Below are 51,586 nucleotides of genomic sequence, written 5' to 3'. Positions count from 1 at the left end.
TGGAGAACCATCAAGTACGAAAAGATTTATCTCAACCCACCACAGGACGGATTGGATCTCTATGCACAGCTGGCAGAATACATGGATTATTACAATCACCGTAGAAGGCACAGTAGTCTGGACAACAGAATTCCTGCAGAAGCATATTCCATGATTGAGCAGGTGGCGTGAAACGAGTTTACCACATTCCCACACTCTTCTGAAAATCTAAAAAGGGATTTTCAGGTGTGGAAATATGGAAAACTCAACCGGCCTCTGTATACTTGAAGTCAAATGAATTCTGTCCTAACAATTGGGGTATGCTCAGTTGGACGGCTTCACCGTCCAAAAATAGCTATATATCTTATCACCATTTATTCTAATTGCTGACCACGAAGTGGTCAAACCTTGAATACTTGTGCGCCGTGGCGTAGCCATGGGCCTGCCTTTGACGGCAGTCAGGTGAAACCTGTTGAAAACAATGACCCAAATCCCACCCACCACCGACTCCGAAGGGTGTCGAACATATTTCCCCTAATGTTCTCTTCTTAGTTTCAGGAGTCATAATAAAACAAAGCCCGAAACAGATATTTTGCTGCTTCGGGCTTTTTGGTCTTTTAGAAACTATGATGGAGACTAACTTGTGCCTGTGCTTTGCTGTAGCTATCGACGGTTTGATTCATCCAACCTACTTGCATTCGCAAGTTGTCCCGTAGGCCATATCCTAGTCCCAGATAGGTTCGGTTTCTATCAAAATACTCCACAGTCCTTCCATCACCAATGGATTTTTGACCATTGATAAAGAGCTCATTGTAGAGTGCAAGATAGACTGCCTTTTTCTCCAATTTGGTTCGGTTCAAAGGGATATTCATAAAGATATTGTAGCGATAGCGAGTTCGCATAGCCTGATTTTCTACCCATCGCTGCTCGTATCTGAAGCGATGCGTCAGGTAAATTCGCTCTCCGATTTTCTGAGGAAGCAATACTTCTTGGTAGATTCTGTGTTCGATTACATTTTCACGACTTTCCCCAAATTCCCCCGAGGAAATAAATCCATAGCCCGCGGTCAATAGAATATTGGTATTGATGGGGTTATAGGTGAGGCCTGTACGAAGCAGCAGCTGCTCCTTATCTGAACCGAAATTCCAATAGCGAAACTGATAATCACCTTGGATACCGAATCGGCTATTTTCGAAGGACTTGGTAAAGAAATACATGTACCAAGCGCCTAGTTGCTCATTGTCTACGTTTGATTGGGCTTGGCTTGAGTATACGGTAAAAACTGCAAAAGCCAACAATAAATATTTTCTCATCATGGAAAGGTAAATAAGGGGCTAGGCCTGACCTAGCCCTTTTATATTTTCGGTTTAGTTAGAGAATCTTGGCAGGCTGCTGATCGTCTCCTCTATAAAGTTGACGTAGCCGGATTTCAAATCGTAAACCGCACCCACGATGAGTACCTCTCCGCTAGCTGATTTTCTACTCAGGACCGGCTCCAAATTGCGTAGCATATTGACTTGCTCGATGACATTTTCTCTCACTGCATAATCTAGTGCATCCTCCGCAGAAAGATTGGCAGCCTTGGCCCTCAGCGAAGCTGGTTTGATGGCATTAATCAAGGTAACCACGTGTCCAGGAGGGTTTTCAGGGAGTTTCATGGCAGCGCCAACTGCACCGCAGGACTGATGACCCAATACTACGATTAACTTAGTCTCAAGGACCACAGTAGCGTATTCTATGGTGCCATAGGAAGCCTCAGCCATCACCTGACCGGCAGTACGAGTGATAAACAAATCACCTACTCCTTGGTCAAAGATGATCTCATTGGGTACCCGACTATCTGCACATCCAATAATGGTCGCAAAAGGCGCCTGACCCAATTCGTTACTCTTCAAGTCTGCATCAGTCTGTCTCGGTCGGATGCTTTTGTCGTCGGCAAATCTTCTATTGCCGTAGATCAATTTCTTCAACCCATAGTAGGGATCTAAATAGGCACTGTCCCGATCTGCAAAATATTGATTGTCTTCCAGTTCGAGAAGCGTTGCAATGGTACCTGTATTTTGTGCTTTAGCATTGGTCAAAATACCAAATAGTAGTAGAATGCTAGCGATTCCTAGCTTATAGTTAAGATTCATTTGTTAGTTTTTTAGAATGATTTGATACCTCATTTTTGAGGTAGTAGTGTTCTCCCCATCTAAGGAGGAGGGGGCCACCCTGATAATTTTGATTTAGAAAATATCCGCATCCCTTTTACCCAATCTTAATGTTTTTTTAGGGCAAAACTCCCAACTTTTTCTATGAGATTGGGCAGCCATTCAATTTTAAAATGGGAGTAGATAGATGGGTTCTTAACTTAAAAAAGGTTCGGGAGGCAAATCCACCGAGGGTAATTCCGATTGATACCCAAATAAAAGATAGGAGTGAGCATGATTCAGCTCAAACTCGTCAAAAAGGTGATGATAAGAATGGTTAGAGAAATAAAAGACCAAAGTTTTTACTTTTTCTTCCTTTTCCTCTTCGATTCCAGAGTCCAAGATTTCGTATAAGCCAATAAAAATGCCATTGGTAGACAAGTTGGAGGCATTTTGTCCTATGTAGACAAAGACCCCTACCGCCAAAAGAAATACCAATGATATCGATAAACGCATCTTTCTGAAATTTAGGATTACTAACTCCAAGGCATCAAATAGGTTTTGGAAAACAAGAAAAAACTGATGGTTATCCTTAGAAAAAGCTATGTTTTTTGGATCCAAAATTCTTGATGAACGGCAATGAACAGTATGGGATCATAAATAAAAGTGCCATTCTCATAAAAATCAGGAGCAATGTTTAAAATTTTAGAATTTTTTTTCTTTCTGATTAATTTTTCCGGATGGAGGTTAAAGATTGACTTTTACTATTTTAAACCTAAGCCTATTTAGAAAAACAGTCACTTCCCAAAGACCTCCCGGATTGCTTCCAAATAATCAAATCCATGTCCTTCAGTAGGCTCGATGTAGTTGCCCTCGAGGTATTCATTCCAGCAGCAAATCATGATGGTATTCCCGTTGGCATTGCGGTTCTTTTTGGAAAAGTCTTGAGCTTCTAGGAGCTTGGCCTTAAATGTAGCTTTTGTGCTATGCACCCGATCCTTGTAAGGCTCGGACGGAAAACCCGTTTGTTGGGGCCAAGTGCCTCCCGCCGGTCTCATATCCCAACCCATAGCTACAGGGATTTGGTACTCGAAATTAGCGTCTGATTTGAATTTTTCTCCCCATAACTTCCAATGACTACGATAAGTCTCCCGCATATCAGCATAGGAGCGATTGTCTTTCTCATAGAAATTATGATACACGTACCCTGTCATTCCTTCGAAGCCCATGGATTTCAAGCGAGGTACATATTCCTGTAGCAACAATTTATTTTGATATTGGCCGCCTTCCCAGGGCCGAGAGGGGTTCTTAGCTTTCCAGGAGGTGGGGAGACCATAAATCCGCTCTTGCTCCAGCATGGGACCTGCCGTCACCGCAATGAATTTTATGCCTTTCAAGCCTGCTTTTTTTGCGAGATTTTTTGAATAATCTAAGAGTTCCTTTAAGCTCAATCCATAGTAGGCGGCTCTTGATTCAGCATCCTGAGGAAAATAGAAATAGACGATGGGTCGTCCATCTGGGGCGCGGAGGTAGTCTTTCCTTTTGAAAAATTGATCAATCCAGAGTTGAGTGATTTTCTCATGCACTTGGAGATAAAGATTCCTGTCGGGCTTTTCGCCTGAATAATTTGCTTTGCGGGCTAGTTCTTCCGGTGAACCGATTTTCAACCAAAGCATCCAACGCTCATTGCTGTCATCACACCAGTTGATTGCCCATTTGAGTTGTTTCTCCTTGGGCAATTTGGTATTTTCTGCAAGTAGTACCTGTAATTGTTCATCCCATTCTGGCATACCGGGTACGCGCACTCGTCCATCTCGGTTTTGATCAGTTTTCCAGCCTTTGGGATAGTAGATTTTGGCCTGTGGGCCAAAGTTCAAATGATAGTAATAATGCCTACCGAAAAACCAGTTGTAGGCAAAAAAATCAATTCCATACTCCTTCATGTATTCCAGTTGCTTTCTCGCCACTTCAGGATCGGTTCTGTCGTAAAATCCCTTTAGTTCTTGGATAGGCTTTCGCTCTAGATAAGGTCCTTCATAGGGATATCGTCTGTTGTAAAGTCTCCCCCTTGCGCCCCAAATAGCTGGGTTTTGCAAACTGGAGCAGTTTTTTGGATCCTGAAGGCAAGACCAAAAGCTATCCCGGTCCACTTTTGGGTCAGGAGAGGTATTCCATGAAGGCATAAAATAGACGCCAACTTGTTCATCGGGTTGCTCAGGAGTATCCGAAATTAGTCTTGCTGCTGACAAGCTATTATCATGAGGTGGTGGAGGACTGCTGATTTGTTTTTCCTTACAACTCAAAAAAAGCACCAAAAAGGGTAGGTAAATATATGATTTAAAAAAGAGCATGATGGATTAGTTTATTCCCGCCAAATTAGATAATCCTTTCAAAAAATCCTCTTCCGCATAATCTCAATTTTGCGGTATTCGGGATAAAGCTTTTCAAAATCCAAAGAATAAGTCAATACCTGTTCAAAGCCATTTTTCTCATAAAAGCGCTTCGCTTGGGGTTTGCAGGACATGGCTTCTAGCCAGATAAAATCTAGGTTTTCCGCTTTGGTAACTTTTTCACAATGCTCCAGAAGCAATTTAGCGATGCCTTTTCCGTGAGTACTTGAATCGAGATAAAGTCGATGTAATTTCATGGCATTGGGGATTTCGATTTCTCGGGGTGAAAAAGGATAGTCGTATTTCAAAATCCCAACTTTTTCACCCATCCACTCCACAAAAAAATAATGGGTTCGGCTTCTTCTAATCTCCTTTCTCACATTCTCTTCATGATAAATCAAGTCTACATACCAATCGCCTCCATCTTCCCAAAATTCGGCATAAGCATCCTTGTAGATGCGACTCATAAGTCCAAATAAAATATCCGAATCGGAGTCCTGAATGGGAATCAATGTGACTGCTTTGCTGAGGCTGATCATCAGGTAAAAATGTAGAAAATGAAGGGATAAAAAAAGAATGGGGGAGGGGTTGATTTTTGACTTCAGCGATCGATAAATTAAAAATCAAATCGCAGCGCTGCTGCTCTAGATTATATCTATTTACAATTCTAAAATCAAAACGCGCCGCTGGCGCTTTACTTTCCAAGACATAGGCTTTTAAGCCTCACCGAGGCCTTTTGATTGTAGCATCAGATGAAGATAATAGGAAACAGCGCTTCGGAGAAGCGATTTGAATGGGCAAGATTTTAAAAAATAATTGGAATATTCCGCTTTGTGAGTGTAAAACCGGGACAAAGCAACAGTAAAAATTTTGGAGAAAGTAAGCCTCAGCGAGGCGTTTTGATTTTAGTCTCAGATGAATAGGCTCAGAGACAGAGCTTCGGAGAAGCGATTTGATTAGTTGTGTAATGTTCTTGTCGGATTCTCACCTTAGCCCATTATCTAAATATTCCTGTTTGTTGTGACCTAAACAGAGGATGGGGGAAAATTGATTTTATGTCCTTCACTATTCCTTCGTTTTCTTTCCCGATTCTAGGGACAGGGTGTGCTCTTTGTGATAATCACAAAAAAAAACCTCCGATTCCTAAAAATATTCAGGCCTCGGAGGTTAGTTAAAGAGAAAATCCTTTGAGAGGTTTTCCTGTTTTTTATTTTCTCGCTAAAGCTCTTTTGGCAGCTTTCACAATATTCTCAGCATTTAAGCCGTACTTTTCCAGTAGTTCGGTAGGTGTACCGGACTCCCCAAAGCTGTCATTGACCGCCACATATTCCAATGGAGCAGGATTATTTCTAGACAAGGTCTGGGCAATGCTGTCACCCAAACCACCATTGATTTGATGCTCTTCAGCAGAAACGGCACAACCCGTCTTTTTTACAGACTCAAGGATGGCTTCCTCATCCAAAGGCTTGATCGTGTGAATATTGATCACCTCTGCAGAGATTCCTTCCTCACGAAGCATGGCTTCAGCCACTACGGCTTCCCAAACCAAGTGTCCTGTAGCAAAGATGGTAACGTCTTTTCCATCGATCATTTTCCAAGCTTTTCCAATCTCAAATTTCTGATCAGCAGGAGTGAAGATCGGCCAACTCGGACGACCAAATCGCAAATAAACCGGGCCTTCGTACTCTGCAACAGCCAAGGTTGCAGCTTTGGTTTGGTTGTAGTCGCAAGGGTTGATGACAGTCATGTGTGGAAGCATTTTCATCATGCCCATGTCCTCCAGAATCTGATGGGTTGCCCCATCTTCACCTAGGGTCAAGCCCGCGTGAGAAGCGGCGATTTTGACGTTTTTATCAGAATAAGCCACTGACTGTCTGATTTGGTCATAGACTCTGCCGGTGGAAAAATTGGCAAAAGTACCTGTAAATGGTATTTTTCCCCACGTTGCCATACCCGCTGCTAAGCCAATCATATTGGCCTCGGCAATTCCAGTCTGGAAAAAGCGCTCAGGAAACTCTTTCTGAAAGGCTCCCATTTTCAGCGAACCAATCAAATCGGCGCAAAGTCCGACCACATTTGGGTTTCTACGTCCTGCTTCTAATAATCCGTCACCAAATCCGGAGCGGGTATCTTTCTTTTCTGTAAAGTTGAATTTTAAATCTAAGCTCATGATGTTCTGTTGGATTGGATTAATAGTCACCTAGGGTTTCTGGAAGTTGGCCTAATGCATTGGCTAATTGCTCATCGTTTGGAGCGACGCCATGCCATTTATGCGTACCGACCATAAAGTCCACGCCATAGCCCATTTCAGTGTATAGGAGATTGAGAACAGGCTTGCCTTTTCCTGCAAGGGTTTTGGCCTTTGCCAATCCTTTTGAGACAGCCTCCATATCATTCCCTTCTTTGATTTCATTGACTTCCCATCCAAAAGCTTCCCATTTGGCTTTTAGGTTTTTCAGGTCCATTACTTCTTTAGTAGGTCCATCGATCTGCTGACCGTTGTAATCAATCGTCGCAATCAAATTGTCCACTCCATAGTGAGCGGCATACATGGCTGCTTCCCAAACCTGTCCTTCCTGCTGCTCTCCATCACCCATTAGGCAGTAAACCATGCGGTCATCACCGTTGAGTTTTTTGATTTGAGCGGCTCCGATCGCTACAGAAAGTCCCTGACCCAGAGAACCCGAGGCAATTCGAATGCCTGGAAGTCCTTCTTCAGTAGCCGGGTGACCCTGAAGTCTGGAGTTGAGTTTTCGGAAGGTTTTCATTTCCTCAATCGGAAAATAGCCTGATCGGGAAAGTACCGAGTACCAAACCGGAGAAATGTGTCCATTGGATAGGAAAAAGAGGTCTTCGCCTTTTCCTTCCATGTTGAACGCGGCATTGTGATTCATTTGATCAAAATACAGGGCGACAAAAAACTCTGTGCAACCCAAGGAAGCCCCTGGGTGACCTGAATTGACTGCGTGAACCATCCGAAGGATGTCTCTGCGTACCTGTGAACAGATAGATTGGAGTTGTTCGATTGATTTTTTTTCCATTACGGAGGATTTATTTGAGAATTTGTGCTGTGTGATCTTTGGTTTTTACTTTTTCGATGATTTCCTCAATCTTCCCTTCTTCATCGATGACAAATGTGGTTCGGGCAGTCCCCATGTATTTACGGCCATACATGGATTTTTCTACCCAGGTGCCAAAGAGTTCGTGAACCCTTTTATCCTCATCTGCAATCAAGGAAAAGGGTAATTCCTGCTTATCAATGAATTTTTGATGGGATTTTTCGGAATCAGAACTGATCCCCAAGACGACATATCCGGCTTTTTGCAAGGCCTCATAATTGTCTCTAAGATTGCAGGCTTGCGCGGTACATCCAGGGGTATTGTCCTTGGGGTAAAAATAGAGAATTACTTTTTTTCCTTTGAAATCAGAGAGTTTGATACTTTCTCCTGTTTCAATCTTTGCTTCGAAATCTGGGGCCATTTGGCCAACTTCTACTGACATAAAATTTTATTTTTGGTGGAACAAATTAACCGATGGTCCCTTTCCATTCGGCAACATTACCGGCCTGATCGGTGACCTTAAGTATAACAGGTCCTTTGAAGGCTTGTTTATCCAATTTTTCGGACCAAATCAAGGCGCGCTTGTGTTCATAGCGCATCAAAACCCATTTGCCATCTACCCAGGCCTCAAATCCATGAATCCCCGAGAGATTATCCGAGATGGTGAAGCTAATCTCAGAGGAGTTGACCCTGACGGGCTTAATGGTAGGTTTGACCTGATCTTCAGCCAGCACAAAAGTACCAAAATTTCTGGTTTTGAAGCGGATATTTCCGTCTTCCCATGTACCACCCACAAATGAGCGCCGCTCTCGGTTACCGAGTTGATAGACATGGGTCTTTTCTCGGTTTCCAGTATAGCCGGATACATCCCATAGCACTTCCATAGCCGCAAAAAGGTGTTCATTGGGATCATTGATTACCAATCTGGGCTGAGTCATACTACCGCGATCTTCTACTCTCAAGTAAAGATCCTCGAGGAGCGTCTTTTCGTCAAAGTGTATTTGAACACCGCGCCTAGCAAAAAGCTTTTCTTGACCAACTGGTATTTGGGCTTGAATATTTGGTAGAACTACTTCCGAGCAAATATCTACTTCTTCGGGAATCCCAAATCGCATGTCCCAAATATAGGTGCGGCTTTGAGCATCCTGATAGGCAGGAAGCATTTCAAAGGAATGGGCTCCGACATAAAATTTTGCCAAGCCACCGTCCGCAGAAATGGGGGCCCTTATTTTCAATATATTCCCCAAATACTCCACTTGTGCCCTATTTGGCGATGGACCATCGGAAACATTCTGATCCAGATCTTTTCCTTTTAGCTTAAACTGAATTTCCCTCGTATTTTGATAAGCATCTTTTAGCAGGAGGCGATAGTTTTTCTCCTGATCGGGAGCCAGATTGAGATAGCCTGATCCGAGGGTATTGGGTCGAAGGTAGTCGTATTTGAGTTCGGGTTGATGATAGAGTTTTGTAAAGCGGTTCTGATGGGTATGCAGCAAAAACTGACGAGTGAAGTTAAAATCAACTCGATCCACGATCAGGTTTAATATACTGCTGTCTTCTTCTATCAATTCGAAATAGGGGAAGCCATTTCGATTAGGAGCACCGTCCAATTGGTCAAATCCGCGAAATTCTACCCCAACAGGTCCGGTGATTTCCAAGGTATTGGGAATGCGATAATTTTTTCCATCCAGTTGTGGCGTGAGTTCTAAGCGTTGAAATTTGCCATTGATCCTAGAGTCAATCTCCAAAGGCACAAAAGCAACAGCCTGTGGGGTGGGAGCCAAGTGGTCCAATACTTCAGGAAAACCAAAAAGTAAGGGATCCATTGCCCGGTCTAAACTGTCTCTGATTTCAAAATGCAGATGAGGGCCTCCCGAGCTTCCGGTATTCCCACCATCGGCTATTCGTTCTCCTTTTTTGATGGGCAGTTCGCCCGGTTCGGGAAACACTTCCAGTTCATTCACCTGCTGATTGTACATTTTTTCAATCATGTATTGTTGAAGAGCAGGATTGAAATTCCTCAAATGTCCATATAGCGTAATATGTCCCGTGGGATGCTTGAGGTAAATGACATTGCCGTAGCCGTAGGTAGAGATCTTGATTCTATGCACCCATCCATCTGCAGCAGCATAAATTGGTTCACCCTCGACACCGCCAAACTTGTAATCCAAACCTGTGTGGAAATGATTGGGGCGGAGCTCAGCAAAATTACCCGAGAGAAGATTCCTTCCACCTGGTTTTACGGGAGAGCGGAAATAATCTTTTATGATACCCTGGGATAAGAGATTCGAGCTGATAAAAAAGAAAAATAGTAAAAGCGAGAAGGCTTTATTTAACTTCAAAGTCCAGTAGTTTTTGTGTGCCGATAAATCCTTCCAAATGATCCCCAATCTGCACAGGTCCTACTCCGGCAGGAGTGCCTGTATAGATGAGGTCCCCTTTTTTTAAAGTGAAAAACTGAGATACATACTCGATAATAGTTGCAAAATCAAAGAGCATCATTTGGGTGTTTCCCTGCTGCTTGACAGAGCCATTGATATTCAGGTGAAAGTCGATGTTTTTTAAATCTTCAAAATCACCAACAGGCAAAAAGTCCCCGATAGGGGCGGAGCCGTTAAAAGCTTTGGCGATTTCCCAAGGAAGTCCTTTCGCTTTGCATTGATCCTGAAGATCTCGAGCAGTAAAATCTATCCCCAGTCCAATCTCTTCATAATAACGATGGGCAAATTCCTTTTGTATGTATTTTCCTTCTTTGCTGATTTTCAGAACCAACTCGGCTTCATGATGGATATTTTTAGAAAAATCCGGATAGTAAAATGCTGCTCCATTTTTTAGCAGGGCAGTATCTGGTTTGAGAAATACCACAGGATTTCCCGGAGTTTCATTTTTGAGTTCTTCGATATGTTCCGCATAATTACGGCCAATGCAGATTATTTTCATCTGTTTATAATTTGTTTTTTAGAGGTCAGATGGAATCTCGCACAATTTACAATCATCCCAGTGTGTGTTGCTTGCGTCATGCTCGATTTCATAGGATAGAATACTGGGATTGATCTATTTGCTGACGTAAAATTAAAATAATCCGCTGCCTAATGGAGCTAATTTTGAAATTTTATGAAGAGTGGCAGCATTCGGCTTGACAAAGCAAAAAATCTTCAGAGTATAAGAGGTGAAAAAGCTAATCCACTACTTGAAAAGCCATTAATTCCTGCTGCTTTTCGTCGAAGAAAAGTAGTTTCCCGTCTTTGACCTGATAGCTTTTCACTTGGATCAAGGCTTGGCTGATAGCCTGCTCTACTTCCATAGATGGGCAAGACATCATCGTAGTAGCCCCAGGTCCAAGTTTTAAGTTTTCACCATCATTTTCTAAGATTTCACCCCTCACGGTATTGCAAGAGAGGTCGCCAAAGTAACTTCTTTGACTTGCGTTAAATTCAAAGATCAAGGGTTCATTTTTCCCAAAATTTAAGGGCTCGGTGAGTTCACCTACTCGGATCACTTTCCAGATCGAGGTGATTTTGAGTGTGGGATCAGCTTCTTGAGATAGCACTTCCATCACTTTATAAGAAAAACTAGATGCATCTGCGGGAATTGGCTCAGTCTTGGGGTTGATCTGTACCTTGACTTGATAAATGAATCCAGGGGTATATTCAAATCCCTCAATAGGAGAATAAAAAAGCTCCCAAATGCTCTGATCTATTTTTTCGCCTTTTTGAATTTCAAAACAGCTCATAGTCCCCTCTCCGGTACAATCTACTTTTGCCGAGTTGATCCACCAAGTTTCTATTTCAGCTTCATCCATTGAAGTATTGCATGAAATCAATCCCAAAAAAAACAGAAGAAGCAAAAGCTGTCTATTCATTCAATTATAAATTTTAATGACCTCTTCGAAGAGCTTATCCGTCCATCTGGCATAAACCAATCCCGAAGGATGAAGCTTGTCTTCTACGACCATTTCGGGTTTGGCGCCAATTTCCCTGTAGTCTTCGGTAATTTCGATAAAGATGACACCATATTTTTTGCAAACTTCTTTTTTCACTTCATTATAGGCATCTATTTCAGTTTTGACTTTTGCCTTGTCGGCCTCTTTTTCACTTGCAAATGGGGTTACCCCCCAATCGGGAATAGATAGCACAAATACATGATTGGGACGGTTTCCGGCATATCCTATTCCTTTTAACAATAGTTGTTCAAATTCCCTTTTGAAATCTTCCACCGGTCTACCACGATATTGATTATTGACTCCTATTAGTATGGAGACGATATTGTATGGATCACCTTTTGGAGTAGCTTTTTTTATACCTTCTTCTAGTTCATCGACTGTCCAGCCAGTTTTTGCAATAATTTCCGGATTGGACCATGCGCGGTCGGTTTCACTGATTAGTCGCTTGACGAGCTGATTAGGGTATCGTTCCTCTTCAGATACACCTTCTCCTATGGTGTAGCTATCTCCTAATGCGAGATAGGTCAAAGGTCTTCTTTGAAATGACTGCTGATTGACAGCGGTATTGGACTGGGGAGAACCACAGGCGATTACCGCGGTAAAAAGCAATGGAAATAATATGTTTTCTAGGATCATTGGAAAAGATCTTGGGTGAGTTGAATAGTTCCTCGGTTTGCATCTAGCAGAACAGAAGAACCGTTGGGTATAATAAACTGTTTGGGAATGTGTCCAATCATAGCCCCCGAATAAGCAGGTATCTGTAGAGGAAGTACATAATCATCTAAAACTTGATCTACAGACAAGGATCCATATCCACCTCCGGGCTCGCAATCTGAGCATTGCCCAAATACGAAACCTGAGATCTTATCTAAGGTACCATTTAATTTTAAGGTACTCATCATTCGATCGATGCGGTAAGGATCTTCTCCTATGTCTTCGATGTAGAGAATGGCTTTTTCAAAATCAGGATAATAGGGGGTACCACTCAGTGCAGTCAATACGGTCAGATTTCCTCCAAGAATCTTTCCTGAAGCTTGACCCGGAGTCAATGTCTGAATTCGATTGGCTTTAATAACCAAATCGTCACTTTGATTTTGTTCATTTTGATAAAGGACTTGAGTTTTTTCGAAAAAGACCTGTTCAAACTGCTTGACATTAAAACTATTCCAGCTTCCTGTGCCATTGGGTCCATGAAAGGTAATCAATCCAGTCTGCGAATAAATCGCACAATGAAGAGCCGTGATGTCTGAATAGCCCATCAGAGGCTTGGGGTTTTTTCGAATCAGATCGTAATCAATACTCGGGAGAATTCGTGCAGCACCGGATCCTCCTCGGATGCAGATGATTGCTTTAATCTCAGGATCGGCAAACATCTCATTCAAATCGGAAGCCCGCTCTTCGTCGGTGCCAGCCAAATGTCCTCTTCTTTTTTTGAGGTTTTCTCCCAACTTCACCTGGAATCCAAGCCCTTCTAGAGCTTCTTTTGCAAAAGTGAACTGCATTCTGTCTGCTGTCGCAGCAGAAGGACTGATTAAACCCACCCAATCCCCCTTTTTAATAGCTTGGGGAAGAATGGGATTCTTGGAATTTGCTATTTCTTTGGAAACCAAGGCCAAAAAGGGAAGCGCGGCTCCAGCAAGTCCCAAACTTTTTAAAAACGCTCTTTTTTTCATTAGGTAAGATTAATGATAAACTGAAATTAAAACTTTTTGATCGCCCAAAAAACAACAATCTTACGAAATGCTCCATTATTTCGCTTCGGACAAGTATGGAGCCATTTTCACGCCCTGAATAGGTACTTTATCAAGTAATTTGATAAAAGGGTAGTGTCAAGAAATCAAAAAAAGGGCTCAATTGCTTGGCCCTTGGTTTTGAATCGAATAGCTCGATCAGGTAGAAAGAATCTTTGCTACTCTGAAATCATCCTCGTCTACTTCTTTATCATCTACAATCGCTCTTTTGATCGGGGTGTACACTACCTTATGATTGATCAAGCCTGCCATGACATCGTATTTGCCTTGGAGTAGTCCCTCCACTGCTGCTACACCGAGTTTTGAGGCCAAAAGCCGATCGTAGGAACTAGGAGCCCCTCCTCGCTGTAAGTGTCCCAAAATGGTGACTTTGATGTCGTAATAGGGTAGATGCTTCTTTACTTTTTCGGCGATTTCGGCGGCTCCACCACTTTTTCCGCCTTCGGCCACGATCACAATGTTGGAAGCTTTTTTCGCCTTGGTTCTCACTTTTAGCTTTTCTACGAGATTTTCCACGGCGATCTTTTTCTCAGGTATCAAAATGGCTGCGGCAGCCGAACCAATACCTGCGTTGATGGCGATGAAACCCGCATCTCTTCCCATTACTTCTACAAAGAACAGTCGGTCATGGGACGTAGCGGTATCGCGAATTTTGTCAATAGCTTCGATAGCGGTATTGCAGGCGGTATCAAAACCTATGGTAGAGTCAGTTCCTGAGAGATCATTGTCAATAGTACCGGGTAATCCCACAGCAGGAATGCCAAATTCCTTGTAAAAAAGATGAGCACCTGTCAGAGAGCCATCTCCACCGATCACAATCAAGGCATCAATACCATGTGATCGTAGGTTGTCATAGGCTTTTTTTCGTCCTTCGGGTGTGCGAAACTCTGCACTTCTTGCCGATTTGAGGAAAGTACCCCCACGCTCCAACACATGAGCGATATCTCCTGAGTGCAATTTTTTGATGTCATTTTGGATTAGTCCCTCGTATCCACGATAGACCCCGTACATTTCCAAATTGTAATAAAATCCTGCCCGAACAGCAGCACGAATAGCTGCATTCATTCCCGGAGAGTCTCCTCCGGAGGTCAGGACTCCGATTTTTTTGATGGTTTTAAGTTCCATTATTAGGTTTGAGTTAAGGCCTTGAACATTAATTCTGCCGAGGCGGGATTGGTCGCTAGCGGAATATTGTGGACATCACAAATCCTCATGAGCATTTGTACATCCGGCTCGTGGGGATGCTTATCGAGAGGATCTCTGAAAAACACCACCATCGCCAATTCCTTTTGAGCGGCCATGGCTGCAATTTGGGCATCACCTCCATAAGGTCCGGATAGTAGACGCTCCACCTCAAAACCAGCTTTTTGGATATGAGATCCCGTCGTACCTGTAGCCACGAGATCTACATCTGCCGCATGAAGGCGCTCCTTAAATCCACTTAAAAAATGCACCATGTCGGCTTTTTTTCCATCATGGGCGATCAGGGCAATTTTCATGAATAGTTTCTAATAGGTTGAGGTCAAAGTTAGGAAAAAATCCCTTTCCCAAAATTTATGTTCGAATAATAAAAAGAAGCATTCGGATCATTTGGGTAGGGATTGAATATGTAGAAAACTTCCTGCTATTTTAGGATGTTTTCCAATTTTAGTAGAAATGCGAATTCCATTGCCATTTCTCTCAGGGCTTGAAATCTACCCGAAGCCCCGCCGTGTCCGGCTTCCATATTGGTATAGAGGAGAAGAAGATTTTGGTCTTGTTTCAATTCCCTAAGTTTAGCCACCCATTTGGTGGGCTCCCAATATTGCACTTGAGAATCATGAAGTCCTGAAGTGACTAGGAGGTTTGGATAGCTTTTGGCTTCTATATTGTCATAGGGAGAATAGGAAAGCATGTATTCGTAATATTCCTGATTTTTTGGATTTCCCCATTCATTGAATTCCCCGGTAGTCAATGGAATACTTTCATCTAGCATAGTGGTCACTACATCCACAAAAGGAACAGCTGCCACCACGCCATGGAATAGATCCGGGCGCATGTTGATCACTGCTCCCATCAGCAGTCCTCCTGCACTTCCTCCCATAGCATATAAATGCTTGGATTGCGTGTACTTCTGCTCGATCAGATGATTAGCACAGGAAATATAATCGGTGAAGGTGTTTCTTTTCCTCAATAATTTACCTTCCTCATACCAATGCCTTCCCAAGTCTTCTCCACCTCGAATATGTGCGATGGCGTAGACAAACCCTCTATCCAAAAGACTCAATCTGCTGCTTGAAAAATAAGCATCCATACTAAATCCATAGGACCCATAGGCATAAAGGAGTAGAGGATTGCTCCCGTCTGCTTTAAAAAAATCCTTTTTATACACTAGGGAAATGGGGACCATCTTACCATCTTCAGCTGCTGCCCAAATCCTTGCAGATTCATAAGCTGATGCGTCATAGCCACCTACTACTTCTTGCTGCTTGAGGAGCTTTCGCTCTCGGGTGATCATATGGTAATCGTAAACTGAGGAAGGGCTGATCAGGGAATTGTAGCCAAATCGTAACCAAGAGGTATTGAATTCGGGATTGGAACTGATCCAGGTAGTGTAGGTTTCCTCCTCAAATTGGAGTTGATGACCCTCACTTCCGTCCCAAGGTTTAATTAATATATTGGTAAGCCCATTACTTCTCTCTTGGATGACAAAAAAGTCAGCGAAGAGTTCGAAGTTTTCGATCAAAACCTCCTCTCGGTGAGGAATAACGTCTTGCCAATTTTCGAGGCTGGGACTCTCTATGGGCGCTTTGACGATTTTGAAATTTTTTGCCTGATGGTTAGTCCTTATCCAAAAATGACCTTCAAAATGATCGGCGGCGTATTCCAAGTCAGGGATTCTGGTTTGAAGGACCTGAAATTCCTCATTCGTCTGTGAGGCACGGATAAATCTTATTTCTGAAGAAATAGTACTCTGGCTTTGGATCAGGATATATTCTTCGGATTTGGTTTTGTGCACATAGCAGGTAAATTCCTCATCCTTTTCTTCGAAAATCAAGGGGTCATTTTCCCAAGAATTGCCTAATTGATGGCGATAGACTTGATTGGCTCTGAGCGTATCGGGGTCTTGTTTGGAATAAAAAACCATTTGACTGTCTGCTGCCCAAACTAGGTTGCCAGTGACCTCAGGTATAGTTTCTTCTAAAATTTCACCTGTGATTATATTTTTGAAATGAATGGTATAAATTCTTCTCCCGACCTGATCCACCGGATAAGCGATCCAATTGAGATCAGGACTGGCAGCAATACCTCCTACTTGGAAGTACGTCTTTCCCTCAGCCAGTTCATTGACATTGAGTAAGATTTCCTCAGGATTTTCTAGGTGAGAACGTTTTCGGCAATAGATGGGATATTCTCCTCCTTTTTCGTAGCGAGTATACCAATAGTAACCGTATTTGGAATAAGGGACGCTTTGATCATCTTCTTTGATCCGCCCTTTCATTTCCTGAAATAATTTTTCCTGAAGCTCCTCGGTATCCTTCATTTGGAACTTCAGGTAGTCGTTTTCCTGATTGAGGTAATTGATGACTTCTGGGTTTTCCCGGTCTCTCATCCAATAATAGGGATCAAGACGCTGGTGACCATGGACTTCTAGTACTCTATCTATTTTTGGTGCTTTTGGAGTTTGCATCGATCTGTCAATTTTGCTGCAATGTTAATGAAATTGAGTCCTTGAGAGTTCGCTAAGACTGATTTTTAAGTAAAAAAAGGATGAATTCAATGTAAATGAGTATCAACTATTGCAATAGAAAAATTTTATTAAAATATTGATCCAATAATTTCACCATCAACCTTACTACTTATGGGAATGATAAAAGAGTTTAAAGAGTTTGCCGTCAAAGGCAACGTCATCGATTTAGCAGTCGGTGTGATCATCGGAGGGGCCTTTGGCAAGATCGTCTCTTCCTTGGTTAATGATGTCATCATGCCGCCTATAGGCTTGGCATTGGGAGGTATGGACTTCAAAAAGCTGGCAGTTGTGCTGAAGGAAGCAGAATTGGATGCAGCAGGGGAAGTAGCTACCGCTGCTGTTACACTCAACTACGGTATGTTTATTCAGAATGTGGTTGATTTTGTGATTGTGGCTTTTGTAATCTTCTTGGCTATTAAAGGAGTCAATAAGATGAATAGAAAAGAAGAGAAGAAAGAGGCTGCGGCTCCGCCACCACCGCCACCTAAATCAGAGGTATTGCTAGAGGAAATCAGAGATTTGCTTAAAAAACAGTAATTCCTAATCCATAAAAAAGAGGCTGTCTCATAAATAGCTTTAATGTCAGCCTGAGCGGAGTCGAAGGCCATTTCTACCGTTCTAGCCCACATTTCGACTTCGCTCAATGTGACAAACTTCTCTTTTGAGACAGCCTCTTTTTTGTTGTATTCATCTGATTATAATTTTTTTTGTGATCGGAATTTGTCCCGAGTATCATGATGGAACCCCTTCCTTGAGCAGGTAGGTCGCACATTTTCCCCGATACATCGGGGCATCCCATTCAGTGATGGAAACAGCATGCTCGATTGCATCAAGAATTTAATTGTTAGATGATCTTCTTTGCCGATTTTTTTGATAGATCATTCTTGTAAAATCTCGGGCTATCCCGTTAAGCTTAAGGATTTGATTGTAGGAGATTATTTTGGAAACCTGATTCACAAATAGCTGCTCATCTTCTATCATCTTTCGCTGTATATCAAATCGTTTTTCAATTGCCTTTTTTGCATCTGAGTCACTTAGTGCAGCTTGGCCCCGCCGGGGATAGAGACTTGCCATTTGTTTGAGATTGGCTTCTCTTTTTTCTGTGTACTCATTGTAAACGGGCCAAAATTTCTCCGCTTGTTCCGAATTTAACTCCAGCCGACTAGTAATGAAAGCAATTCTGGCAGCTTTCAACCGCTCTGGATCAAAATCTTGTTCGCTGTTTCGCTGAGCATAGCCAGAAAATCCCGCGAAGAGGAATATAATTAAGAATAAATGGATCTTTTTCATGATTCTAGGGTGATTTTAATTTTCGTCTTCCCATAGCAAATCCGCATAGGGCATCTCCTCGGCTAGGATTTCATCTAGGATAGCCTCAGGGTTTTCACTCATTCCGAGCAGGTCTTCTGCCGTCCAATAATTGGAATCGATGTATAAATTCACCTCTTCTTCCAGCGCCAAAAGGTTATTTTCGGAAGAAGAAGGATAGAATTGGTAGATTCCTACTGCGAGGAAAATTAGGATAGCTGCTGCCCATTTGACCCAAGTATAATCTGTCTTGGGCTCCAGTTTTTGGAAGATCTGATCCGGGAGGGATTCGAAATATCCTTCCGGTGCTTCAAAAGGCTTGAGTTTAGGTAGTTGCTTCATCATTGTTTTTTAGACTTCTATTATCGCCAAAGGTTTATTCTCTTTTTAGCGATTCTTCAATTTTTTTTACGGCATGGTGGTAACTGGCTTTAAGGGCTCCGACACTTGTTTGTGTGATGTCGGCCATTTGCTCGTAGGTTAGCTCCTCTTGATACTTAAGATGAAAAACCAAGCGCTGCTTTTCGGGAAGAGTCAATAATGCTTTTTCAAGTTTATGCTCAATTTCCTCACTTGTTGGCATACCGGGTTGATCGAGGTAGGACTCCAGTTTTTGCTGATGATCGTCGATGGAGAAGAAATAGCGTTTTTTCTTTTTTTCCAGAAAGGTTAAGGTTTCATTGGTGGCGATCCGGTACAGCCAGGTGAACAGCGTGGAGTTTTCCTGAAACTTATCGATATTTTTGAAAGCCTTCACAAAAGTGTTTTGTGTAAGGTCATCGGCATCCTCGTGAATGAGGACCATTCTTCTGATTACCTGATAGACGCGCTGCTGATAGCGCTGAAGTAGCTGTCGGTACCCCATGTCCCGAGTTTGTTCCTTTCGGATCAGTTGGAGTATGGTCTGGTCATCGGGCTGCTGCATGTGTGGTTTAGACCCCATTATTTGACGATGGTTTAGTTGGGATCAAAATTTTAGCTAGAAAATATCCAAATTCAAGACTGAGCTGATACTCTTCACACCCAGAATCAGCGTAATAGACCAGATGAGTATCGAAATAGCATTGATCCAAAATGGATTTTTGTGGGATTTCATCCAGACTTTTTGATTGGCTAGCCAAATAATCCAGCCTGAAATCAAGGGTAATAAAATTCCGTTTGCCAGCTGTGCCAATGAAATCAATTGGGCTGCCTTTATACCTAACGAGGCAAAAACCAAACCCAGACTGACGACTGTTCCTATAGAGAGCCGCATGGAAACGGAGCGGGTTTCTTGGCTCCAGCCCATAATCCCACAGATCACCAGTCCGGCAGCCAATGGCGCAGTAATGGAAGAGGTAAGCCCTGCTGCCAGTAGACCAAAGCCCATCAGGTATTTTCCAAATTCCCCAAAAACCTTTTCAAGTCCAATCGCTATATCCTGTGCAGTGTTGATTTCGGGGCTTTGATTGACAGAACCTACGATCAAGATAGCCATGGAGACCAATCCTCCCAAGATGACTGATAGCACTATGTCTCTTCTCATCCATGGGATGTGATGGGGACTTTTCCATTTGTTTTTGGCCAAAGAGGCATAGAGAAATAAATTATAAGGAACTACTGTAGTTCCTATCAAAGCAACCAAAGTGGTGATTTGAGAAGAATCTAGAGATGGCCTAAATCCTGATAGAACAGCTGACCAATCAGGTCGCACCCAGATAGCAGTCAGAATAAACGCGATGGACATGAGCAGTACTAAACTTACCAATAGCTTTTCTATCACTTGATGGTTGCCTAGAATAAGCAGCAAGAAGGCTGTCAGTCCGATCAAAAAATTTCCCGACTGAATAACCAAAGGACCAATTTCCAGGTTTGGACTTTGCCAAAAAACCTGTAACCCCAATTGTGCCCCGGTGATATTTCCCGATTCGTAAGCTGTGTTACCAAGTACAACAGCCACTAATACCAAGACCATTTGAAATATTTTCCAAATGGGAGTAGCGTGTTGTTCACGGATGAGTTGAGCTAAATCTTTCCCTGTGGCAAGTCCTATTCTACCGGCTGTTTCTTGTAGGATAACAGTGGCTATGACAGATAAAAGTAGTCCCCAAATGAGAGAATAGCCAAAATTGAAGCCCGCCAAAGTACAGACCATCACTGTGCCTGGACCGATGAAAGCCGCGGCAACAATGGGCCCGGGGCCGACGTTCTTAAGAAAATCAGAAATGCGCAAGATCTTGTTTTTTGCCAAAATAGCTTTTTGGGAAGAATTTTTGTTATTTCTGTAGTTATCCTTTTGAAATCAACGCTTTTTCTATGAACTGGCTCAAAAAATCTTTGAAAATTCTAGCTTTCCTGCTTTTGGCATTTGTGTTTTTCTTAGCCTTACTTTATCGAAGTGATATTCCTGAAGAAGAAATCAACGAAAAGTACAGCTACCCGGAATCTCACTTTGTGGAAATGGACGGAGTCAATCTACATGTTCGCTTTTTAGGAAAAGGAGTACCGGTTTTTTTGATTCATGGGAGCTTTTCATCTCTGCATACTTGGGACAAGTGGCAGCAAGAATTAAGTCCCTATTTCATGACTATATCAGTGGATTTGCCCGGGCATGGACTGACTGGACCTGACCCATTGAAGCGTTACTCGGTAGAGGAATATGCAGATTTAATTTTGAAGCTGGCTGAGAAATTGGATTTGCCTAGATTTCATATTGCCGGTAATTCTATGGGAGGTGCTGTAGCCCTACATGTCGCAAGCTCCAAACCTGAGCAAGTCCTTTCTTTGAATCTGATAGATTCTTCTGGAGCGCCAAGGCCTATCAGCCGGAGCTTGGACCCTACTGCTTCTCGAGGAGGAGGTCAGGCCTGGATTTTCCAATTGATGGAAAACCCCATCTTATCGAAGTTGCTGCTAAGATGTACTCCAAAATTTCTCTTCACCATGAATATGCGTGAGGTATATGGAGATACGGAGCGTATCGATTCGGGGACTGTGGATCGATACTTTGAATTGATGCTACGAAAGGGCAATCGACAGGCCACTCTGGATCGATTATCAGGTAGCAGGAGAAGTACGGTGGATTTCAAAAAGCTGACCATGCCTACACTCATCATGTGGGGAGATAAGGATCGCTGGATTCCTGTAAGTCAAGCTTTACTATTCGAAAAAGAAATCCCTGGTTCAAATCTGATCATCTTTGAGGGAGTAGGGCATGTACCAATGGAAGAGATCCCGACAGTCTCTGTCGCAGATTACCTTTCGTTTTTAGGTGTGGAAGTCAGGAAAAACTACCTTGACGTTCCCAAATATGTAAGCTATGTCGAATGATATTTTATTGATCCTGATTGCACTGCTTCAGGTAGGTTTATTGGTGGCTTTTTTTACGGTGAAAAGAAAAGACGCCGAAGTACAAACACTCTACCAGCAAGTGCAGGATTTGCGACAAGACCTAGACCGTTCACTTTCCTTGGCTCGCAAGGAGAATCAGGAAAATCTAGCTTCCCAATTTCAACTGGTTTTTCAGTCTCTTCGGAGTAATTCACAAGATCAGAAAGAGGCACTCAAAACCTTTGGAGAAGTATTTCGGCAAAACGTTCAGGATTTTAATTCACTGCAGCGGGAAAAACTTGGAGAGCTCAATAGAAGGCAAGAGGAGCTGATGAAATCAACAGAACTTCGTTTGGAGAAAATCCGAGAAACAGTGGATGAAAAGCTCCAAAAAACCTTGGAGGCGAGGTTGGGGCAATCTTTTGAGATGGTCAGTAATCAACTGCAGGCGGTACAAAAGGGATTGGGTGAAATGCAAAGTCTTGCCAATGGAGTAGGGGACCTAAAGCGGGTCCTGAGCAATGTCAAAAGTCGAGGGGTTTTGGGAGAATATCAACTTCAGGCTATTTTGGAAAATTTACTGACTGCGGATCAGTTCGAGGTCAATGCTTCGGTTGGAAAGGGAGGCCGAGAGCGGGTTGAATTTGCCGTCAAAATGCCTGGGCAGGATCAGTCGGTACTTTTGCCCATAGATTCTAAATTTCCTCAGGAATCTTACCTTCGCCTGGTCGATGCCTATGAACTCGCCTCCAAGGCCCAAATTAGTGCGCAGCGAGCGGAGCTATTCAAAGCTGTAAAAAAAGCAGCCCAAGACATTAGGGATAAGTATGTCAATCCTCCTCATACTACCGATTTTGCTATTCTTTTCCTTCCTATGGAGAGTCTCTATGCAGAGATACTGCGTGAACCTGGCTTGACACAGCAGATTCAGCAGGAATTCAAAGTTTTGGTCACGGGGCCCACGACGCTATCTGCCATATTGAATAGTCTGCAAATGGGATTCCGTACTTTGGCTATCCAAAAGCGGAGCTCGGAGGTTTGGCAGATATTGGGCGCCATCAAAACAGAATTTGGAAAGTTTGGGGAGCTTATAGAAAAGACTCAGCGAAAACTTACAGAGGCTAATTCGGAGTTGGATAAATTGGTAGGAGTAAGGACCAGGGCAATTCAGCGTAAACTGAAGGATGTGGAAGAAATGCCAGAATCCGAAAGCAATCGCTTGTTGGATGAGATTTGAAAAAGTTACTGAAAATTCATTTTTTCATCAGTGCTTTGTTACTTTAGCTTTAATAAGCCGAAAGATTATTGTTAAATCCTGATAACCAAAAGGAAAAGACATTACTTTTGCGCCTCAAATAAATAGAGAAAGGAATTTATGGCCATGCACATAGTAATTGCTGGGGCGGGGGATATGGGATATCACCTTGCAGAGCAATTAAGCTACGACAATAAGGACATCACACTCATTGATACAGAGCGCGAGGTTTTGGACTATGTCTCCTCCAAGCTTGATGTCTTGACAGTGATGGGTGACGCCACCTCTATCGAAGTCTTACAGCGAGCTAATGTAACCAATGCCAGTATGGTACTGGCGGTGACGACTTCTGAGAAAACCAATATCGTGGCAGCTTTACTTGCTAAGCAATTGGGCGCCAAGCGAGTCATGGCTAGGGTTAGAAATCACTCCTATTTGCAGCAAGAAAACATTCGCTATTTTGAAAATCTGGGAATTGATAACTTGATCTCTCCTACCATGCTGTGTAGCCGTGAGATTTTCAACCTGATTCAAAACTCTAGCTTTACGGAGGTATTTGATTTTGAAGGGGGTAAACTCAATATTGTAGGAGTGACCCTAGATCAGTCTAATCCTCTCGTGAATCAGCGAATTATGGATATGAGTGCAAACCCGATATTTGATGATATTCGGATTATCGCCATCCTGAGGGACCAAAAGACCATTATTCCGAGAGGCAGTACGATCATTCGAAATCACGATCATGTCTTTTTTATCTCTACCAAGCAGCACACGCAGAGCATCCTCCAATTGATCGGTCAGGAAAAACGAGATATCAAAAATGTAATGATTATCGGTGGGGATGACATGGCCTTGACCACCGCACTCAAACTGGAAAATCATTATCGGGTGACTTTGGTCAACAAGGATAAGGAACGATGCAAGTGGCTTGCCGAAAACCTACCCAATACGCTGGTAATTAATGGAGATTATAAAAATGTAGAATTGCTGGTAGAAGAAGGTCTGGAGCAAATGGATGCCTTTTTGGCCTTGACCGATTCATCAGAGACCAATATCATCACTAGCTTGACTGCCAAAAATCACGGGGTCTATAAGACTATTGCTCATGTGGACACCCGCGAATACATCCATATTTCTCACAGTATCGGGGTGGATTCCTTAATCAATAAAAAGCTGGTAGCGGCAAATGAAATCTCTCGCTACCTGAGAAAGGGTACAGTTGAGGCTGTTTCGGGGATTTATGGCGTAGATGCAGAGTTTGTGCAGTATTCTATTTCAAAAAATAACCGACTGACCAAGAACACTTTGAAGGATCTGCATTTTCCCGATTCTGCCATCGTAGCGGGCGTTATTCGTGGGGAAGAGGTGTTTATTCCTGACGGGGATTTTCAGCTTTCCGTAGGGGACAAAGCCATTGTGCTAGCCCTACCTCAAGCTAAATCCGCATTAGAAAAATTATTCCATTAAGTCCATGATTCATTACAAGGAAATTGCGAAAATCATGGGGGCTCTTTTGGGTCTGATTGCTGTTTTAATGATTCCCGCAGCTATTTTTTCGATTTATTATGGGGAGAATTCATGGCCTCTATGGAGCTCGATTTGTATTTCTTCAGTCATCGGGGGAATAGCGTATTTTTCCTTTTCTAAAGAAGATCAGAATATCCGAAAGCGAGAAGGATATCTGATCGTGGCTTTGAGTTGGGTTTTTATGACCCTTTTTGGGATGCTTCCTTATATTCTAAGCAAGGAGATTCTTTCTTTTGAAGACGCATTGTTTGAAACACTTTCGGGTCTGACGACTACTGGTGCAAGTATTTTGACGGACATCGAGGCCATGCCAAAAGGACTTTTATTTTGGCGGAGTATGACGCAGTGGATTGGTGGTTTGGGTATCATTGTCTTGACTGTGGCGATTTTTCCACTTTTGGGAATTGGAGGGATTGAGCTCTTTGTAGCTGAATCACCGGGGCCAACTTCGGATAAGGTTCACCCTAGAATTTCAGAAACAGCCAAAAGGCTTTGGTATGTTTACGTAGGACTGACGCTCTCAGCGACGGTGCTCTATTGGGTAGGAGGTATGACCTTTTATGATGCTATTAATCACGGACTGACCACTATGGCCACAGGAGGATTTTCTACAAAAAATGCCTCAATGGCTTTTTATGATTCTGCCTTTATCCAGTATATAGCCATTTTCTTTATGTTTTTGGCAGGGACCAACTTCACGATTATTTATTTCGGGCTGATGGGGAAATTTAGAAGGGTCTTGAAAAGTGATGAATTTAAGGTTTATGCTTTTGCAATCTTGGGATTGGCAGTGATTGTAGCATACCCGATTTTTGCCAAAGGAGGGATAGACTTTGAGTTTGCCTTTAGAAAAGCCCTTTTTCAGGTGGTATCAATCGTGACCACTACAGGATATGTGACCGATGATTATACCCAATACGGGGCTGGGCTGACCTTTTTATTCTTTATGATGTTGTTTTTGGGAGGTTCTGCAGGATCTACCGCCGGGGGAATCAAATTCGTTCGTCACCTCACTTTTATCAAAAATTCTTGGTTGGAATTTAAGCGGTTGGTTCACCCTAGAGCCATAGTTCCTTTGATGATTAATGGTGATCGAGTGACCGGTAGAATCATCACTCACATCATGAATTTCCTCTTGATCTACCTTTTGACCTTTGTGATGGGATCTTTGGTGATGTCCTTGCTTGGCTATGATTTGGCTACTTCCTTAGGAGCTGTGGCTACGAGTTTGGGTAATGTAGGACCTGCCATCGGGCAAGTGGGGCCTGTAGACAATTTTGCTTTCCTCTCGCCGGCAGCAAAAATCTTCCTTTCTTTCATTATGCTTTTGGGTAGACTCGAACTCTACACGATATTGATCTTGTTTACACCTTTCTTTTGGAGGGCTAACTAATCCACAATCGTAAATTGAGCCTGTATCTTGGCGATTCTGTCCTCGAGACTTTCTGAGGATAGAGTCGTTCGGCTCAGTCTGTCCACCATGATCGGAAATGAAAAAGGAGTGAATTGTACCGGGTGTTTGATGACGATCTGCAATTGGTTTACCTTTTTCATCGCCCGAATCAATTTATCCTGATCCATTTGCTGGTTCATGGCTTCTAATCTAGCCTGTTTCAATAGTAAATTATCAGGATCATACTGTTCGAAAACTTGAAAAAGCAGACTGGAATTGGCTTGAACGTGCTTGAATGTCATAGGTTTACCAGGGTATCCTTGAAATACCAAACCTGCGATACTTGCGATTTCCCGGAATTTTCTACGAGACATCTCACTCTCGTTGATGCAATGTAGAATGTCATCTTCGAGGTTTTTTAAGGTGAAAATATCCTCTTCCAAGATTTCTTCTATGCTAATTGGCTCATCCGAAAGTAGCTCAAAACCATAATCATTCATTGCCATATTGAAGGTCACAGGATAGCTGGTGGAAATTCTGTAGGCAATCAGCGCACTCATCAATTCGTGAATCATCCTTCCCTGAAAGGGATAAAAGAAGAGATGGTAGCCTTGCTTGCTATGATGCGACTCAATCAGAAAAGTCCTATCATCAGGGACGATGGATAGTTTGCTTTGCAAATCCAAAATAGGAAGCACTTGCTGTACCTCTTCCGAGCGATAGATGCCCTGATTGTAGGCATGGAGAATTTGGAGGATTTGATCCGATAGTTTGGAGGAAAGGGACATCCTAGCTCCCATCCAACTGACAACATTGGAGGTTTTCTTTTGAGATACCTGAACGATGGCATTAAGGTCTTTTACCTGAAGCAGTTCCAAACTTCTCCCTGCGAAGAAAAACCGATCTCCGATTTTCATTTTTGAAATAAAATACTCTTCCACACTTCCGAGGTAGGAGCCGTTTTTAAACTTCACTTTCATCATGGCCTCCGAGACGATCGTCCCCATAGAAAGTCTATGCTTCATCGCAATGCGTTTGTTTTTGACTCGGTATTTGTCATCATCATCGAGGCTGACTTTTAAAAAATCCTCATAACTGCCCAAGGAACTCCCTCCAACTGTGATGAAATCCATCATCCAGTCCATTTCTTCATGAGTGAGGGCCGCGAAAGAGAAAGTCTTTTTGGCTACTTCAAGAATTTTCATCGGCTCCAATCCTTCTCCTACAGCCAAGGTTACCAAAAACTGAATGAAGACATCGTAGGGTAGTAGGGGAGCAAATTGGGATTCCATTTCACCAGATTCTATGGCTTCACGAAGTGCGGCAGCCTCGATGAGTTCCAGTGAGTTGGTAGGGACAAAAAAGATCTCCGATGGAAGACCCGGCTGATGACCTGCCCTGCCAGCACGCTGAATAAAGCGGGAAACCCCCTTAGGACTTCCCACTTGAATCACTCGGTCCACTGGTCTGAAATCCACTCCAAGGTCAAGGCTTGAGGTACAGACAACAATCTTGAGTTTGGATTCGTGAAGTGCATCTTCCACCCAAGCCCTGACCTTCATGTCCAAAGAGCCGTGATGCATGGCAATTAAGCCAGCCCAATCTGGCCTGCTTTCTAGTAATTTTTGATACCAAATCTCCGTTTGAGAGCGGGTATTGGTGAAAAGTAGGACGGTTTTTCCAGCTTCGATGATTGGTATCACCTTGTCAAGTAAACGAATTCCAAGATGGCCGGACCAAGGATATTTTTCGATTTCATCCGGGAAAACTGAGCGGAGAATAATTTCTTTTTCTATAGCTGCACGCACGATGTGCGCGGGTAAGTTTTTTCCTAAAAGTACCTCTGCCGCCTGTTCCAGATTGCCGATAGTGGCAGACACTGCCCAGCGCTTAAATTGCCTTCCGCAGATAGATTGGAGGTATTCCAAAGCCAGTTGAACCTGTACGCCCCGTTTATTCCCTACCAATTCATGCCATTCATCGACTACCACCGTCTGTATGGTTTCAAAAAGCTTGGAATGGTCTTTTTGTGAAATCAACACATGAAGCGTCTCAGGGGTAGTAATGAGCACTTCGGGCGGACGCCTTTTCTGTGCTGCCCGAGTTTTGGCATCCGTATCTCCGTTTCTGACTGCTATTTGCCAAGGCAAGCCTATGCGATCACATACTTCCTGCATGGCTTTTTGAATATCCTGTGATAATGCTCGAAGTGGAGTCACCCAGATCAGACGAAGCCCAATGTTTTTGCGAGTTTTCCAGTCCTCAGGGTGATCTCGGATGTATTCCAAAATCACAGGAAACCAAAGTGCAAAAGTTTTCCCGGACCCCGTAGGAGCATTTAAAAGCCCGGATTTTCCCGCAAGGTAGTCCTTCCAGGTTTCCAGTTGAAAAGGAAAGACTTTCCAGTTTTTTGATTCAAAATAGGAAAGTCCAACTTGTAATTCCTTATCCTCCATATAGCTTGAGTAGGTCTTTGAGATCCTGAAGGGAATTGGCTTCTTCTTTGGATTTATCCCTTCGCCAGCGCAAAATACGGGGAAATCTCAGGGCTATCCCACTTTTGTGACGTGGACTGTCTTGAATTCCCTCAAAGGCAATTTCAAAAACCAATTCTGCTTTGACCGTACGCACGGGACCAAAACGTTCTTTAGTATTTTTTTTCACAAACTGATCCACCTCCCTCATTTCTGCATCAGTCAGTCCTGAGTAGGCCTTTGCAAAGGGGACCAATTGATCACCCTCCCAAACGGCAAAAGTGTAGTCACTGTAAAGATCCGCACGTCTTCCGTGACCTTTTTGAGCATAGATCATGACACCGTCAATGGTCAAAGGTTCGATCTTCCATTTCCACCAATTCCCACGCTTTCTACCCACTTCATAGGGTGAATCTTTTCTTTTTAGCATCAAGCCTTCGGCGAAAAATTGCCTCGATTTTTCTCTGATTGATCCCAAATCCTCCCAAGCATCGGCCTGCAAAGGCGCTGAAATTTCGAAATGTGGGTGAGGGTGATTTTTGTAGAGTGATTCTAAAAGGGATCTCCTCCGCTCCAGTGGTTGGCTACGTATATCTTGATTTTCAAATTCCAATATATCGTAAGCCAAAAAGCTCACAGGAGCTTGATTTAGGATTTTTTTGCTGACATTTTTTCTCCCGATACGGGTTTGGAGGAGATTGAAAGGAAGAGGTGATTCCCCGCTGAAGGCCAGGATTTCTCCATCGAGGACAGTGCCGTCGGATAGCACCTTACCTAGATCCATCAATTCTGGAAATTTATCATTCACCAGTTCCTCACCTCTGCTCCAGATAAACACTTCTCCCTCTCGCTTGATGAGTTGGCCTCGGATCCCGTCCCATTTCCACTCGGCCTGCCAATCACTCAAAGCGCCAAGAGCATCTGGTTTTTTTTCAAGTGGATGTGCCAAGAAAAAAGGGTAGGGCTTGGACCGGTCTTTTTCTTGTTCGGATTGGTCAAAAAGCTGGTCGAAACTTATCTTAGCCGGATCCCAATTTCCCATCAGAGCATAAGCAATATCAGCTTTGTCCCTATTTAAATGGGCTGCTAAGGCCTGCGAAATGAGATTCTGACTAACTCCTATTCTAAAGCCTCCCGTGATCAATTTATTGAAGACAAATCGCTCCTGTCTATCGAGTTGGGACCAAGCTACTGTAATAAATTGCTTCTTTTCTTCCTCCTCCTGATCCTTGAGGTTGATGAGACCCATTATCCATTCACTCAGGTTTTTTTCTTTTTGGCCTGTGCCATCAGGAAGTAGCAAAGCGATTGTTTCTGCCAAATCACCCACCGCATGATAGCATTCATCAAAAAGCCATTTTGGAATATCTGCCAACTCTAGCGACCAATCTCCTAACTGTCTTGTGCTAACCTGCCGCTTAGGACGGCGATGGGTAAAGAGTGCTATAGCCCAGACTTTATCCGAATCAGAAGCCTGCGCAAAAAATCTTGATAAAGCCTCCAGCTTATCTTTGGTTTTATTGGATTGATCAAGTTGGGTGATAAGGCTAGCAAAATGCTTCATAGATGAAAATTGTAGGCTTTGTGACCAAAGTCCCCTTAAAATTCCTTTTATTCAATAAATTTACTCCTAATCGAACAGGATATGAAATCCTTCCGTTTAATGAATTGAAAACTTGAAATCTATGAAAAAGTTAATCCTTGGACTCTTGGTGATCGGAGGGCTTTGGTCCTGTACAGACGGAGAGTCGGAAAAATATACGGGTAAAAGTGTTGAATATCAGCTGTATCAATCTTCTGATTTTGATTACGTAGGTTCTGCTCAGATTCAGGAATTGATTGGAGGCAATTTGGAAATTACCTTACAGCTCGAAGGAGCTCGGAGCAATTCTGACGTGACTTACACCTCCCACCTTCATTTTGGAAATTACACAGAGGCGGATGCGCCAATTGCATTTATGCTTAATCCAGTAAAGGCTTCTGATTTACGAAGTGTGACCATCTTGGAGCAATTGACCGATGGTACTAGATTAAATTTCGAAGAAATTAAAGGTTTTGATGGCCACATCAAAGTACATTTAGCTCCCGACGGACCGGATTACAATACGATTCTTGTAGCGGGTAATGTAGGTTTGAGTTCTAATTTGGAATTCAAAATTGAAGAAATGGCAGTTTGTGGTAAGGATTTTTAAAGTGAAGTAGATCTTCTTATCATGGAAATAAAAAAAGCGGCTACATCATGTAGCCGCTTTTATTTCTATTTTGAAATTAAATTAATTGATAATCAATGGGAAAGTTACATCCAGATCAGACTCTCCTCCTGCTTGGGTAAAGTTGGCGAAATTTGGTTCTGAAGCTCCAGGGAAGTTCTTGTCTAAGTCATGTCTTAGGACCAATCTGAAGTTGGCAGTATTGAAACCCGGGCTAGCAGAGACAGTGACGACACCTCTTACTCCGATCAACTCACCGCTTTCATCGTCGTACACATAGGTCAATGGAGCAGAAGTTCCTTCAAAAGCTGATCCTAGAAAGTAAAACTGATGTTCATCCGCTTCTTCTAGGATTTCCTCGGTAATATCCTCATTTTCTATACTATTGAATACCTCGATATCAAGCCTATACGTCGTTCCTCGGTCTAGTTCGATATCATCCGTAGTTAGTGCATTGCCCACTTCAATTCCTTCAGCATCGGAGGCATTGAAGACTAGAGGAGTCCCCACAGGATTCCCGGACTCATCCAATTCCGTAAAAGTCAGATTGACATCGGTGATCACTTCACCGTCGTTTTCAACTACAGGATCATCACTCTCACATGAAGCGAAAGCGAAAAGAGCTGCTGATAGTGCGTAAATAGGGAGTTTTCGATAAATTTTCATTGGTTTTTAATTAGAATTGATAATTGGTTTTATTTTAAAATTGATAATTAATTTTTAGTAGAATATTTCTTCCAATGTCATCGGTGAAGTAGCGAAAGCGATTCATGTACTCCTTGTAGGAAGTATTGAATAGGTTTTGTACCTGAAAACCGAGGTTGAGCTTGTTTTTACCTACTTCGAGCTGCTGTAGGTAGGCAAAATTGAACAGTGCATAGGCGGGTGGGGCAGGAGCAAGATCAAAATCAGGCTCACGCTTTTGTCTAGCTACTAATAGATTGCTTAGAGTAAACTTGTGGCTTTTTTCCTCTTCTCCGAATTCATAGGCTAATCCCCAATCCATTCTATCCGATGGGATAAATGGAAAAAAACTGTCTGTTTCTGTGTTTCTGGCTCGGATGATAGAACCTTTGAAATAGCCACTCAATTGCCGGGTAAACTCATGACTACCCGACAAATCCATTCCATAGAACAAGGCGTTGGCTTGCAGGTATTCATAGACGTTAAAGGTCCCCCTTAAGCTTACAAAAGTCTCGTTGGTTGGATTTAAGTAGATGTAATTCCCTATTGAATTCAAATACGCCGTAAACTCCACAAGAGACTTGTTGCTGCTATATTCTAAGGAGTTGACCCACTTCAATGATTTTTCGGATGCTAGATTTTGATCACCAATCTCCACCGCTGCAGCGCCATGGTGAAGTCCTTGAGAAAATAATTCATTGACATTGGGAGGTCTCCAAGCCGAACCCAAATTACTGGTGACCGTCAGGGAATTGGAAATCTGATAATATGCCCCAATAAAAGCAGTGAAATTTTGATAATCCAAGTCAGCACTTTCCAGTTCTCCTCCTATGAAACGAGCAGTTTGTACATTTCGAAAATCATAGCGGATTCCCCCTTCCACCTCAAGAGGCCCTTTGGAAAACTTCTCCATTCCGTAGATGCCTAGGTTAATCATGTCATAATTAGGAATCAGTGGAGTGACACCTGTACCAGGGATATTGGAGTTAGCCTGATGGATGACGTTCAATCCCCAAGTCCCGCTGAATGCATTGGGATGGGTATGGTCTACAAATAGATCGAGTGTATTAGTGAAAAGCTCTAGGTCTAAGCTTGGTCGAGTATTCAGCTCACCTCTTCTACGGTCAAATTCCTGTCGATTATTCAATTGAAATCCATATTGTAAGTTGGCTTTCCAGTTGGAATTGATGTGATAGTGTGATTTTAACTTGGCTAAATGGTGGGTGACTTTTTGTTTAGGATTGTTGATTTCATAAGTGAAATCAGTTTGGCTAAATGGTCTCCCATTTTCTATGATACTCTCCAAATCAGTTAGGTTTCCAGTATGCGCATCTCGAAGTATTCCCAATTCACTGTTGAAATAACTGTAATAGAGTTCGGTGCCCACTTTCTTATTCGAATAGCCCACAGTACCACTAAAATTGAGTTCACTCAGTCCTGTATTGGATTGGTAGTAGTCTGGACTTTTGATCGTCCCACCTCTTTTTGCGGAGCTTTGTATCCGATAGCCTAGGCCTTTTATTTTATCAGAGCCACCGGTATGTGTGATAGATACATTTCCCATTCGGCCGTTTGTTCCGCCTAAAAGGTAAAGGTCAGTTTTACTTTCTTTTTTGGTAGGCAGCTCACTGGGACTGACTAGAATCACTCCGCCCATAGCCTCAGGACCAAATCGTACGGTTTCTGCGCCTTTGATTACAGTAATTTCATCGGCTAGGAAAGGGTCGATCTCCGGGGCATGTTCGGCTCCCCATTGCTGTCCCTCTAGTCTGATTCCATTGTTTAAAATCATAATTCTATTGGAGTGCAGGCCATGAATTACCGGTTTCGAGATACTATTCCCTGTAGAAAAGGTGGTGACTCCCGCTACTCTTTTGAGGCTTTCGCCGAGACTTTCTCCCCTTGATTCTAGCAATTCTACACCATAGAGCGCTTGTACTGCGGTGGTAGTCTGTATGGCATCTTGATGTCCGTGGATTTCCACTCCTTCTAGATCCATCGATTCTTCTTCCAGTCGAAAAGTCTTACTAAATGAAGTATTCTCCAGAGTGATTTTTTCTAGGATTTCCTTGTGCCCCAAAAACTGAATTTTAAGCGTATAAGTACCCGGACAAAGGTCTTTGATGATGAAATTACCATTGTCGTCGGAAATGGCACCTGTTTTTACTTCTTCTACCCAAACATAGGCCCCAGGGATAGACTGATTATTTTCCAAGTGAATGACCTTTCCTCTAATGGATAAATTGCAGGCCTGGGCCAAAACTTTTTGTCTAGCCAAGCCACCACTTAGAGTAAGAAAAACAAGCAGGGTAATTAGTGTTTCTTTTTTCACGCCTCAAAAATAGAGTCCTTTTGAGCATTAAACCACAAAAAGTGAAACAAAGTTGCAAAAAGGGATGAATGGTTTTTAAAAAGGAGGGGCGCGTTCCTGGGATTTCAGCCTTTTTTCTTCAAAATATGATATTTCCACTTGGCCAAACGATAGCTAGGAATCACCCGCATGGACTGAATAATCACAAATACGGCTAGTAGAATACTGAAAATAAAGACCCCAACATAAGAAAGTCCCAAATCTAAAATCAATCCAAAAGCTGCTGGACCCGCTGCCGAACTCAATACCATCAAGGAAGTAAAAACGCTTCTTACCGCTCCGATTTGTTTCTGCCCAAAAAATTCAACTTGCAAGGCTGCTACTGTCGCACTTCCAAATCCCCCGCTTATGCCTAGCAGAATCATATAGGGGAATATCACCCAGCCTCTCGAGGAAAATAATATCAGGAGAAGCGCAAAGAGAAAGGGGTACAGGTAATAGGGAAAAAAGGTCTTGGCAGAGTGCTGATCGATGAGCGGACCAGCCAAAAGAATGCTACCTGAACTTGCCAAGGCATAGACAGTCAGACCTCCAGCTATCAATGCGGGGTCCCAGCCTTTAAACTCCACAATCGAAAACTGGAAAAAGAACAATCCGGTAATCGTGAAGGAAAGAAAAAACATATTAGGTGCCAAAATCCAAAAGGCTCTTGTCTTGAGGATGTCTCGCTGACGCAAGGTAACATTTGATGAAGGGGTCGTTGTTTCTTCCTTTTCGTTACTCTCCTCAGTGACTAGGTGTTTGTCCTTGAGGACAAAGGCCAAAAAACCAAAAATAATCACAGCAGTAATCCCGGCATTGACCCAAAGTGACTCCCTCCAACCGATCTGTGTAATTAGAATGAGTATCAGCGCTGGAAAAACCGCTTGACCAAGGGGATGACCGAGTGAAGCCAAACTGATGGCTTTTCCCCGATTAAGGGTGAAATACCTCGACATGCTAGTAATGGAAATATGGGTATAAAGACCCTGACCTGCTAGCCTAAGGCCAAAAAAAGCAATGGGTAAACCCCACCACACTGTATTGACGCTCATGTAAAAGAGGGAGCAAAGGAAGATAACAGTCGTGTACGCAGTGTACTTTTTCAATGGAATGACATCGATGTATTTTCCAAGCTTGGGAAGTATTGTAGCTGATACGATGGTGGCTATTCCGTAAAACGAACTGATCTCAGAATTGCTGATACTGAATTCATCCATCAAAAAAGGCACATAAAGCGACAGTAAAAAAGTCTGTCCAAAACTCGACAGCGTAGTCATCATCACCCCAAAGATGATGAGTTCCAAATGGGATTTGAAAAATGCTAAATAGCGCAAATTAATGGGTTTAGGTGAAGCAGAGACAAAGATAAAGATGTTCTGAGATTACCTCTTCTTCAATCCTATTTAGGTGGTTTAGTTGATTTTGGAAAGATCCTCTAGTTGGTAGCGTGGAGTTCCACCCTTTTGCGTCGCTACGAAGGCTCCTAGTTTACAGGAAAAATCAAGTACTTCGGCTATGCTTTGACCATCCAGGTAGGTTTTGACAAAGCCGCTCAAAAAAGCGTCCCCGGCGCCTATACTGTCTTCTACTTGGATTTTGTAGCCCGGATGATTGATGATTTTACCCTTTTGATAAATCATAGCACCCTTGGAACCTAAAGTGATGCAAATCAGGTCTACTGGAAAATGAGTATCCAAAAACTGACATAAACTCAAAGGATCCGCTTTGGTATTGAAGTAATCGCCAAAAGCCTCAAGTTCATCTTCATTGATCTTGAGCACATCGGTATAGGCCAAAAGGGTCTCTATCACCTCAAAATCATAAAAAGGAGGACGCAAATTAGCATCGAAAACCCGGAACTCGGCTTCATGCAGCAGTGCGAGTAGACTTTTTAAACTATGTGTATTTCTTACTGAAAGTGTCCCAAACACAAAAGCGTCAGAGGAGCGTACCGCTTCTTTGTTTTCCGGAGTCAGATCGATATAATCCCAAGCTACGGGCGAAAGTATGGTGTATTTAATATTTTCTGGGTCTGTCTTATCGACCAAAACTCGGGAGGTCTCCTGTTCTGATTTGAGCTGTATCAGGGCATCTGAAGCCCCGTACTGCTTGTAGAATTGAATTAGTTTTTCGCCGCGTTCATCGGTTCCCACGGCCGAGATCAATTGGGTGTTTTTACCTAATTGATGCAGGTGAAGGGCGACATTCATCGGCGCTCCTCCCGGTACATCTCCGCTTGGGAGACAGTCCCAGAGCATTTCTCCAAATACGATTACCTTATGCGACATAATTTTTGTGTAAGTCTTTTTGAATTTCTTCTAGGGAGCGACCTTTAGTTTCTGGCATTTTATATCGAACCCAGATCAATTGTCCCACCATCATCACAGCGAAGAAGCTGAAAATATATCCTGGACCAAATTGAGTGGCAAAGAAAGGGAAAACATTGGCAATCAGTGCTGCCATGATCCAGTGTGTAAAAGATCCCAAGGATTGTCCGTAAGCGCGAAGCTCATTGGGAAACATCTCCGAAATAAATACCCAAATGACTGAGCCTTGCCCCACGGCATGGGATACGATGAATCCAAATACAAAAATCGGCAACCAGAAAGATGGAATACCGGGCCCCAGAAAGTTAAAAGCCATCAGTGATAGGGAAATGATGTAGCCAAATGAGCCGATATACATCAATTTTTTTCTACCCAAGCGATCGATCAAATACAAACCCATAAAAGTCCCCAGAAGATTGACTATTCCGATTCCAATGGTGGATATCAATGCGTTTTCTGTGGAAATTCCCGCCATTTCAAATACTCTTGGGGCAAAGTAAATTATGGCATTAATTCCTGATACTTGATTGAAAAAGGCAATCATAATGGCTAAAAGGGTGCTAGAAGCATATTTGCTACTAAATAAAGCAGCAAAGCTTCCTTTTGCTTTTTGAAGTTTTTCTTCAGCTATGGCCAATCGAATTGATTCATCCACGCCCTCGGGATCGGTTCGGGTCAATATAGCCCGAGCTTTTACTTGATCATTAAATTTAGAAATTAGCCATCTTGGGCTTTCAGGAATTCTAAAAATCAAGGCACTGTAGATCAAGGCGGGGATACCCTCTACCGCCAGCATCCATCTCCAGTCCTCGGGCAATCCGGCTGTTCCGATAAGGTAATTGGAGATGTAAGCGATTACTATCCCGAAGACGATGTTAAATTGATAGAGCGCAACTAGCAAGCCACGGTTTTTGGCAGGAGCTATTTCTGAAATATACATAGGAGCCACCACCGATGAAGCGCCAACTCCTAGTCCACCAATAAATCGGAACAAGGTGAAGGAAGTTACGTCCCAAGCTGCTGCCGAACCTGTAGCAGAGATGAAATAGAGTAGTCCAATCCAAAGTAAACTTTGCTTTCGCCCAAATCGATCGGCGGGAATTCCACCGAAAAGTGCACCAATCACTGTACCATACAAGGCGGAGGCGATAGCCAATCCATGCATCCAGTCACTGAGTAGCCAAACCTCTTGAATAGCCCGCTCTGCTCCAGATATTACAGCTGTGTCAAAACCAAACAAAAAGCCACCAAGTGCAGCAGTGATGGAAATGAAAAAGACATATTTTTTTGAAGCCATGAGCAAATGAGGGTTGGAAGATTTTGCTAAACTAAGCAGAAGCCAATTATTTCAAAACTACTCCAGTAAAAAACCATTCTATCATCGGAAAGGGTACACAAAGCTTCCAAAGCGATCTATGATGGATTGTTCTAGCATTTCTTTATGATCAGGATGGGCTATTCTCATCAGTTCATAGGCTCTCTGACGCAGGTTTTTTCCATAAAGGTTAGCTATTCCATATTCAGTGACCACGTAGTGCACATGCGCTCGAGTGGTGACGACACCTGCACCTTCTTGGAGAAAAGGGACGATTTTAGACTTTCCTTTTTTGGTGCAGGCAGTTAAGGCCATGATAGGTTTTCCGCCCACAGATAGAGAAGCTCCTCTCATAAAGTCCATTTGCCCACCTACTCCGGAATAGTGATAACTTCCTATAGAATCCGCGCACACTTGACCTGTAAGATCGAGCTCCACGCAGGAATTGATAGAGACTACTTTGGGATTTTTCCGAATGACAGCAGTGTCATTAACATAGGCAGCCTCATGAAAGGAAAACTCGGGATTGTCGTGGATCTCTCGATAGAGTTCGGCAGATCCAGTGGTAAAAGCAGAGACCACTTTACCGGGATGTTTTTTCTTAAATGCATTAGTAACCGCGCCCGATTTCATCAGGTCCAATATACCATTGGAAAACATCTCGGTATGAATGCCCAAATCCTTGTGATGGTGTAGGGAATTGAGTACCGCATCAGGTATAGCCCCAATTCCCATTTGCAAGGTAGATCGGTCCTCTATCAAGGAAGCGATGTGCTGACCGATTTGCTTTTCTTTTTCAGTGATTTTTTTACTGTAATCAACTTCTGGCAGAGGCTCATCTACATATATCGCGGCAGAAAATTTTGAAATATGAATATGCCCATCTCCATGCGTTCTAGGCATCTGTTTATTCACCTGTGCCACAATAAATCGGGCCGTTTCCACTGCAGGTTTGGCAATATCCACGGAAGTGCCTAAAGAGCAGAATCCATGAGCGTCAGGTTCGGATACATGAATAAATGCCACGTCGATCCCCAAAATTCTATTTCTAAAGAGGTGTCCAATTTCACTTAAGAAAATGGGAACATATCCTCCTTGGTCTGTATTGACTGCTTTTCTGATATTCTCGGAGACAAAAAGAGAGTTCATAAAAAAACTGTCTCTGCACTCAGGCTCCACTAAAGGCATGGGGCCTAAGGTGCTGATGGCTACCAATTCTACATTTTTCAATTCGTTTTTCCTTTTGGCCAAAGCCTGAATCAATGTAGTGGGGGTGGCTGCACTGCCATGAATAAAAACACGCTGATGGCTTTGAACAATTTTAACGGCCTCGTCGGCATGGGTATAGGCTAACATCTTGCTTGGGTTTATCTATGAAAAGGAATAAAGTTCAATATCTTAATTTTTTGGGATGATTATCTCCTCTGTTGCATCTGTTCTTTTAAAATAGGGGTTAGATGATAAGTCTGAGTTCTTATCACTCATAAATGATTGATCCAATATTACTTTTAATAATTAGTCAAAAGTCAATCTGGTATACTTGATCCGCAGGATTTGACCGCTTTCACGGAAGTGTAATTTTTTATCAATGTGAGTGGAGAGCCATGGATTAGAATCAAAACACCAATATTCGGGCATTAATCAATTTGCCTTTGATTCTTTAGCTTACAATCAATATTTCGATTAATCCTAATTTTTGCTAGGTGGAAGATTTTACTTTCGGTTTTGTAAACAATACCAGCCAAATATTATTTTGTTTTTGCAAGGAATTTGAAGCTTCGCCTTTCTAATATTTCTTATATTCGCAGGCTGATGAGGGCGATTTTGGCTATAATTTCCTGCCCTCTATTGATTAATAAAGATATAAACCCAACCATATGACTACCCAAGTCGAAATTTACAAACCCAAAAATCACATTCGTATCGTCACAGCGGCCTCGCTCTTTGATGGGCATGATGCGGCGATCAACATCATGCGCCGTATCATCCAATCTACTGGTTGTGAGGTGATTCATTTAGGACACAATCGCTCCGTGCAGGAGATTGTGGATTGTGCGATTCAAGAAGACGTGCAGGCAATAGCCATTACTTCCTATCAAGGAGGGCATGTCGAGTTTTTCAAATACATGTTTGACCTACTTCAGGAAAAAGGAGCAGGTCATATCAAGATTTTTGGAGGAGGAGGAGGAACTATCCTTCCGGAAGAAATCAAGGAACTGCATGCCTATGGAATTACTAGAATCTACGCTCCGGATGATGGGCGCTCGATGGGACTGCAGGGAATGATCAATGACCTGGTCTCAAGCTGTGATTTTCCTATTGGAGACCAACTTAGCGAAGTAGAAGATTTTTCAAAGGATCAAATTCCTCAAGTGGCGAGAATGATTTCTGCTTTTGAGAACTTCCCGGAAAATGCTAAAAACGTATTGGAAAGCGTTAGGGAGAAAAGTAAAAACGCTAAGATCCCTGTGTTGGGGATTACGGGAACAGGAGGAGCGGGGAAGTCCTCCTTGGTAGACGAATTGGTGAGGAGATTTGTGATGGATTTTGAGGACAAGAGTCTGGCTATCATCTCTGTGGATCCATCCAAGAGGAAGACTGGAGGAGCACTTTTAGGAGATAGAATCCGGATGAACTCCATTCATCACCCCCGCGTATTTATGCGTTCGCTTGCGACAAGACAGTCTAACTTGGCCCTTTCCCGCTATGTACAAGATGCTGTGGATACGGTCAAAGCAGCTGGATTTGATATGGTAATCTTGGAAACCTCGGGAATCGGGCAATCCGACACTGAAATCATTGAGCATTCTGACCTTTCGCTCTATGTGATGACACCGGAATACGGAGCAGCTTCTCAATTGGAGAAAATCGATATGCTTGATTTTGCGGATGTAATCGCCCTGAATAAATTTGATAAACGAGGGGCTTTGGATGCTATCCGGGACGTCAAAAAGCAATACAAGCGAAATCATAACTTATGGGAGACCAAGGATGAGGATATTCCCGTTTTTGGCACTATCGCTTCCCAGTTTAATGATCCCGGTATGAATGAGCTTTACCGAGCGATCATCGGTAAGGTAAATGAGAAATTTGGAGACTGGGAAAGCACCTCTGAGCTCACGGCAGGTAATTCAGAAAAGATTTACATCATTCCTCCTGCCCGAACCCGCTACCTGAGTGAGATTTCGGAAAATAACAGAAACTATGATCAATGGGTGGAGGATCAGAAAGAAATTGCGCAGCAACTCTACAGCATCCAAAAATCCATCGAAACCATCAAGTCTACCTCTATCGAGGACAAGGATAGACTGGTAAAGGAACTCGAGGAAGTCTACGCTCAAGTAGAGCTCAATCTGGATCCTAAAAACAAAAAGTGGCTGGAAGACTGGCCTGAAGAAGCCGCTAGATACAGGGAGGAATATTACATTTTTAAAGTCCGAGATAAAGAAATCAAGGTAAAAACTCATCACCGATCCTTGTCAGATTCCAAGATTCCGAAAGTGGCACTTCCCAAATATGAAGCTTGGGGTGAACTGTTGAAATGGGGACTGAGAGAAAATGTACCGGGTAAATTCCCCTATACGGCAGGGGTTTTTCCTTTCAAACGAGAAGGAGAGGATCCTACGCGGATGTTTGCCGGAGAAGGTGGTCCCGAGCGAACGAACAAGCGTTTTCATTACGTCTCCCGCGACATGCCTGCCAAGCGTCTATCCACTGCTTTTGACTCGGTGACTCTTTATGGTGAGGATCCGGATTACCGTCCTGATATCTATGGCAAAATCGGAAACTCAGGTGTGAATGTTTGCTGCTTGGATGATGCCAAAAAACTCTATTCGGGTTTCAATCTTGTCAATCCAATGACCTCAGTCTCCATGACCATCAATGGCCCTGCGGCTACGATGACTGCCTTTTTTATGAATGCGGCGATTGATCAGCAGTGTGAGGTGTATATTAAGGAAAACGGGTTGGAAGAAGAAGTCAATCAAAAAATTGAAGCGATCTATCAGCAGAAGGGAATGGAGCGGCCTCGCTACAATGCCGAAATCCCCGAGGGACATGATGGTTTGGGATTGATGCTCTTGGGAGTGTCGGGAGATCAGGTTTTGCCGAAGGATATCTATGAAAAGATCAAGGCGGATACCATCTCCAAAGTAAGAGGAACCGTACAGGCAGATATTTTGAAGGAAGATCAGGCACAAAATACTTGTATTTTTTCCACGGAATTTTCACTTCGCTTGATGGGGGATGTGCAGCAGTATTTTATTGATCAAAAGGTCAGAAACTTCTATTCCGTATCCATTTCAGGCTACCATATCGCTGAGGCGGGTGCCAACCCGATTACTCAGTTGGCTCTGACCCTTTCCAATGGATTCACCTATGTGGAATACTACGTGTCGCGTGGAATGAATGTCAACGATTTTGCACCCAATTTATCCTTCTTTTTCTCCAATGGAATCGATCCTGAATATGCCGTCATCGGTAGGGTAGCACGTAGAATTTGGGCCAAAGCGATGAAGCTTAAATACGGCGCCAATGAGCGTTCTCAGATGCTCAAATACCATATTCAGACATCGGGAAGATCCTTGCATGCTCAGGAAATCGATTTTAATGATATCAGGACAACCCTTCAGGCACTTTATGCGATTTATGACAATTGCAATTCCCTGCATACCAATGCCTACGATGAAGCAATCACTACGCCTACTGAGGCATCAGTTCGGAGGGCAATGGCGATTCAGTTAATTATCAATAAGGAGTTAGGCTTGGCTAAGAATGAAAACCCGCTGCAGGGAGCATTTATTATCGAGGAGTTGACCGACTTGGTAGAAGAAGCCGTGTATTTAGAGTTTGACCGAATCACAGAACGTGGAGGCGTCCTAGGTGCTATGGAGACTATGTATCAGCGTGGAAAGATTCAGGAGGAAAGCATGCATTACGAAATGCTCAAGCATACCGGTGAATATCCGATCATAGGGGTGAACACCTTCCTCTCGAGTGAAGGCTCACCGACAGTGACTCCGGGTGAGGTGATTCGTGCTACTCAAGAAGAAAAAGAAGCGCAAATCGAAACCCTCAAAAAGCTTCGTGAAGCTTATGCAGGAAAAGAAGAGGAACAATTATTGGCTTTGAAAAAAGCGGCGGTTGCCAATGAAAATGTCTTTGAGCGGCTGATGGAAGCAGCAAAATATTGCTCATTGGGTCAGATCACCCGCTCCTTGTATGAGGTGGGGGGACAATACAGAAGAAATATGTAAATAAAATTTTAAACAGCTGATTGTTAATTGGTAATATGACGCTGTCTAAAGTATAAAATAGCTAAACATGTCAAAGAGAAATGTAAGAGTCCAAATGAAAGCGGACTATGAATACGAAGCAGTCAATCAGCAGGGAAATGTCGTGCAACTGGATATGTATGACGCTCCGGCAAAGCGTGCCCAATCTCCTATGGATTTACTCTTGTCCGCTTTGGGGGGCTGTGCCTCTGTGGATGCGGTATTGATGATGAAGAAAAAGCGCAAGGAAGTGCTGGATTTCTATGTAGAAGTAGAGGGCGATAGAAATGAGGGAGTGCCGGCCTTTTATACGGATATTCACCTCAACTTCGTGTTGGTTTCGCCAAATGCTACTGAGGAAGAATTTTCAAAAGTAGTGGCCCTCTCTGTGGACAAATACTGCTCGGTAGCATCTTCTTTGAAGTCCAGAATTACTTATTCCTCAGAGGTTAAAAAATCGCTATGAGAGTAGTCAAAGAATTGGTTCAGGAGGATGTACGCGTAAGTATATTCTCCTGGAACAATAAATATATCCTCAAATTTGAGTTGGGTCCGATGGAGCAAACTTTCAAGCTCAGCGAAATGGATGTCTTGGAGGAGTCAGAGTTGGATGAATTCCTCCAAGGAGATTTTTTTGAAAAGGTTTGCCTGAGATTTGAAGAAATGGGCAAATCATTTCGTGAGCAATTGGAAAATTTATAATTTCAGAAAATCTCTGATTCCATGCGACTTCGATTTTCTATCTTTTTACTACCTATTTTTCTACTGACTGCTTGTGAGCAATCCAAGACTTATAAAATACGGGAGCAGCAGATTACCATGGAAGGTGTAGTCTATAAGATAGAAGACGAGCTCAAGCTCCTCGCAGATGAAATAAGAGAGCTTGCCAAATTCAATGAATTTTTGCTGGAAAAGCAAGATAGCTTGAAGCCCTATCAGGATCCTGATCGCTATCAGATTACTGGTTTTTTTGCTTCGGAGCCCCTAGATTCAGCTTCCGATAAGAGTTCTGTTATCTTATTGAATACCAGTGATAATAGAGCAGCAGCACTCAATGAAATTCTAGTCACCAATGGTTTGGATTCTGCTTTTACGAAGCTTTATGAAAAATACGATTTAATCGAACAGATTTACAGTAACTCCAAACATCAGCTTTCTCGTGTTTATCCGGCCTACGATGTGATGAATATCGTAGATCCAAACCTAGATGTCACCCAATTCAATTTTTATTATCAAGCGGATGAAATTAATAACCCAAGCAAGGGGCCGGTTTGGATACCTGACCCTTATGTAGACCCGGCAGGTAGGGGATGGATTTTGTCTTTGGTTCATCCCGTTTATCACGAAGGAGAGCTTTATTCTGTATTGGGTATTGATCTGACAGTTAATAATATTATTCAGGGATTTTTGGATCAAGAAAAGGGAGATTACATCATTGTCAATAAGCAGGGAGATATTGTAGCGGGTAAAGCTGCTGCCATCGAGGCACTGAGTATGCCTCCCTTACGAAATCATGTGTACTTGGAAACCATAAACTCGGATAATTTTCGGATTTCTGATTACAATCTCTACAATAGCAAAAGTCGGGAAGTCCGAAAGATGGGACAGACGCTATTGATGGCCCAAGAGGGACACTTTCTTTTTAAGGAAGAGTCCTATCTCAAAGACGCGGTCTGTTGGCCATTTTTATCCATAGAATGGTTCCTTATTCGGATCAATGACAATAATCAATGAGTAAAAAGGGCAAATGGCACTCTAATTTTTGGTTTACGCTGACGGCGGGAACACTGCTTGTGGTATTGGTAGTCGTGTTGGGGCTCAGCTTTTTTGATGCGATTTTTGAAGCACAAATTAATTCTAGAAAGGAGTTTCTTTACAAGCAGACCGAGTTGGCCGCTCAAAGCTTGGAGATTGATATCCGGCGTTTTGAGGATGAGGCCAAGGGGCTGATCAGCTATTTGGAGGACCCTTTTCACGAATTGGATGATTACGATGAAGAGCTCACCTCAGCAGCCCGTCGTTTTTTTAACGCTTATCCCGGTTTGATTGATACCGCTTGGGTAGATATGCAGGATTCGGTTTTGATATTTACCTTGACCGATAGAAATAATTTTATCCGAAGCCGCTCAAAGGAAAAGTTCCCTAGCACTAATCCCAGACCCTATACCTACAATGTGATCGGTAAAAAAGGCTTTAGGATAAGCTATTCACTTGATTTGATAGCATTCTCTAAGGAAAAAGTAACCAACTATTACCTCAACCCGGGCGGGGCCAAGTACATGTTTCTCAATGATGACTTGGTAGACCTCAGTCCGAATGGTACCTCTAATCTGACCCTAAGCTCACAAAACCTAGCTCCTGTGCTCAATGATGTTTCGATGGGCTTGAAAGGGTTGTATGAGATGAATTGGGAAAAAGACAGAGAGCTAGTATCGGGGATTTTGGCCCAATACCCTTTCAGCTTTGGATTGACATCCAAAAATGGATCCCTAGTTTTTCTGGTACCTGTGGAGGGTCTTCGCTCAGGGATTTATGGTACCTATCTGTTGTTGTTTTTGGGTTTTGTAATTCTACTCATGTTCACCATTGGATTTTTCATTGTTTCTATCAAAAACAACCTGGAAGCCGATCGGATCAAAGAAGAAAATATCAGGGAGATTTCAACACTTTTTGAGCAGCAAAATCTCTTGCTTCAGGAGCTTCGCGGCTTTGTGTTTTTCCATGATGCCAAAGGGGAAATCACCAGAGTCAGTGATGAGGTGGAAGAAATATTAGGCTATCCAAAATCCTATTTCATCCAAGCTTTCAGCAGAGAGTTGGAGCATGAGGATGTAGATTTGGTGCAGGCAAATGTCAAAAAAGCAGTCACAGAAGGTAAGGAGGTGATTGATTTGGAGTACGATTATACTCATCCCAACGGCAGGGAGGCTAGGTTGCGAGTTTTTGAAAAGTTGATCTACAGTGAATCTGGAGAATTTGTAGGTGGGATGGGGATTTGTACCGACATCACTTCTCGGTATCAGGCCAACCTGAAAGTAATAGAGAGTGAAAATAGACTCAGAACCCTGATTGATAATATTCCTGATATCATCTTCATTTATAACAATGAGGGCTTGGTGGAGGATTTTCATATGCAAGAGAAGGGAAATGTATATGAGGCTTCTCAGTATACCTTGGGCAAAAAACTGGAAGAATTTGTTCCTCATGGCCAAGTGGATAAAGTAAAGCAGGCATTTGTTGAGGCGAGGAAATCCGGTCAAATGCAATCCATCGATGTGAAATGGGAATCTGATCAAGGAGAGCGCCATTTTGAGATGCGTTTCTTTGCCTTGGATACAAAGCGAATGATGTCCATATCCAAGGACATCACCGGTCAGAAAATATGGGAAAGAGGACTGGTAGATGCGATGAAGGCTGCCGACCAAGCCAGTCGGGCCAAATCGGAATTTTTAGCCAATATGAGCCATGAGATCCGTACTCCGATGAATGGACTATTGGGTATTATTGATCTACTGGAGCATACAGAATTGAATAAAATTCAAAAACAGTATGTAGATATTGTTAAAAATTCAGGAAACACCCTCTTAGCCATCATTAAGGATATCTTGGATTATTCGAAAATAGAGGCGGGTAAGGTTGAAATTCAAACTGAAAATTTTGATCCTATTGATGAATTAGAAAAGCAGGCCCAATTACTCTCTGGACTGGCCAAAAAGAAAAAAATACATTTTTCTCTTGAAAAACAAGCTCATGAACCGCTCATTTTGTCAGCGGATAAGGTAAAGCTGAATCAAATTTTCCTCAATCTCTTGGGTAATGCCATTAAATTCACGCCTGAGGGTGGACGGGTTGCAGTGACTTTGGGGCTCGAGCCTATCAGTGATAAGCTCTATTATTTGAAATGTAAAGTGAGCGATTCGGGTATAGGGATTTCCAAGGAGCACTTGGAGCATCTTACCGATCCCTTTTATCAGATTGATAGCTCCAGTACGCGAACCTATCAGGGAACAGGTCTGGGCTTGGCCATTGCCAAGAAGCTGATCGAACTGATGGGCGGGGAGCTGCATGTAGAGAGCGAAATAGGGAAGGGCTCCCAGTTTGAATTTGAGATCATCGTCAAAAAAGTATCTGAAGAGGAACAAGAAACAGAATTAAAAGGCCCTGTAAGTTGGCGAGAGGTTCGGGAAAAAGGGATAGATATTCCTTTTAAGATTTTGGTTACGGAGGACAATGACCTCAATCTGCAACTGCTGGAATTGATGCTAGAGCAATTGGGATTTGAGTATAAAATCGCTAAAAATGGCTTGGAGGCGATTGAAAAAGTGAAAGAGGAGCATTTTGACCTGGTGCTGATGGATGTGCAGATGCCACTGATGAACGGACTGGAGGCTAGTCGGGAAATCCGACTGCTTCCCGGAATGGAGCAGCTGATTATCATCGGACTATCCGCCAATGTCTTTGATGACGATAAGATTTTGGCGATCGAAGCCGGCATGAATGACTATTTGACCAAACCCATCCGCTTGGCCGTATTGGCAGAAAAGCTGGATTATTACCTGCAGAAGGCAATCGAGAAAAATCGTTAAGAGTGGGTTTTACTTGCCTTTTAGCGATAAAAAGAAAAGCTTTCTTCGAACAGGGTCAAAGAAAGCCTAACTATTTTAGTATCACAAAATTTGCTCTTATTGGTTGAGCAGCATGGATTTTTCTCTTTGATAATCTAGCTCAATTTGATGAATTTGAAATTCATAACTCTTTTCTAAGGCAGAGATTTTGTTTTCTAGTGATTGGGTTAGTGAATTGATTTTTTGATCGTATTCAGCTTCTACTTGTGAGGTTAGATATTCATACTTCGTTTCGAGGTCTTCCATCTTTTTCTCAAAGTGCTTTTGTCTCAAATACATGTTAATTGGATTGCTTTGGGCTGTTGCTTTGAGTTCATAATACTCTTTTTCACCTTCTAATTTAAGGGTATTAATTTTCTCTTTTCCCTCATTAATTAACTGGTTCAAAGCGTCCTGGCTTTGAGCTTTGGCAGTAGAAAGCTCATGTGTGGCTTTTAGCTTCACTGACTCTATTTCGTATTGTGTTTCTATTTTTAGTTTTTCTATTTTCCTTTCTAATTCAATAGAATTGCTTTTTTGTGCAAAAAGCGTCAAGGAGGACCCCAAAATAAAGACAATTGTAAAGAGGGTAATTTTCATAATAGATTTCGTTTCCATTTTCATAAAATATTATTTTTTAAACTGTTTTATAATCAATGAACAAAGCTTCTTCATTGCCCTTCATATTTTCTGACTTTCCTTTTGGTGAGATTGTGTCTAGGCCGTGTTCCTATACTATTCAAACATACCTTCAAGTATAGTTTTTTTTTGCATTTGTCAAAGAAAGAATAGGTTTTTCATTATTATTTCTACCTAGCTCGAGCTAGTTCCCTTTAGTCTTATCTCCGCTAGCATTCGCTCTTATTTGCTCTTGATCCATTCCGTTGATTCTCCTTGCGTTAATTTGCATTTGGTGACTTTTCCCGCATCATCGACTAGGAACTCAATACTTGCTTTTGGTTTTACTACATCGACGATAAAAGTAGAATTGCTAAGAGCTGTTAATTTAGAACTCCATTTACCTTTTTCTGATAGGTAGAGCTCACCCTTTTTTAAACTCACTTTGACTTCTCTTTTAGCTAAAGAATAGGTACCCGTAAATTGATTTAAGTCTTCTTTATTGATCGCTAGGTCAGGAGAGGTGACCGTCTTTTCAAATCCCTCCCAATTATAGACCAACGCGACACTTCTTATGATTTCCTCAATGATTTCTGTATTTGGGCCATTAACCATAATGACTACCCCATTTCCATTTTCTGCACTGAAGAAAAGCTTTCCTCTAAACCCTTTATTGGAGCCTGAATGCTGTAAATACAATACGCCATTCACTTCTTCTGTAAATATCCCCAGCGCAGCGTTGCTATTTTCTAGTGTGGGAGTAATTAGCTTTTCGCTAGACTGTTGGGAAAGAATCTTGCCAGGCTTGTCATTTAAGCTCGCCTGAATAGCCAGTATAAGTTTTGCCAAATCTGTGGGAGTAGTCCATAAACCGGCTGCAGCTGACTCAGGATAGCTGTTATAATCATTTTTGAGCCTTTTTCCATTTGACGAATGTCCAAATGCTAAATCCACGGGGTACTTATCTAGCTCTATTGAGTAAAAAGAATTAGTCATACTCAAGAAAGAGAGAATCGTGGAAGTCAAAAAATCCTCGTAGGATGAATTTGTGATATCCATGAGAATTAGCTGCGAAAGGGTAGTCCCTCCACCTGAATACCTAAATTCTTTATTTGGATGCTGAATTGGAACTACCTTTTCGGAGTTAGCAGGGCTTGATCCTTCTAAAATTTGTATAAGGCTAGGAAGATTATCTGAATCTTTATATCCCCCAAATCCATGAGTTGATAGCCCTGCAGTATGACTTAGTAGTTGGTTAATGGTGATTGCTTTGGCTTCACCATTTTTTGGGTGGGGTAAACTCCAAGAGGTTAAGTACTGCTCGATGCTTTCATCCAAATTTATTTTTTCTAATTCCTTTAATTTCATCCATGCCACTGCATTGACAAACTTGCTCATGGAAGCGGCTTGAAAAGCAGTCTGCTCACTTACTCTTTGGGACTCTTTGTTGCCAGTATTGCCGTATCCTTTTGCCCAATCAATTTTATAATTATGGATTACGGCAATGCTAAGACCGGGAATTGTATACTTATCCATCTGTTTTTCAAGATTCCACAGGGGATCTCCTGCATTGAGAACCAATGGACTCAGACTGTTCTCAACGCTTATGATTCTTTGCTGTAGCGCATCAGCTGAAGGTCTGTCTGTAGATTGCGAAAAGCAAATAAAACCGAACTGGCTAATGAAAAATAGGGATAGAAGTAATTTTTTTAAATTCATGGAAAAAAGGTTACTCTCTTTACGCAATTTGAGCAGAACTCGTTATGAGAAATTTTCTGGACTATTCAGGAATTGCCAAATAGTAAGGCTTTCAGAAAATTAGGCTAGGAGTTAATGGTAAAATTCCAGCTTTGATGACGGGGATTAGTCGATCAAAGCTGGCTTTTTTCTTTCAGTATTTTTACAATTCGGTTGTACATTATTTCTGACATAGTCCAATTATAGCCATCAAAGTCTACCGTGTTGGTAAATTGGATCACGACAACATCTATGTCCTTGTGATATTTGGCAATGGTTTGGTATCCAGGTATCAAGCCCGTGTGCTCATACTTGTAAATAGAGGAATAGATTTCCTGCTCTTTTTTGTCTTTGAATACAGTGCCATCATTTAGAGCCCGAATAAATTTACCCAAATCTTCCGCCGTGGCTAAAATGGAATCATTATTATCCGTTTTTAAATCCGTATCATAGCCCACATAATATCCGCTCATCACATCATCGATGTTCACATCTTGAATAGAACCAAAAGTGTTACTTAGATTCAATGGGCTTAATATTTCCTCTTGGATGTATTGAAATTCACTATATCCAAGCACCCGGTTCATGATCTTTCCAAGCAATAGGTAATTGGTGTTGGAATACTCGTAATCCTCGCCGGGTTTAAAGTTTGCAGGCTGATCTAAAACCAAAGCCAATTGTTCGTCCACATTATCTTTGGGAGCAAGCCAATACATGTAGGTATCGGTGAAGTTTGGAATACCACTTCTATGTGTAACCAACATTTGCAAAGTGATTTGATCGGCATATTCTATGCTTCCATTCAATTCGGGTAAATAGTCTGAAAGTTTTTTATCCAAGGATAATTTACCGTCCCGCAGCAATTTTGCAATTGCTACCGCCTGATACAACTTGCCTACGCTGGCTATTTTGAATAATGCATTGGGGTCAGCCGGAGTTTTGTTTGCTCTGTTTTTGTAGCCTGAAGAATAAAACTCGGACTTATTTCCTGATCTATTTACACCTACAACAATTCCATCAAAGCCATAATCTTCCGCTTTATTCACTTGATCCTGAACGCTACTTGGAACTGCTTTTATCCAAGCATTTACAATAGGCCAAGGAACAAAATATAAGGAGATCAATGTCCCCAAGAGCAAAAAAACTCTAATTGTTCGCTTTGATTTAATTTTAGTCATTCTATTTTTTCCCTCAGGCAGATTTCAATTTAGGAAAAATAATTTGTGTAAATGGCTTGAAACGATCTTCGAACCGAAATACTTCCTTCCGAAAGTAATCATCATTTGCTTTCAGGATTCAGGTTTTTGCAGCAAGCTATCTTGGCGGTTGGATAGCTTACTTACTCGATTTATATCAAGGTGCTATTTTATATTCCCTATTTCCTTTGTCCGAATCAAGAATAACATAGCAAATCCAAAAATCAAGGGTAATATTCCATAACTCTCCGCGTGCTCAGTACGAATGACTTTCCTTAGGGATACTGCCAAGTGGCCTGCTAATCCAATTCCTAGCAGTCCTAAAAATGTCATTATAAAGATTTTTAGCGTGTTGTAGGTCTTTGCCAGTATTTTCAGCCCATAGGTGAGTAGATAAACTGCAGACAAAGCACCTAAAAGAAATAGGAAAAGGTGAAAATGATCTATGAGATAATAGGTGTCGTACATTTGGATGTCAAGGCTTCTATCCCCTGCAAAACGAGTTAGCAAGCCAAAGGAAATTATGAGTATTGCCAAAAGAAAAATTAACCATCTTATTTCAATCTGCTTTTCTGTCATTTAATTGGATTTAACGTTTTGCAGATTTGCGATGGGCGGGTGTTTTACCACAAATGTTCATTCGGAGAACTGAACTTTCGGCTACCACAAAACTGTCTGCGGAGAACGAAACCCTGCCTATTGCAAATGTGCTGTGTGTGCCCAGCATGGGCATCTGGTATCGAAGATATCAAATTATTCCAGAGGGTGAAAGTCCCTTATGTGCGGGGGTAACGCCTCGAAGCATTAGCAAGTCGCAAGGTGGTTTGTCGTGAGACATGCACTGAAGGAAGCGAGACTGCAAACCTTGGTTCCAACGAACAGGAACTGGATACGGAGGCTATTTAAGACGGATAAGGTAGCACATCATACTGACGTCCAAAGGTTGGTTAACCAACAAGTGCTTGGATAGTAGATCCAGTGGATATTGAGGGAAGGAATATGCTCTTACCTGGGGAGAT

Annotated in this window: 44 protein-coding genes; 12 read left to right on the top strand and 32 right to left on the bottom strand. The window is 42.4% G+C overall.

Features of this window, described 5'->3' with window-relative positions:
- Positions 1-9 precede the first annotated feature (9 nt).
- Entirely contained in the window at positions 10-171 is a 162-nt protein-coding gene (locus tag BLQ57_RS21710) for an integrase core domain-containing protein (protein WP_394331276.1), read from the top strand.
- A 425-nt stretch (positions 172-596) separates the two neighbouring features.
- Here BLQ57_RS21710 and BLQ57_RS16430 read toward each other — a convergent pair whose 3' ends face one another.
- The 16 genes from BLQ57_RS16430 to BLQ57_RS16355 all read right to left on the bottom strand — a co-directional run bounded on the left by BLQ57_RS16430 (position 597) and on the right by BLQ57_RS16355 (position 16,924).
- Entirely contained in the window at positions 597-1,295 is a 699-nt protein-coding gene (locus tag BLQ57_RS16430) for a DUF2490 domain-containing protein (RefSeq protein WP_205635637.1), read from the bottom strand.
- Positions 1,296-1,346: 51 nt separating this feature from the next.
- Positions 1,347-2,114 (bottom strand): carbonic anhydrase, encoded by a 768-nt coding sequence (locus BLQ57_RS16425; RefSeq protein ID WP_087940610.1) that lies wholly within the window; start codon positions 2,112-2,114, stop codon positions 1,347-1,349.
- 213 nt (positions 2,115-2,327) lie between these two features.
- Positions 2,328-2,627, bottom strand: coding sequence for a hypothetical protein (locus tag BLQ57_RS16420; RefSeq protein ID WP_139162765.1), 300 nt, complete (start codon positions 2,625-2,627; stop codon positions 2,328-2,330).
- A 281-nt stretch (positions 2,628-2,908) separates the two neighbouring features.
- On the bottom strand, positions 2,909-4,462 hold the full coding sequence (locus BLQ57_RS16415) for a glycoside hydrolase family 99-like domain-containing protein (protein ID WP_087940612.1): 1,554 nt from the start codon (positions 4,460-4,462) through the stop codon (positions 2,909-2,911).
- Between the two features lie 38 nt (positions 4,463-4,500).
- Positions 4,501-5,040 carry a GNAT family N-acetyltransferase gene (locus BLQ57_RS16410; RefSeq protein ID WP_087940613.1) on the bottom strand — a complete coding sequence of 180 codons (540 nt, stop codon included), beginning with the start codon at positions 5,038-5,040 and terminating at the stop codon, positions 4,501-4,503.
- Between the two features lie 668 nt (positions 5,041-5,708).
- Positions 5,709-6,671 (bottom strand): transketolase family protein, encoded by a 963-nt coding sequence (locus BLQ57_RS16405; RefSeq protein WP_087940648.1) that lies wholly within the window; start codon positions 6,669-6,671, stop codon positions 5,709-5,711.
- A 19-nt stretch (positions 6,672-6,690) separates the two neighbouring features.
- On the bottom strand, positions 6,691-7,542 hold the full coding sequence (locus BLQ57_RS16400) for a transketolase (RefSeq protein ID WP_087940614.1): 852 nt from the start codon (positions 7,540-7,542) through the stop codon (positions 6,691-6,693).
- Between the two features lie 10 nt (positions 7,543-7,552).
- Positions 7,553-8,002 carry a thioredoxin-dependent thiol peroxidase gene (bcp, locus tag BLQ57_RS16395; RefSeq protein ID WP_087940615.1) on the bottom strand — a complete coding sequence of 150 codons (450 nt, stop codon included), beginning with the start codon at positions 8,000-8,002 and terminating at the stop codon, positions 7,553-7,555.
- A gap of 25 nt (positions 8,003-8,027) precedes the next feature.
- Positions 8,028-9,902: a M23 family metallopeptidase gene (locus tag BLQ57_RS16390; protein WP_240507849.1), complete on the bottom strand. Its 1,875-nt coding sequence runs from the start codon at positions 9,900-9,902 to the stop codon at positions 8,028-8,030.
- On the bottom strand, positions 9,889-10,500 hold the full coding sequence (locus BLQ57_RS16385; RefSeq protein WP_087940616.1) for a fumarylacetoacetate hydrolase family protein: 612 nt from the start codon (positions 10,498-10,500) through the stop codon (positions 9,889-9,891). The genes BLQ57_RS16390 and BLQ57_RS16385 overlap by 14 nt, the downstream gene beginning before the upstream one ends.
- Positions 10,501-10,738: 238 nt before the next feature.
- The gene (locus BLQ57_RS16380) at positions 10,739-11,422 is read right to left on the bottom strand and encodes a DUF4377 domain-containing protein (RefSeq protein ID WP_087940617.1); all 684 of its coding nucleotides are present in this window, start codon (positions 11,420-11,422) and stop codon (positions 10,739-10,741) included.
- A complete protein-coding gene (locus BLQ57_RS16375) occupies positions 11,423-12,139 on the bottom strand; it encodes an SGNH/GDSL hydrolase family protein (protein ID WP_087940618.1) in 717 nt (238 codons plus the stop codon).
- On the bottom strand, positions 12,136-13,176 hold the full coding sequence (locus BLQ57_RS16370) for a S66 peptidase family protein (protein ID WP_087940619.1): 1,041 nt from the start codon (positions 13,174-13,176) through the stop codon (positions 12,136-12,138). The genes BLQ57_RS16375 and BLQ57_RS16370 overlap by 4 nt, the downstream gene beginning before the upstream one ends.
- Positions 13,177-13,392: 216 nt before the next feature.
- Positions 13,393-14,379, bottom strand: coding sequence for a 6-phosphofructokinase (pfkA, locus tag BLQ57_RS16365; protein WP_087940620.1), 987 nt, complete (start codon positions 14,377-14,379; stop codon positions 13,393-13,395).
- A gap of 2 nt (positions 14,380-14,381) precedes the next feature.
- Entirely contained in the window at positions 14,382-14,753 is a 372-nt protein-coding gene (locus tag BLQ57_RS16360) for a methylglyoxal synthase (RefSeq protein ID WP_087940621.1), read from the bottom strand.
- A 125-nt stretch (positions 14,754-14,878) separates the two neighbouring features.
- Positions 14,879-16,924 (bottom strand): S9 family peptidase, encoded by a 2,046-nt coding sequence (locus BLQ57_RS16355; RefSeq protein WP_087940622.1) that lies wholly within the window; start codon positions 16,922-16,924, stop codon positions 14,879-14,881.
- Positions 16,925-17,095: 171 nt separating this feature from the next.
- Here BLQ57_RS16355 and mscL point away from each other — a divergent pair, with 171 nt between their 5' ends.
- Positions 17,096-17,521, top strand: coding sequence for a large-conductance mechanosensitive channel protein MscL (mscL, locus tag BLQ57_RS16350; protein WP_087940623.1), 426 nt, complete (start codon positions 17,096-17,098; stop codon positions 17,519-17,521).
- A gap of 300 nt (positions 17,522-17,821) precedes the next feature.
- Here mscL and BLQ57_RS16345 read toward each other — a convergent pair whose 3' ends face one another.
- The 4 genes from BLQ57_RS16345 to BLQ57_RS16330 are packed head-to-tail and all read right to left on the bottom strand — an operon-like array spanning position 17,822 to position 20,504.
- Positions 17,822-18,274 (bottom strand): hypothetical protein, encoded by a 453-nt coding sequence (locus tag BLQ57_RS16345; protein WP_087940624.1) that lies wholly within the window; start codon positions 18,272-18,274, stop codon positions 17,822-17,824.
- Between the two features lie 15 nt (positions 18,275-18,289).
- Complete coding sequence (locus BLQ57_RS16340; protein ID WP_087940625.1) at positions 18,290-18,637, bottom strand: hypothetical protein; 348 nt, start codon at positions 18,635-18,637, stop codon at positions 18,290-18,292.
- A 31-nt stretch (positions 18,638-18,668) separates the two neighbouring features.
- Entirely contained in the window at positions 18,669-19,235 is a 567-nt protein-coding gene (locus tag BLQ57_RS16335) for an RNA polymerase sigma factor (protein WP_240507850.1), read from the bottom strand.
- Between the two features lie 36 nt (positions 19,236-19,271).
- Entirely contained in the window at positions 19,272-20,504 is a 1,233-nt protein-coding gene (locus tag BLQ57_RS16330; protein ID WP_169712781.1) for an Nramp family divalent metal transporter, read from the bottom strand.
- A 104-nt stretch (positions 20,505-20,608) separates the two neighbouring features.
- On the opposite strand from BLQ57_RS16330, the gene BLQ57_RS16325 reads away from it, so the two are divergent.
- The 4 genes from BLQ57_RS16325 (at position 20,609) to BLQ57_RS16310 (ending at position 25,776) form a co-directional block, all read left to right on the top strand.
- Positions 20,609-21,601, top strand: coding sequence for an alpha/beta fold hydrolase (locus BLQ57_RS16325; RefSeq protein WP_244887425.1), 993 nt, complete (start codon positions 20,609-20,611; stop codon positions 21,599-21,601).
- Positions 21,591-22,838, top strand: a complete 1,248-nt coding sequence (locus BLQ57_RS16320; RefSeq protein ID WP_087940627.1) for a DNA recombination protein RmuC — start codon at positions 21,591-21,593, stop codon at positions 22,836-22,838. The genes BLQ57_RS16325 and BLQ57_RS16320 overlap by 11 nt, the downstream gene beginning before the upstream one ends.
- A gap of 138 nt (positions 22,839-22,976) precedes the next feature.
- Positions 22,977-24,323: a Trk system potassium transporter TrkA gene (gene trkA, locus BLQ57_RS16315; RefSeq protein ID WP_087940628.1), complete on the top strand. Its 1,347-nt coding sequence runs from the start codon at positions 22,977-22,979 to the stop codon at positions 24,321-24,323.
- 4 nt (positions 24,324-24,327) lie between these two features.
- The gene (locus tag BLQ57_RS16310; protein WP_087940629.1) at positions 24,328-25,776 is read left to right on the top strand and encodes a TrkH family potassium uptake protein; all 1,449 of its coding nucleotides are present in this window, start codon (positions 24,328-24,330) and stop codon (positions 25,774-25,776) included.
- On the opposite strand, the gene BLQ57_RS16305 is transcribed toward BLQ57_RS16310, so the two are convergent.
- Positions 25,773-28,232: a ligase-associated DNA damage response DEXH box helicase gene (locus tag BLQ57_RS16305; RefSeq protein ID WP_087940630.1), complete on the bottom strand. Its 2,460-nt coding sequence runs from the start codon at positions 28,230-28,232 to the stop codon at positions 25,773-25,775. The two genes, BLQ57_RS16310 and BLQ57_RS16305, sit on opposite strands and share 4 nt — an antisense overlap.
- Positions 28,222-29,814, bottom strand: a complete 1,593-nt coding sequence (locus tag BLQ57_RS16300) for an ATP-dependent DNA ligase (RefSeq protein WP_087940631.1) — start codon at positions 29,812-29,814, stop codon at positions 28,222-28,224. The genes BLQ57_RS16305 and BLQ57_RS16300 overlap by 11 nt, the downstream gene beginning before the upstream one ends.
- A 121-nt stretch (positions 29,815-29,935) precedes the next feature.
- On the opposite strand from BLQ57_RS16300, the gene BLQ57_RS16295 reads away from it, so the two are divergent.
- The gene (locus BLQ57_RS16295) at positions 29,936-30,442 is read left to right on the top strand and encodes a hypothetical protein (protein ID WP_087940632.1); all 507 of its coding nucleotides are present in this window, start codon (positions 29,936-29,938) and stop codon (positions 30,440-30,442) included.
- 81 nt (positions 30,443-30,523) lie between these two features.
- On the opposite strand, the gene BLQ57_RS16290 is transcribed toward BLQ57_RS16295, so the two are convergent.
- The 6 genes from BLQ57_RS16290 to BLQ57_RS16265 all read right to left on the bottom strand — a co-directional run bounded on the left by BLQ57_RS16290 (position 30,524) and on the right by BLQ57_RS16265 (position 38,495).
- The gene (locus tag BLQ57_RS16290; RefSeq protein WP_087940633.1) at positions 30,524-31,126 is read right to left on the bottom strand and encodes a hypothetical protein; all 603 of its coding nucleotides are present in this window, start codon (positions 31,124-31,126) and stop codon (positions 30,524-30,526) included.
- 34 nt (positions 31,127-31,160) lie between these two features.
- Complete coding sequence (locus BLQ57_RS16285; RefSeq protein ID WP_087940634.1) at positions 31,161-33,476, bottom strand: TonB-dependent receptor; 2,316 nt, start codon at positions 33,474-33,476, stop codon at positions 31,161-31,163.
- A gap of 104 nt (positions 33,477-33,580) precedes the next feature.
- Entirely contained in the window at positions 33,581-34,831 is a 1,251-nt protein-coding gene (locus BLQ57_RS16280) for an MFS transporter (protein WP_240507851.1), read from the bottom strand.
- A 78-nt stretch (positions 34,832-34,909) separates the two neighbouring features.
- Complete coding sequence (locus BLQ57_RS16275; protein ID WP_087940635.1) at positions 34,910-35,785, bottom strand: carbohydrate kinase family protein; 876 nt, start codon at positions 35,783-35,785, stop codon at positions 34,910-34,912.
- Entirely contained in the window at positions 35,775-37,121 is a 1,347-nt protein-coding gene (locus BLQ57_RS16270; RefSeq protein ID WP_087940636.1) for a sugar porter family MFS transporter, read from the bottom strand. The genes BLQ57_RS16275 and BLQ57_RS16270 overlap by 11 nt, the downstream gene beginning before the upstream one ends.
- 81 nt (positions 37,122-37,202) lie before the next feature.
- Entirely contained in the window at positions 37,203-38,495 is a 1,293-nt protein-coding gene (locus BLQ57_RS16265; RefSeq protein ID WP_087940637.1) for an acetyl-CoA hydrolase/transferase family protein, read from the bottom strand.
- Positions 38,496-39,016: 521 nt separating this feature from the next.
- Between BLQ57_RS16265 and BLQ57_RS16260 the strand changes: the two genes are divergently transcribed.
- The 5 genes from BLQ57_RS16260 (at position 39,017) to BLQ57_RS16240 (ending at position 46,998) form a co-directional block, all read left to right on the top strand.
- On the top strand, positions 39,017-42,394 hold the full coding sequence (locus tag BLQ57_RS16260) for a methylmalonyl-CoA mutase family protein (RefSeq protein WP_087940638.1): 3,378 nt from the start codon (positions 39,017-39,019) through the stop codon (positions 42,392-42,394).
- Between the two features lie 67 nt (positions 42,395-42,461).
- A complete protein-coding gene (locus BLQ57_RS16255) occupies positions 42,462-42,878 on the top strand; it encodes an OsmC family protein (protein WP_087940639.1) in 417 nt (138 codons plus the stop codon).
- Positions 42,875-43,114 carry a hypothetical protein gene (locus BLQ57_RS16250; protein WP_087940640.1) on the top strand — a complete coding sequence of 80 codons (240 nt, stop codon included), beginning with the start codon at positions 42,875-42,877 and terminating at the stop codon, positions 43,112-43,114. The genes BLQ57_RS16255 and BLQ57_RS16250 overlap by 4 nt, the downstream gene beginning before the upstream one ends.
- A gap of 21 nt (positions 43,115-43,135) precedes the next feature.
- Positions 43,136-44,146: a cache domain-containing protein gene (locus BLQ57_RS16245; protein ID WP_087940641.1), complete on the top strand. Its 1,011-nt coding sequence runs from the start codon at positions 43,136-43,138 to the stop codon at positions 44,144-44,146.
- Positions 44,143-46,998, top strand: a complete 2,856-nt coding sequence (locus tag BLQ57_RS16240; RefSeq protein ID WP_087940642.1) for a PAS domain-containing hybrid sensor histidine kinase/response regulator — start codon at positions 44,143-44,145, stop codon at positions 46,996-46,998. Before BLQ57_RS16245 ends, BLQ57_RS16240 begins: the two co-directional genes overlap by 4 nt.
- A gap of 96 nt (positions 46,999-47,094) precedes the next feature.
- Here BLQ57_RS16240 and BLQ57_RS16235 read toward each other — a convergent pair whose 3' ends face one another.
- From BLQ57_RS16235 to BLQ57_RS16220, 4 genes are all read right to left on the bottom strand, one after another.
- A complete protein-coding gene (locus tag BLQ57_RS16235) occupies positions 47,095-47,616 on the bottom strand; it encodes a hypothetical protein (RefSeq protein WP_087940643.1) in 522 nt (173 codons plus the stop codon).
- A 261-nt stretch (positions 47,617-47,877) separates the two neighbouring features.
- Positions 47,878-49,170 carry a serine hydrolase domain-containing protein gene (locus tag BLQ57_RS16230; protein ID WP_175444678.1) on the bottom strand — a complete coding sequence of 431 codons (1,293 nt, stop codon included), beginning with the start codon at positions 49,168-49,170 and terminating at the stop codon, positions 47,878-47,880.
- Positions 49,171-49,505: 335 nt separating this feature from the next.
- Positions 49,506-50,549, bottom strand: coding sequence for a serine hydrolase domain-containing protein (locus BLQ57_RS16225; protein ID WP_087940645.1), 1,044 nt, complete (start codon positions 50,547-50,549; stop codon positions 49,506-49,508).
- Between the two features lie 183 nt (positions 50,550-50,732).
- Entirely contained in the window at positions 50,733-51,146 is a 414-nt protein-coding gene (locus BLQ57_RS16220; protein ID WP_087940646.1) for a hypothetical protein, read from the bottom strand.
- Between the last annotated feature and the right edge of the window lie 440 nt (positions 51,147-51,586).

The sequence above is a fragment of the Algoriphagus faecimaris genome (assembly GCF_900101705.1).
In the GTDB taxonomy this organism is placed as follows: domain Bacteria; phylum Bacteroidota; class Bacteroidia; order Cytophagales; family Cyclobacteriaceae; genus Algoriphagus; species Algoriphagus faecimaris.
Note: the sequence above shows the minus strand (reverse complement) of the source record. Positions and strands in the feature narration are given on the sequence as shown.

Excerpts from the sequence above, each read along its gene's own strand:
- BLQ57_RS16430 (WP_205635637.1), bottom strand. The coding sequence starts at position 1,295 with ATGATGAGAAAATATTTATTGTTGGCTTTTGCAGTTTTTACCGTATAC.
- BLQ57_RS16425 (WP_087940610.1), bottom strand. The coding sequence starts at position 2,114 with ATGAATCTTAACTATAAGCTAGGAATCGCTAGCATTCTACTACTATTT.
- BLQ57_RS16420 (WP_139162765.1), bottom strand. The coding sequence starts at position 2,627 with ATGCGTTTATCGATATCATTGGTATTTCTTTTGGCGGTAGGGGTCTTT.
- BLQ57_RS16415 (WP_087940612.1), bottom strand. The coding sequence starts at position 4,462 with ATGCTCTTTTTTAAATCATATATTTACCTACCCTTTTTGGTGCTTTTT.
- BLQ57_RS16410 (WP_087940613.1), bottom strand. The coding sequence starts at position 5,040 with ATGATCAGCCTCAGCAAAGCAGTCACATTGATTCCCATTCAGGACTCC.
- BLQ57_RS16405 (WP_087940648.1), bottom strand. The coding sequence starts at position 6,671 with ATGAGCTTAGATTTAAAATTCAACTTTACAGAAAAGAAAGATACCCGC.
- BLQ57_RS16400 (WP_087940614.1), bottom strand. The coding sequence starts at position 7,542 with ATGGAAAAAAAATCAATCGAACAACTCCAATCTATCTGTTCACAGGTA.
- bcp (WP_087940615.1), bottom strand. The coding sequence starts at position 8,002 with ATGTCAGTAGAAGTTGGCCAAATGGCCCCAGATTTCGAAGCAAAGATT.
- BLQ57_RS16385 (WP_087940616.1), bottom strand. The coding sequence starts at position 10,500 with ATGAAAATAATCTGCATTGGCCGTAATTATGCGGAACATATCGAAGAA.
- BLQ57_RS16380 (WP_087940617.1), bottom strand. The coding sequence starts at position 11,422 with ATGAATAGACAGCTTTTGCTTCTTCTGTTTTTTTTGGGATTGATTTCA.
- BLQ57_RS16375 (WP_087940618.1), bottom strand. The coding sequence starts at position 12,139 with ATGATCCTAGAAAACATATTATTTCCATTGCTTTTTACCGCGGTAATC.
- BLQ57_RS16370 (WP_087940619.1), bottom strand. The coding sequence starts at position 13,176 with ATGAAAAAAAGAGCGTTTTTAAAAAGTTTGGGACTTGCTGGAGCCGCG.
- pfkA (WP_087940620.1), bottom strand. The coding sequence starts at position 14,379 with ATGGAACTTAAAACCATCAAAAAAATCGGAGTCCTGACCTCCGGAGGA.
- BLQ57_RS16360 (WP_087940621.1), bottom strand. The coding sequence starts at position 14,753 with ATGAAAATTGCCCTGATCGCCCATGATGGAAAAAAAGCCGACATGGTG.
- BLQ57_RS16355 (WP_087940622.1), bottom strand. The coding sequence starts at position 16,924 with ATGCAAACTCCAAAAGCACCAAAAATAGATAGAGTACTAGAAGTCCAT.
- mscL (WP_087940623.1), top strand. The coding sequence starts at position 17,096 with ATGGGAATGATAAAAGAGTTTAAAGAGTTTGCCGTCAAAGGCAACGTC.
- BLQ57_RS16345 (WP_087940624.1), bottom strand. The coding sequence starts at position 18,274 with ATGAAAAAGATCCATTTATTCTTAATTATATTCCTCTTCGCGGGATTT.
- BLQ57_RS16340 (WP_087940625.1), bottom strand. The coding sequence starts at position 18,637 with ATGATGAAGCAACTACCTAAACTCAAGCCTTTTGAAGCACCGGAAGGA.
- BLQ57_RS16335 (WP_240507850.1), bottom strand. The coding sequence starts at position 19,235 with ATGGGGTCTAAACCACACATGCAGCAGCCCGATGACCAGACCATACTC.
- BLQ57_RS16320 (WP_087940627.1), top strand. The coding sequence starts at position 21,591 with ATGTCGAATGATATTTTATTGATCCTGATTGCACTGCTTCAGGTAGGT.
- trkA (WP_087940628.1), top strand. The coding sequence starts at position 22,977 with ATGGCCATGCACATAGTAATTGCTGGGGCGGGGGATATGGGATATCAC.
- BLQ57_RS16310 (WP_087940629.1), top strand. The coding sequence starts at position 24,328 with ATGATTCATTACAAGGAAATTGCGAAAATCATGGGGGCTCTTTTGGGT.
- BLQ57_RS16305 (WP_087940630.1), bottom strand. The coding sequence starts at position 28,232 with ATGGAGGATAAGGAATTACAAGTTGGACTTTCCTATTTTGAATCAAAA.
- BLQ57_RS16300 (WP_087940631.1), bottom strand. The coding sequence starts at position 29,814 with ATGAAGCATTTTGCTAGCCTTATCACCCAACTTGATCAATCCAATAAA.
- BLQ57_RS16295 (WP_087940632.1), top strand. The coding sequence starts at position 29,936 with ATGAAAAAGTTAATCCTTGGACTCTTGGTGATCGGAGGGCTTTGGTCC.
- BLQ57_RS16290 (WP_087940633.1), bottom strand. The coding sequence starts at position 31,126 with ATGAAAATTTATCGAAAACTCCCTATTTACGCACTATCAGCAGCTCTT.
- BLQ57_RS16275 (WP_087940635.1), bottom strand. The coding sequence starts at position 35,785 with ATGTCGCATAAGGTAATCGTATTTGGAGAAATGCTCTGGGACTGTCTC.
- BLQ57_RS16270 (WP_087940636.1), bottom strand. The coding sequence starts at position 37,121 with ATGGCTTCAAAAAAATATGTCTTTTTCATTTCCATCACTGCTGCACTT.
- BLQ57_RS16265 (WP_087940637.1), bottom strand. The coding sequence starts at position 38,495 with ATGTTAGCCTATACCCATGCCGACGAGGCCGTTAAAATTGTTCAAAGC.
- BLQ57_RS16260 (WP_087940638.1), top strand. The coding sequence starts at position 39,017 with ATGACTACCCAAGTCGAAATTTACAAACCCAAAAATCACATTCGTATC.
- BLQ57_RS16255 (WP_087940639.1), top strand. The coding sequence starts at position 42,462 with ATGTCAAAGAGAAATGTAAGAGTCCAAATGAAAGCGGACTATGAATAC.
- BLQ57_RS16250 (WP_087940640.1), top strand. The coding sequence starts at position 42,875 with ATGAGAGTAGTCAAAGAATTGGTTCAGGAGGATGTACGCGTAAGTATA.
- BLQ57_RS16245 (WP_087940641.1), top strand. The coding sequence starts at position 43,136 with ATGCGACTTCGATTTTCTATCTTTTTACTACCTATTTTTCTACTGACT.
- BLQ57_RS16240 (WP_087940642.1), top strand. The coding sequence starts at position 44,143 with ATGAGTAAAAAGGGCAAATGGCACTCTAATTTTTGGTTTACGCTGACG.
- BLQ57_RS16235 (WP_087940643.1), bottom strand. The coding sequence starts at position 47,616 with ATGAAAATTACCCTCTTTACAATTGTCTTTATTTTGGGGTCCTCCTTG.
- BLQ57_RS16230 (WP_175444678.1), bottom strand. The coding sequence starts at position 49,170 with ATGGATAAGTATACAATTCCCGGTCTTAGCATTGCCGTAATCCATAAT.
- BLQ57_RS16225 (WP_087940645.1), bottom strand. The coding sequence starts at position 50,549 with ATGACTAAAATTAAATCAAAGCGAACAATTAGAGTTTTTTTGCTCTTG.
- BLQ57_RS16220 (WP_087940646.1), bottom strand. The coding sequence starts at position 51,146 with ATGACAGAAAAGCAGATTGAAATAAGATGGTTAATTTTTCTTTTGGCA.